Annotated in this window: 42 protein-coding genes, 2 tRNA genes and 3 rRNA genes (2 of these 47 cut by a window edge); 8 read left to right on the plus strand and 39 right to left on the minus strand. The window is 41.8% G+C overall.

The annotated features are described in order from the left end of the window. On the plus strand, window positions 1-3069 hold the 3' portion of the coding sequence (locus LCH52_10530; GenBank protein ID MCA0388918.1) for an exodeoxyribonuclease V subunit gamma. 99 nt of this gene lie to the left of the window's left edge; 3069 of the gene's 3168 nt are visible here — the last part of the coding sequence; its start codon lies beyond the left edge, outside the window; the stop codon is at window positions 3067-3069. Here the strand turns inward: LCH52_10530 and LCH52_10535 are convergent. The 5 genes from LCH52_10535 to LCH52_10555 are packed head-to-tail and all read right to left on the minus strand — an operon-like array spanning window position 3050 to window position 10566. After that, complete coding sequence (locus tag LCH52_10535; GenBank protein ID MCA0388919.1) at window positions 3050-5029, minus strand: family 20 glycosylhydrolase; 1980 nt, start codon at window positions 5027-5029, stop codon at window positions 3050-3052. The genes LCH52_10530 and LCH52_10535 overlap by 20 nt on opposite strands. Before the next feature lie 59 nt (window positions 5030-5088). Then, window positions 5089-6903 (minus strand): sodium:solute symporter, encoded by a 1815-nt coding sequence (locus LCH52_10540; GenBank protein ID MCA0388920.1) that lies wholly within the window; start codon window positions 6901-6903, stop codon window positions 5089-5091. Between the two features lie 19 nt (window positions 6904-6922). Beyond that, complete coding sequence (locus tag LCH52_10545) at window positions 6923-8761, minus strand: bifunctional anthranilate synthase component I family protein/class IV aminotransferase (protein MCA0388921.1); 1839 nt, start codon at window positions 8759-8761, stop codon at window positions 6923-6925. Between the two features lie 5 nt (window positions 8762-8766). After that, complete coding sequence (locus LCH52_10550; GenBank protein MCA0388922.1) at window positions 8767-9261, minus strand: GNAT family N-acetyltransferase; 495 nt, start codon at window positions 9259-9261, stop codon at window positions 8767-8769. Between the two features lie 9 nt (window positions 9262-9270). Further along, window positions 9271-10566: an MFS transporter gene (locus LCH52_10555; GenBank protein MCA0388923.1), complete on the minus strand. Its 1296-nt coding sequence runs from the start codon at window positions 10564-10566 to the stop codon at window positions 9271-9273. A gap of 180 nt (window positions 10567-10746) precedes the next feature. Between LCH52_10555 and LCH52_10560 the strand changes: the two genes are divergently transcribed. The 3 genes from LCH52_10560 to LCH52_10570 all read left to right on the plus strand — a co-directional run bounded on the left by LCH52_10560 (window position 10747) and on the right by LCH52_10570 (window position 14497). Next, window positions 10747-12042, plus strand: coding sequence for an MFS transporter (locus LCH52_10560; GenBank protein MCA0388924.1), 1296 nt, complete (start codon window positions 10747-10749; stop codon window positions 12040-12042). 273 nt (window positions 12043-12315) lie between these two features. Further along, window positions 12316-12876 carry a DUF1579 domain-containing protein gene (locus tag LCH52_10565; protein MCA0388925.1) on the plus strand — a complete coding sequence of 187 codons (561 nt, stop codon included), beginning with the start codon at window positions 12316-12318 and terminating at the stop codon, window positions 12874-12876. A gap of 31 nt (window positions 12877-12907) precedes the next feature. Further along, the gene (locus tag LCH52_10570) at window positions 12908-14497 is read left to right on the plus strand and encodes a response regulator (GenBank protein MCA0388926.1); all 1590 of its coding nucleotides are present in this window, start codon (window positions 12908-12910) and stop codon (window positions 14495-14497) included. Here LCH52_10570 and LCH52_10575 read toward each other — a convergent pair. After that, window positions 14480-14875 (minus strand): response regulator, encoded by a 396-nt coding sequence (locus tag LCH52_10575; GenBank protein ID MCA0388927.1) that lies wholly within the window; start codon window positions 14873-14875, stop codon window positions 14480-14482. The two genes, LCH52_10570 and LCH52_10575, sit on opposite strands and share 18 nt — an antisense overlap. Next, the gene (locus LCH52_10580; GenBank protein ID MCA0388928.1) at window positions 14872-16692 is read right to left on the minus strand and encodes a PAS domain-containing sensor histidine kinase; all 1821 of its coding nucleotides are present in this window, start codon (window positions 16690-16692) and stop codon (window positions 14872-14874) included. Before LCH52_10580 ends, LCH52_10575 begins: the two co-directional genes overlap by 4 nt. A 243-nt stretch (window positions 16693-16935) precedes the next feature. Between LCH52_10580 and LCH52_10585 the strand changes: the two genes are divergently transcribed. Further along, on the plus strand, window positions 16936-17337 hold the full coding sequence (locus LCH52_10585) for a hypothetical protein (GenBank protein ID MCA0388929.1): 402 nt from the start codon (window positions 16936-16938) through the stop codon (window positions 17335-17337). Between the two features lie 52 nt (window positions 17338-17389). On the opposite strand, the gene LCH52_10590 is transcribed toward LCH52_10585, so the two are convergent. The 15 genes from LCH52_10590 to LCH52_10660 form a co-directional block, all read right to left on the minus strand. After that, window positions 17390-19060 (minus strand): cation:proton antiporter, encoded by a 1671-nt coding sequence (locus LCH52_10590; GenBank protein MCA0388930.1) that lies wholly within the window; start codon window positions 19058-19060, stop codon window positions 17390-17392. Next, on the minus strand, window positions 19057-19893 hold the full coding sequence (locus LCH52_10595; GenBank protein ID MCA0388931.1) for a universal stress protein: 837 nt from the start codon (window positions 19891-19893) through the stop codon (window positions 19057-19059). The genes LCH52_10590 and LCH52_10595 overlap by 4 nt, the downstream gene beginning before the upstream one ends. 109 nt (window positions 19894-20002) lie before the next feature. After that, window positions 20003-20773, minus strand: coding sequence for a uracil-DNA glycosylase (locus tag LCH52_10600; GenBank protein MCA0388932.1), 771 nt, complete (start codon window positions 20771-20773; stop codon window positions 20003-20005). After that, window positions 20770-21987 (minus strand): bifunctional phosphopantothenoylcysteine decarboxylase/phosphopantothenate--cysteine ligase CoaBC, encoded by a 1218-nt coding sequence (gene coaBC / locus LCH52_10605; protein ID MCA0388933.1) that lies wholly within the window; start codon window positions 21985-21987, stop codon window positions 20770-20772. The genes LCH52_10600 and coaBC overlap by 4 nt, the downstream gene beginning before the upstream one ends. Window positions 21988-21992: 5 nt before the next feature. Continuing rightward, window positions 21993-22286 carry a DNA-directed RNA polymerase subunit omega gene (locus LCH52_10610; protein MCA0388934.1) on the minus strand — a complete coding sequence of 98 codons (294 nt, stop codon included), beginning with the start codon at window positions 22284-22286 and terminating at the stop codon, window positions 21993-21995. Then, on the minus strand, window positions 22286-22873 hold the full coding sequence (gmk, locus tag LCH52_10615) for a guanylate kinase (protein MCA0388935.1): 588 nt from the start codon (window positions 22871-22873) through the stop codon (window positions 22286-22288). Before gmk ends, LCH52_10610 begins: the two co-directional genes overlap by 1 nt. Continuing rightward, window positions 22866-23741: a YicC family protein gene (locus LCH52_10620; protein ID MCA0388936.1), complete on the minus strand. Its 876-nt coding sequence runs from the start codon at window positions 23739-23741 to the stop codon at window positions 22866-22868. Before LCH52_10620 ends, gmk begins: the two co-directional genes overlap by 8 nt. Before the next feature lie 64 nt (window positions 23742-23805). Next, a complete protein-coding gene (locus LCH52_10625; protein ID MCA0388937.1) occupies window positions 23806-25743 on the minus strand; it encodes a BamA/TamA family outer membrane protein in 1938 nt (645 codons plus the stop codon). A gap of 162 nt (window positions 25744-25905) precedes the next feature. Continuing rightward, window positions 25906-26460 carry a ribosome recycling factor gene (gene frr, locus LCH52_10630; protein ID MCA0388938.1) on the minus strand — a complete coding sequence of 185 codons (555 nt, stop codon included), beginning with the start codon at window positions 26458-26460 and terminating at the stop codon, window positions 25906-25908. A 46-nt stretch (window positions 26461-26506) separates the two neighbouring features. Further along, window positions 26507-27229 (minus strand): UMP kinase, encoded by a 723-nt coding sequence (pyrH, locus tag LCH52_10635; GenBank protein ID MCA0388939.1) that lies wholly within the window; start codon window positions 27227-27229, stop codon window positions 26507-26509. Between the two features lie 75 nt (window positions 27230-27304). Further along, entirely contained in the window at window positions 27305-28165 is an 861-nt protein-coding gene (gene tsf, locus LCH52_10640; GenBank protein ID MCA0388940.1) for a translation elongation factor Ts, read from the minus strand. A gap of 21 nt (window positions 28166-28186) precedes the next feature. After that, the gene (rpsB, locus tag LCH52_10645; protein MCA0388941.1) at window positions 28187-28951 is read right to left on the minus strand and encodes a 30S ribosomal protein S2; all 765 of its coding nucleotides are present in this window, start codon (window positions 28949-28951) and stop codon (window positions 28187-28189) included. A gap of 94 nt (window positions 28952-29045) precedes the next feature. After that, window positions 29046-29432 carry a 30S ribosomal protein S9 gene (gene rpsI, locus LCH52_10650; protein MCA0388942.1) on the minus strand — a complete coding sequence of 129 codons (387 nt, stop codon included), beginning with the start codon at window positions 29430-29432 and terminating at the stop codon, window positions 29046-29048. 10 nt (window positions 29433-29442) lie between these two features. Then, window positions 29443-29868 (minus strand): 50S ribosomal protein L13, encoded by a 426-nt coding sequence (gene rplM, locus LCH52_10655; GenBank protein ID MCA0388943.1) that lies wholly within the window; start codon window positions 29866-29868, stop codon window positions 29443-29445. Between the two features lie 261 nt (window positions 29869-30129). After that, window positions 30130-31080 carry an NAD(P)-dependent oxidoreductase gene (locus tag LCH52_10660; GenBank protein MCA0388944.1) on the minus strand — a complete coding sequence of 317 codons (951 nt, stop codon included), beginning with the start codon at window positions 31078-31080 and terminating at the stop codon, window positions 30130-30132. Between the two features lie 397 nt (window positions 31081-31477). Here LCH52_10660 and LCH52_10665 point away from each other — a divergent pair, with 397 nt between their 5' ends. Beyond that, window positions 31478-33028, plus strand: a complete 1551-nt coding sequence (locus LCH52_10665) for a hypothetical protein (protein ID MCA0388945.1) — start codon at window positions 31478-31480, stop codon at window positions 33026-33028. Window positions 33029-33067: 39 nt separating this feature from the next. On the opposite strand, the gene LCH52_10670 is transcribed toward LCH52_10665, so the two are convergent. Then, a complete protein-coding gene (locus LCH52_10670; protein MCA0388946.1) occupies window positions 33068-34738 on the minus strand; it encodes a hypothetical protein in 1671 nt (556 codons plus the stop codon). A 122-nt stretch (window positions 34739-34860) separates the two neighbouring features. Between LCH52_10670 and LCH52_10675 the strand changes: the two genes are divergently transcribed. Then, the gene (locus tag LCH52_10675; protein ID MCA0388947.1) at window positions 34861-36372 is read left to right on the plus strand and encodes a hypothetical protein; all 1512 of its coding nucleotides are present in this window, start codon (window positions 34861-34863) and stop codon (window positions 36370-36372) included. On the opposite strand, the gene LCH52_10680 is transcribed toward LCH52_10675, so the two are convergent. From LCH52_10680 to LCH52_10700, 5 genes are all read right to left on the minus strand, one after another. Then, window positions 36359-41671, minus strand: a complete 5313-nt coding sequence (locus tag LCH52_10680) for a C25 family cysteine peptidase (GenBank protein MCA0388948.1) — start codon at window positions 41669-41671, stop codon at window positions 36359-36361. The two genes, LCH52_10675 and LCH52_10680, sit on opposite strands and share 14 nt — an antisense overlap. Window positions 41672-41753: 82 nt before the next feature. After that, window positions 41754-42686 (minus strand): glycosyltransferase family 2 protein, encoded by a 933-nt coding sequence (locus tag LCH52_10685; GenBank protein MCA0388949.1) that lies wholly within the window; start codon window positions 42684-42686, stop codon window positions 41754-41756. Further along, window positions 42679-43944 (minus strand): lipopolysaccharide biosynthesis protein, encoded by a 1266-nt coding sequence (locus LCH52_10690; protein ID MCA0388950.1) that lies wholly within the window; start codon window positions 43942-43944, stop codon window positions 42679-42681. The genes LCH52_10685 and LCH52_10690 overlap by 8 nt, the downstream gene beginning before the upstream one ends. After that, on the minus strand, window positions 43944-45467 hold the full coding sequence (locus LCH52_10695) for a hypothetical protein (protein ID MCA0388951.1): 1524 nt from the start codon (window positions 45465-45467) through the stop codon (window positions 43944-43946). Before LCH52_10695 ends, LCH52_10690 begins: the two co-directional genes overlap by 1 nt. A gap of 13 nt (window positions 45468-45480) precedes the next feature. Next, a complete protein-coding gene (locus LCH52_10700) occupies window positions 45481-46227 on the minus strand; it encodes a geranylgeranylglyceryl/heptaprenylglyceryl phosphate synthase (GenBank protein MCA0388952.1) in 747 nt (248 codons plus the stop codon). A 66-nt stretch (window positions 46228-46293) separates the two neighbouring features. Between LCH52_10700 and LCH52_10705 the strand changes: the two genes are divergently transcribed. Further along, complete coding sequence (locus LCH52_10705; GenBank protein ID MCA0388953.1) at window positions 46294-46494, plus strand: hypothetical protein; 201 nt, start codon at window positions 46294-46296, stop codon at window positions 46492-46494. A gap of 15 nt (window positions 46495-46509) precedes the next feature. On the opposite strand, the gene LCH52_10710 is transcribed toward LCH52_10705, so the two are convergent. From LCH52_10710 to LCH52_10760, 11 genes are all read right to left on the minus strand, one after another. Further along, window positions 46510-47004: a redoxin domain-containing protein gene (locus LCH52_10710; GenBank protein MCA0388954.1), complete on the minus strand. Its 495-nt coding sequence runs from the start codon at window positions 47002-47004 to the stop codon at window positions 46510-46512. A 25-nt stretch (window positions 47005-47029) separates the two neighbouring features. Beyond that, window positions 47030-47629, minus strand: a complete 600-nt coding sequence (locus tag LCH52_10715; GenBank protein MCA0388955.1) for a thioredoxin family protein — start codon at window positions 47627-47629, stop codon at window positions 47030-47032. 132 nt (window positions 47630-47761) lie between these two features. Continuing rightward, a 5S ribosomal RNA gene (gene rrf / locus LCH52_10720) occupies window positions 47762-47878 on the minus strand. Between the two features lie 75 nt (window positions 47879-47953). Next, window positions 47954-50952 (minus strand): 23S ribosomal RNA (locus LCH52_10725). Window positions 50953-51090: 138 nt separating this feature from the next. Then, window positions 51091-51163 (minus strand) — tRNA-Ala (locus LCH52_10730). Window positions 51164-51221: 58 nt separating this feature from the next. Continuing rightward, window positions 51222-51295: transfer RNA gene (locus LCH52_10735), tRNA-Ile, on the minus strand. A 102-nt stretch (window positions 51296-51397) separates the two neighbouring features. After that, a 16S ribosomal RNA gene (locus LCH52_10740) occupies window positions 51398-52922 on the minus strand. The 16S, 23S and 5S rRNA genes sit together here with 2 tRNA genes alongside, the layout of an rRNA operon. 961 nt (window positions 52923-53883) lie before the next feature. Next, a complete protein-coding gene (locus LCH52_10745; GenBank protein MCA0388956.1) occupies window positions 53884-54585 on the minus strand; it encodes a M48 family metallopeptidase in 702 nt (233 codons plus the stop codon). Next, window positions 54582-55991 carry a cysteine--tRNA ligase gene (gene cysS, locus LCH52_10750; GenBank protein MCA0388957.1) on the minus strand — a complete coding sequence of 470 codons (1410 nt, stop codon included), beginning with the start codon at window positions 55989-55991 and terminating at the stop codon, window positions 54582-54584. The genes LCH52_10745 and cysS overlap by 4 nt, the downstream gene beginning before the upstream one ends. A 137-nt stretch (window positions 55992-56128) precedes the next feature. Next, window positions 56129-57142 (minus strand): RluA family pseudouridine synthase, encoded by a 1014-nt coding sequence (locus tag LCH52_10755; protein MCA0388958.1) that lies wholly within the window; start codon window positions 57140-57142, stop codon window positions 56129-56131. Then, window positions 57111-57671, minus strand: partial view of a signal peptidase II gene (locus tag LCH52_10760; GenBank protein MCA0388959.1) — the 3' portion only. Its footprint extends 249 nt past the window's final position; only the last 561 of its 810 coding nucleotides appear in the window; the start codon falls outside the window, past its right edge — the gene reads right to left on this strand; the stop codon is at window positions 57111-57113. Before LCH52_10760 ends, LCH52_10755 begins: the two co-directional genes overlap by 32 nt.

Here is a 57671-nt window from a genome sequence, read left to right on the forward strand (position 1 = left end):
CTCCCTACTAAAAGAAGACAAAGAGAATTTAAAAAATTCCTTGCCAAAAATTACCCGGGAGTAAAACTAAAAACCGACACCATAAGAGACCTTGCCCGGAAAATAGGAAGTAAAATCGACCCCGGTTTTGGAATCATTCCTGACGAAATTCTGGAGATTTTTATCAGACAAATTATAAACGATTTGAATGATGCCGATTTTTCACACAACCTGACAAACGGGATGATAAGGCTGATCAAAAACACAATCTCCGAATTCAAGGAAAACGGTACCAGCGCCGACAGTCTAATCCTCGAGATCAACAATCTTAACCCCGTAAACAAAGAAAAAGCCCTCTTTCTGTCACGGGTATTTTCTGCTCTCGATCTCAGACTTAAATCCTCCGGAATGAAAGAAATTGGCGACATCTATCTGATGATTCAGACTAACTCACAACTTGTACCATCTGCTTTCCGTTCTGTCTACCCCGATGTGAAAGAAGTCTTCATGCAAAACTTCATGGAGCTCACTTCTCCTGAAATAACCCTGGTGGAAGGGATCGCAAAACATACGGGGAACAGGGTTTATATCGATTTCGATTACTCAGTAGGAAATCCTTTCCTGTTTGAAAAGCTGCAAAAATGTTTCAATTCTCTTGAAAAAGCAGGATTTAGAAGTCACAAGTCTGAGAGTGAGTCTTCACAGGATTTCCATTCACATCTTAAAGAGAACCTGTTCAAACCTGTGAAACCCGGAATAACCAAAGTTGACAACATCTTTGAAATTCAGGCACCGACACTGTATGACGAAACCAATTTTGTTGCCAAAGAGATCAAGAACCTCCTTTTAACCGATAAAAGCCTTCAGACATCCGAAATTGGTGTTATTTTTCATCGTATCCCGGCTTATACTCCCTTCATAAGAGCTGCATTCGAGTCACAAGGAATTCCGACAAATATAACCGACCGGTTCAGAACCGGCGACTTTTCACCCGTCTCAGCATTGCTGGATCTTCTCAAGGTGATTTCGCACAATTTTAGCTTTGATTCTGTCTTCCGTGTATTGTCGAATCCCGTCCTGCAGAAAAGATACGGCAATTCCACACATTTTAAAAGAGGGTGCAGTCACATAAAAGTTACATCGGGATATGAAAAAATGGTCAAACTCTTCTCACTTGAAATACAAAAATTCCAGGGAGACACAGGTGAAGAGGAGGAATTTGACAACACATCCATCATCTCATCATTAAAATCGTCACTGGTCACCATCCAGAAGCTGTGGGGTGATCTTGAATCTCTCATCTTCGAGATGGAGCCCATTGAATTCTTCAACAAAGTAAAAAAACTTGTAAAGGATACCGGTCTCCTCACAGCCTGTGTTTCCGATACAGGAAGTGCAGCGCTCTTCAATATACGGGCACTTTCCACCTTCCTGAGTTCCGCTTCATTTCTCTTCAATGTTTTACAACAGTACGAGAACAGAAAACGAAACTTTGAAGAATACCTCGAAATGTTGCTCGATCTGTCGCAGGAGACCAGATTTAATCTCGTCGAACAACCCGAAACAGGCGTAATGATTACCACTCCCGATGAAGCGAGGGGGCTGAAATTTAAACACCTCTTTATATGTGCTCTCAACGATGGTGATTTTCCCACAAGATACAGGGCTGAAATCTTTAAATATGACGGTGCCACAGAACAAATTAAAAAACACTCCGCGGAAGAGAGACTCCTTTTCTATCAGGCTCTCACGGCATGGAGAGGCCCGGCAAAAGGCAGACTTTACCTGACTAACAGCAAAAAAACAGGGGCAAAAGAAAAAGTTGAGTCATTCTTTAAAAGCGATTTTAAAACCCTTTTTACTGTCACCCCTGTTGATGTCAAAATCTATGAACAAAAAATTTATTCAAAAAGGGATATCTTTACCTCCTGGCAACAGTTTGATGAAAAAACAGCGGTTGATGCCCTTCAAAAATCATCGCTGATAAATCAGTTTGACATCCCGGAGATCAAACAAAGAAGTAACGACTACCTCACCCAGTCCAACCTTGCCGGTTCCGAAAACAATCCCTTTGCCGGATACATTTCATTCGATGAAACGGAGGAGACTCCCCTTTCACTTCCTGTTCTGAGGAGGGTGAACTCCCCTTTTTCTGCCACCAGTCTGGAAAGTTACGCCAGTTGTCCGTATCAGTTTTTTGCAAAGTATATACTTGGCACCGAAGCTGACGAGGAAATATCGGAAGAACTCGATTCGCTGGAGTTCGGTACACTTCTGCACTCGATTCTGAGAGCATTTCACTCTGAGTTACTCGAACAAAATAAAAAAATCAGCGATTGCACCGACAAGGAACTTGAAGAATACCTAAACAGACTGATCGATATCGCCACAAACATTGAGGATCACAACCTTACAGAACTCCTCGATACCGAATCATTCCTTTCAGCCGAAAAAATCCTCGGTATTGCCGGCAATGCCACCTGGTCCATTCTTTACAAATACCTTGAAATTGCCAGAAACAGCTCCGATACACTTCTTCCTGCCCTTTTTGAAAGCAATTTTGCAGGGTTAAAACTGAGAGGTAAAAACAGTGCGGAAAGAACAGCTCCCTATGAGATTAAAATCAAAGGAAGAATCGACCGGATTGATGTGGATGATACAAATAAATTGTTCAAGGTTATAGATTATAAATCAGGCAAAAAAGAGTACTCGCTGGACCATGTAAAAGAAGGGAAGCTTTTGCAGCTCCCCCTCTATTTAATGGCAGCAGATAAAGGAAAAATCAAGGATTTGCCCGAGGAATTTTCATATCTTTTCCCGCAGATTTTCTCCCTGAAATACAACAAAGATGATTTCGGTGCAAAAGATATCAAATTTCCAATAGGTCGTGAGAAAATTGCTGACACTCACGAAAACGCCAAAGCCAAGTGGGAGGAATTACTCCAGCTCACTGAAACAAATATTCAAAAATTTGTCCTGCGCATCCTCGAAGGCAAATTTAACCTGACTTCTGATTCTGACAGGGACGAAAAAAATTGCAAATACTGTAAATTGCAGCCCCTCTGCCGGGTTAAGGAGCACAAAATTTAACGAGCTTCTCGAATCCTTCAACTATCATTAGTTCAGACTGACCGTGGCGGATAGTGTTCCCTTTCAGGAAAGCTTTTGCTTTGTCTATGATTTCCTGATCAACCTTGTCACCCGAGAAAACCGAACCAACCATCTCGGGCATCAGCTCGCAGATTAATTCGAGACTTTCGGCATGAGGCATCACTTCAAAAAGTATTGGGTGCCTCTTGATCTGGTCTTTCAATTCGGGCATTCCGGTTTTCCAGTAAGCAAGCTGTCCGAGCAAAAGACTGGTCACAGAACCATCCCGTGACTCGATTAATACACTGACAAGTTCATTAAATTTCCTTGCTGTCGCTGCATCCGGTCTGGCGGCATCCACAACTCTGGTATAGGGAGAATATTGCGTGTATTTTACTCCCATTGAGTGTCTTTTGTACTCTTTTACCGGTTCAAGAACATCCACAAGCATCTTCAACGGTTTTATGTCCTCGCCACCGACCAGCCTGCGAAGCATCATTTCGTAATTTTTCTCGTGCAACAATCCCAGCTCTTCCAGTTGAAGACTTATTCTGTCGAGTCTTCTGTACATATCTTTCACATCTGTAACACTGTTATGCGACCACAACCTCTCTGCAATTGCTGCAGTACGGGGCCAGATCCTCGAATCAACATTTTCATTTGTAACAAGTTCCGCCCACATGGTAGCTTCACCACCGAGAATGTTCTTCTGCTGCTCAGCCGGAAGAATGGTATCAGGTGAAACAGGATGATTATTATAGTGAAACTTTGTCGACTGAATCAGGTCAATATAATAACCGTTGGAAAGGATAACATTATAGCCGTCTTTTGAAGCCTGCAGGAGAGCTTTTTTTCCTCTCCACGAATGTATCACAATATCCTTCGGCATTTCAGGCTGCAAAATCTCATCCCAGCCGACCATCTTTTTATTGTTCTTCTGTAAAATCTTCAGGATTCGGGTGTTGAAGTAAGCCTGAAGTGCATGCTCATCTTTAATGTTTTTCTCTGACATGAATTTCTGAATATCAGGATTTTCCTTCCAGTGGTTTGCCTTAACCTCATCACCACCGATATGAAAGTATTCATCCGGGAAAAGCTGTGCCATCTCGGTGAAAAACTTGTCAAGAAACTCATATGTGCTCTCTTTTGTCGGATCCATCACGGGCCCGAATATCCCCCAGTTCCTTTCTATCTTGTATGGTCCCGGTTTGCTCGCAAGTTCGGGATGCCCGACAAACCATGAAGTGGAATGACCCGGAACATCAAACTCGGGATACACCCTGATACCTCTGTCGGCAGCGTATTTGATGATATGTTTAATCTGTTCCTGCGTGAAATAATTTCCGTCGGAACCCATTTGGTGCAGTTTTGGAAAAACCTTGCTCTCAATTCTGAATCCCTGATCTTCCGATAGGTGGAAGTGGAGCACATTCATCTTCATGGCTGCCATTCCGTCGATATTCCGGAGCACCATTTCAAGCGGCATCCAGTGGCGGCATACATCAAGCATCAAACCGCGCCACTTGTAGAATGGAGCATCTTTTATAGATACCACGGGAAGGAAATAACCGGTGCTGTCCCTTTCCACAAGCTGAAGAAATGTCTCCAGCCCCCGCATCGCTCCGATATCGGTAACTGCAGCGAGGGATATCTTATCACGCGCCACATCAAGAGTATACGACTCATCTTCACCGACCTTGATTGCTCCCTCACGGTCAAATTTGATTGTGAGTGCGGGATTAACTATCGAATCTGCCCCTGACACGATATCCTGAAGGAAAAACAGACCTGTCCTCCCTGATAATCGTTGCAGTGCTTTGGTAGCATAAGCGGAAATCCGCTGATTGATTTTTCCCGTTATCTTCATCTTGAATTTGGCATCAAGACGGTACTGTCCATCTCCTGCTTTCAACTCTGAAGGAACGGGCATTAAATTGAAAACTGTTTGCTTTTGTGACATGACAACTCCCGACGACAAAGTAAACAACATCATGATTGTAATTAATCTGTGCATTGATCTCATTTTTCTTCTCCTTTTGCGTCCAGATTCTTGTACCAGATCTGATACAGAAAATAACTTAAAATTACCAGTATGAAAAACAGTATAAAGAATGTGTCCCATTCCTTAAAAACCACAACCATTGCAGTAGCAAAAAGCACCAGTTGCCATGGTACCGCTATGATTGCTGATATTATGTCCCTTTTATTCTCTTTACTTATCGCTGTCCGTTGTTCGGGCGAGAGTTTTTCGGTGATCCTTCCCCAAAATCCAAAAGGTCTGGTTTTCAGGAAGAATTTCGAAAGTGTCTCGTCATCTGTCGGTTCGGTGAGGAGTGTTACCACCACAGTACCTGCAAACGAAAGGACACTAACGGAAAGAAATGAAAAATATTCCGGTGCATCGGGATAGACAAGGCCCTGAACGATGGCGGTTGTCATTCCCGCAAAGATTCCTGCGGTAAATCCGTACCCGTTCAGTCTCCACCAGTACCATCTGATAATAAGTGGAACAATAAGCCCGGCTCCCATGCTCATCGTAAGCCATCCCCAAATCTGATTAATGCTTGTGATAAAGAGCGTGAGCATCAGACCGCCGACCACAACCATTATTGATGCGAGACGGCTCTGATTGACAAGTTTTTTCTCAGAGGCTCCCGGATTGATAAAACTTCTGTAAATATCATTCACCCAGTATGAAGCGCCTGCATTAACAATTGAGACAAAGGTTGACATCGCTGCCGACATCAGACCGGCGATCAGCAGACCCTTGAAGCCTATCGGAATCAGTTTGTCAATTACTGTTGGGAGAGCAAGTTCGGGATCGTGTACTATGTTGCCGGTTGTGTTCCCGTATACTATAGCCATTATCGCAACTGCTGCAGTGAAGGGCCACCTGAAAGTGAGAAGGACTGTCCAAAAAAGTGAAAGCAGCCCGGCATCCCGGTCACTTCTTGCGGCATAGTATCTTTGGATCATATAGCCACCAGTACCGCCACTTCCCTCAATTACTGTTTTCGCAAGATAAAAGAGGATTGATACTCCGAAAAGGTTGTAGATCGCATATTTCGATTCTTTGGGGAAATTTAATTCCCATTGCGGTATGATGTTTGTCCAGCTTTCCCTCGTTACCGTCTGGCTTATAAATCCACCATCCACTGCAGGAGTCGAAATTATGAATGTATCGGGAAGAATATATTGAGTGAGAGATATGTAAATTACCACAAAAATCGAAATAAGTATCAACACCCCCTGAATGACATCAGTCCAGACCACACCATACAGACCGCTTGCAGCAGTATACATCAGAGATATGGATACCATAATCACTGAAGCTACGAAATCGGGTTTCATTCCCCAGATTTCCGGCAGGTCGAGAAACTCACCAATAAACTTGCCTGAACCAACGGCAAAATATCCGGTGATGGCGATTGTGCTCATCAGAATTGCAATGGCACAGACCAGACGGGCGATCCTCCCCTGACGGCTGTCACCAAACCTGAACTGCATCCATTCCGCCAATGTCATCACATGCGCCCTCCGGTTCCACTTCCCCATAAAAACCATCATAAATGCCATTATAAGTACGATACCACCCCTTATTTCGACAAAATAACCCTGAGCACCGAGAGCATAAATGAGTGCAACATTTATCATCGTTCCGCTTACATCTATATTGGATGCCATACCGGAGGCACCGAGTGCCCACCACTTCAGACTTCTGTCACCCAGAAAGAATGAATCGATACTTTTCGAGGCTTTCCGCTCAAACCACATGCCAATTATTAAAATGCCAACCAGGTAGATTCCCACTATTATGTAATCAATTATTTCCATATAACATCTTTCGGGGTGTTTAATTAGTTATTTTATCAATTCTCACAGGACCTCTGACAGCATTGGTCAGAACCACTTCTTCGGCACCGTAAATGTCTTCCTTGTAGAGTACTCTCTCGACGGCATCAGTCTGTTTCATAAAAAGTGACCTTCCTATCCCTTCCAGCAATCCGCAATTGACGGGTGGCGTGTACCAGCTTCCATCGATTTTGGCAAAAACATTGCTGATTCCTCCTTCGCAAACCTCATCCCTCTCATTCAGATAGATCAGATCGAAGAGGCCCCCTTTCTCGACAATTTCCCGCTCATCATTATACAGGGCTCTTTCGGTCGTCTTTGAATAAAGAAAATGATTCGTACTCGAAATGCGGTTCCCTGAAAATGCGACGAAAATTTCTGCGGGAAGAGTCACAAGTTCCTTAATTTCCGCTTCCATGTCACCATATTTTCCCAAAGTTATTTTTAACTTGTATTTTTTTGTTTCATCAGTATCAAAAAGAGCAGCCAAAATCGTTTTTGTGAAAAAGTCGGGTCTGAAATAAAATAAATTAACTTTCGCAGACTGTGCCATCCGCTCCTTATGTAACTCGATTAAGGGGATACTCCCCTGATCAACAAGCATTGTTTCAAAAATTCTGTAATAAGGTAATGGATTTGCAAAAAACTTCCCTTTTATCACGCACTCATCGTATTCCCTCTCAGGAACTGAGTCCCAGACTATCCCGCTGCCGAGTCCTGCCTTCCCTGTTTTATTCTCTCCGTCCAGTTCAAGAGTCCTTATAGCAACATTGAAGGTTGCGTTCTTTCCGTAAAGATACCCTATCGAACCGGTATACAGTCCCCTGTTTCTTTTTTCCAGCCCGTTTATGATTCTCATCGAACTGATCTTCGGTGCTCCTGTTACAGATCCGCAAGGGAACAGAGCCTTAAAGATGTCAAATAGTCGTATGTTTTTGTCCAGCTTGCCGCCAATCTCTGAGACAAGTTGAAAAACTGTCTCATATTTTTCAACTTTGCAAATCGATATCTGTCTGAGAGGGCGAGTGGAACATATTCTGTGAAGATCGTTTCGCAAAAGGTCGGTTATCATCAAATTCTCAGCCCGCTCCTTTTGATTCCGGGAAAGACGGGCTTGGATGGTTCTCGAATTGCCGGTCGATAAATTTCCCTTCATCGTCCCCTTCATCGGTGCCACTCTAATCGTATTGGATTTCAGTGAGAAAAACAGCTCCGGAGAGAGTGACAAGACAACCCTGTTTCCGAGGTTGATGTATGCCGGGTATCTCGAAGTTTGATTGAAAAGGAGAGAAGAAAATATTTCTGCGGGACTGCATGAGTAGTTAAAACTTGACGACATTGTGTAATTTATTTGATAAGTGTCCCCCTTTTTTATACTCTCCTTTATCGACTTGATTGCACCGGTGTACATTTCCTTGGACTGATCGAATTGAAAGCCTGTTATCAAATTATCACGGGTGCTCTCAAACCCAAACGGGACTCCTTCCAGGTCAATAAACTGCACAGACGATTTCTTGAACACCAGTGCAGTACCAAAACGCTTTTTTCTCGATCTTTGAAGGATGTCCTCAAGCTTTGGAAGAAAAAGAAGCCCGGCTTCGTAGTCAACCATGACCAACACATGATATCCGGAAGATTTATAAGTTTCAATACTGTTGAAGAACTCTTCAACATTATCCGGGGTCAGGCTCAGCGTTGTTTTCGCACCGGTGAGCAGAATAGACCTGGATTCCCCACAGAATGGAGGATTCACAAGAAATGCACTGTTCTTGCTGCTGTCCACCTTTTCAAGAATTTCCCTCAAGGATTCCGGTTTGTATGCAGCCTTTTTGTATGTCATTTCCGTCAGGTTCCCTGTTTAAACTTCTGCAATGCATCACCCGAGAGTCTGAATATCGTCCATTCATCCATGGGGACAGCGCCAAGGGATTTGTAGAATTCGATTGCGGGAGTGTTCCAGTCGAGCACAGTCCACTCAAATCTGCCGCAGCCTTCTGAAATCGCCTGTTCCGCCAGATAAATCAGAATTTGTTTACCAAAACCCTTCCCTCTGTATTCGGGCAGAACAAAAAGATCTTCGAGGTACATCCCTTTTTTCCCGAGGAATGATGAAAAATTGTAAAAATAAATTGCATAACCAACCGCTTTTCCGTCATGATATGCAATGTATCCTTCAACATTCGCCTTTTTGCCGAAAAAAGTTTCGGTAAGTATCTCCTCCGTTGCAGTCACTTCGTGAGAGAGTTTTTCGTATTCCGCTATTTTTTTAATGAACCAGAGCAGAAGAGGGATATCTCCCTCTTCCACTTTTTTAAGTTCGATATTTTCAAGTTTAATCATTGTGCGCTCTTAGTGTCCGCCGCCACCGCCTTGAATTTTTCCTCCACCCGGTTTGGTCTCTTTCACAAGCAGCCAAAGAATTGCGGAAATTGCGAGTGCCACGCCACTGATCATGAAAATAAGTGTCTTGTCCGGGTTCTTTTCAACGATTCCGCCAACAATCACAGAAACCAGCAACTGAGGAAGTACCACAGAAAGATTGAATATCCCCATGAACAGTCCCATTTTTTCTTTTTTTACATTTTCCGACATGATTGCAAATGGTAGACTGACGATTGCTCCCCAGCCGATACCGCAAACTGCCATCATGGCGTATAATGAGATGGAATCACGGACGAACAATGCAATCGCAAAATATCCGGCACTCATCAATGCAAGAGCCAGAATGTGAGTTTTTACTCTTCCAATCTTTTTTGCAATGTTCGCCAGTACCAAAGCCGGGACAATGAATCCGACAGTATTCAACACTGCGAATGAAATGGAGATATTATCGCCGATCAGCTTGTTGGCTTCATCAGAAATTTTTGCAGACACTTCATAATTATAGAATACTTCCTTTATAAATCCGAAAATATACACAAACATAGTCTGCACACCCAGCCAGGAAAATGCGTGTGCTGCATATATTTTCAACAGTTCCGTGGTATTGGTCTCGTGCGTTGTTTCCTCTGCTTCATCTGCCACAACCGACAATTTGCGGGGTTCTTCTATGAAAAACATCGGTATAACTGAAAACAGGAACACGAAAAAGACACCGAAATATATTAATATATAATTGTCAAGCAAAACGCTTATCAGGTAGGCAACCACTCCGAAGAAACCCGATATGGTCTGCATCCAGGTGTAGCCTTTCGTTCTTGCATCACCTTCGGGTGTCACATCCGCGATGATCGACCGAGTAGGATTAAAACTGATGTTTATCGCCAGATCGAGTGTGAGTGCAACACCTGTTGCTACTATGATGATCTCACCAATTCCAAGAAAATTACTGACAACATCAATATTCGGCAGTGCCATCAGCATTATTGCTGCTGTTATTCCACCGATTAGAACAAACGGTCTCCGCCTTCCACCCCAGAACCACACATTATCACTGATCATCCCCACCAGCACCTGCCCTATGATACCTGCCGCCGGTCCTGCTGCCCAGACAAACCCTATCTCTTCCAGATTAAGATGGTACTTTGTGTTCATAATCCAGCTTAGTGCTGCTATTTGAATTGACAGTGCAAAACCCATTGCCGTCGCCGGTAAAGGGAGAATTGTATAAAACAGATTACTCAGTTTTTTCTGCATCTGAAGCATTTGTTTCTCCGGATTGTATTTTATTCGTTTCTGATAACTTATTTAAACAGACCTTCAAATTAACAATTTTGACCCGAATATTTGCAAATGCTCATAACTATTAACTAAAAACTTATAACTAATTTTACCGCCAATGTTCGTAAATTTAAAGATGTGATTTTTATTTGGAAAGTCGATTAAATGAAGAAAAAATTAGATTTCTGGCAAATATGGAACATGAGTTTCGGATTCCTCGGTATTCAGTTCGGATTTGCCCTTCAAAATGCCAATACAAGCAGAATATTTCAGACTCTTGGAGCCGAGATCGATAAAATTCCCATCCTTTGGATAGCTGCACCGGTGACCGGATTGCTCGTCCAGCCCGTCGTGGGATATCTTAGTGACAGAACCTGGGGAAAACTTGGTCGCAGACGGCCCTTCTTCCTCACGGGTGCCCTCCTCGCATCTCTTGCCCTCATAATAATGCCAAACTCACCCGTTCTCTGGATTGCTGCCGGTATGCTCTGGGTTATGGATGCATCGATTAATATAAGCATGGAGCCGTTCCGGGCTCTCGTTGCCGACCTTCTGCCGTCTGAGCAGAGAACCACAGGATTTGCCGTACAAAGTTTTTTTATCGGAGTTGGTGCCGTAATCGCCTCACTTCTTCCTTATATGCTGACCAACTGGCTTGGTATGAGCAACACAGCCCCCAAAGGTGAGATTCCCGATTCGGTCATATATTCTTTCTATCTCGGAGCAGCCGCCTTTTTTGGGGCAGTGCTTTGGACTGTGGTAAGGACAAAGGAATACCCCCCCGAAAACATGGAAGAATTTCTCGAACACAAAAAAAACAAAGCTGGTTTTCTACAAGGTGTATCTGAAATCTTTGATTCATTTCTAAAGATGCCAAAAACGATGATCCAACTCGCCTTTGTTCAGTTTTTTAGCTGGTTTGCACTATTCTGTATGTGGATTTATACAACCCCTGCGGTTACCAAACATTTATATCATACCGTTGATACAGAGTCGATTGCATATAATGAAGGTGCTGACTGGGTTGGGGTACTGTTTGCTGTTTATAACGGCGTTGCTGCGGTTACGGCATTCATCCTGCCGGTGCTGGCGAAAAGATTTTCACGAAAATTTGCCCATTCATTGTCTCTGACACTGACAGGTCTTGCGTTTATTTCGTTCCTTTTTATTCCGTCACCCGGATTGCTCCTTATCCCTATGATCTTTATCGGCTTGGGCTGGGCTTCAATTCTTTCAATGCCATACGCCATCCTCTCCGGTGCACTTCCTCAGGAGAAAATGGGCGTTTACATGGGAATTTTCAACTTTTTTATTGTGATTCCGCAGATTGTTGCTGCAACATTAATTGGATTTACTGTAAAATCGTTCTTCGGGGATGATCCAATTTATGCTCTGGTAGTCGGGGGTGTCTCCATGATCATCGCGGCAACGCTGACGATGTTCGTGAATGATGAGAACTGAGAGGCTTTAAAAGCAAAAGGAGGAGCTGCTGCAAAGCTCCTCTTTTTGTGGAGGGTCGTTTGATAAGATTTTGAAAGTTATTCGAAGTTTTTGCGAAATTTTAAATATCTTTAGTGTAACTTACGGCAAGTTTCATCACTAAATTCTTCAAGATACACAGACGCAATATTACCACGCTGAACGAAACTATTCTGTGACAGACGGCAAATCAGGTGTGTTTTTTCCCGTTTTTTTGATATATTGCAAACTGATTTTATTAAGGACAAATACACCATGAAAAAAGCGTTTTTCGTCTTCATTTTTATCCTCTCAGCAACCCTGTTCGCTCAGGATGATCCTATGAAAGCATGGACTGAATATATGACACCGGGTGAGATGCACCAGTGGCTTGCACAGTCTGTCGGTGTATGGAATTATACTCAGGAATCGTGGATGTCTCCGGGAACTGCTGCCACGGTTGATACAGGGATCTCCAAACACACCATGATACTTGGCGGCAGATATCTCCAGATAGTGCATGAAGGTTCTGCCTTCGGGACACCATTCACCGGAGCAAATATTGTCGGTTACGACAACAAATTGAAAAAATTCTTCTCCTTTTGGATAGACAATCTTGGAACGGGATATACCGTTGCCACAGGTGACTATGACAAAACCACGAATACGGTTACTCTCCTTGGCTCAATGCTTGACCCGGTCTCCGGCAGTGATTACAAATATAAAATGGTGATCATGCAACCTCAATCAGGGAAGGTGGCTAACGAGATGTATGGTTATGACAAGTCGGGAAGTGAATTCCTGATGATGAGATCTATTTACAAAAAGGCTGAGTAAAAGCTCATGTTTCTCCATTCCAAGGTTTTTGATGCAAAACGATAATATCGGCAATTTGGCCGGAGGTGATGGCACACCCGATGAAGCCAGCGTGATGAGAACCCGGCGGATTTTTGAAGCCGGCTGGCAGTCATCCATTGACGCCATGAGACTCTGTGACTCAAAGGGAACGATTGTCTATACTAATCCCTCCTTCTGCAAATTGTTCGAAAAAACCGAGGAACAACTTTTAGGGCAGGAATTTACAGTGATTCATTCTTTCGAATCAAAAAATCTCCCTGCCATTCTTAACAATTTCCATGAAACCCTTAAAACCAAAAATGCCCAGCAAAGGTATGAGGGTGAAGTTCACCTCTGGAATGGGAAATCGAAATGGGTGGAAGTTTCAAATTCTTTCATTGAATTCGATGATGAATTGTATCTTCTCAGTATCTTCAGAGATATCACAGACAGAAAAAATACTGAAATTGAACTTACTGCTGCCAAGGAAAGGGCTGAGGAAGCCAACAGAATAAAGTCCTCCTTCCTTGCAAACATGTCGCATGAGTTGAGAACTCCACTTATCGGGATCATGGGATTTACTGAAATCCTTCAAGAGAAGTCTCTTGATGATGAATGTGTCGAAATGCTCGAAAAAATTATGAAAAGCTCTAAAAGACTTCTTCAAACTTTTGAATCCATTTTCGATCTCTCACTTCTTGAAGCAAACAGACTCGAGTACCGCCTAAAGGATATCAGCATCAACGATTGTATCAAATCGGTAGCCAATCAGTACAAATCACTCGCGATGGAGAAAGGGATAACCCTCGAACTGGGACTGCCGGTCTACGATTTAAGGGGATACCTCGACGAAGCCGTCCTGATAAAAATTCTCACCAATTTAATCGACAATGCGGTAAAGTACACACCTGCAGGAGGAGTGAAAATATCGTTGATCGAAAAAGACGGACTGAATCAAAAATTTGCACTCATTACCGTGGCAGACACGGGAATCGGGATACAGGCTCCAAATATTGCTCTGGTATTCGATGCCTTCAGACAAGTGAGTGAAGGCTATTCGCGTGCTTTCGAAGGAAGCGGCCTCGGATTGACACTCACTAAAAAGTTTGTGCAGTTTCTCGGTGGTACCATAACTGTGGAAAGCAAAGAAGGAGTAGGCTCCAGTTTTTCAGTTTCACTTCCGCTCACAGGCGCCCCATCCAAACTGTCGAATCTCCATAACAAGGACGCAGAAAATAAGGTAAAACCGTCCCTCCTTGTCATCGATGATGACGCAATCGCAAGAGATGTTTTTAAACTTATTCTCGGAAAAGAGTATAATATCAGTGAGGCATATGATTACGAGACCGCCATGGCTCTTATCAATGAGAAAAAATTTGATGTTATCATTTTGGATATTATGTTGGGAAGAAGCAGGATGGGACTGAATATCGCTCAGGAATTAAGAAACATGGAGCGATACTCCAAAACCCCCGTGGTTGCAATCACCGCACTGGCGATGAGGGGAGACAGAGAGAAGATTTTGGAAGCCGGATGCTCCCACTACCTCTCGAAACCGTTCAGAAAAGCCGACCTGGTTAATATCATAAAAGAAGCCCTCGCATCAGCTACCGTTAACTGACGCGTCAATCTCCTCGACGAGAGCCAGCAATTTGAAATATTCTGCCGGCTTCGACATGTAACTGTGTACTCTCACATTTTTTTTTGCATCCTCGACTTCAACATCCATGGTGGATGAGGACAGCATTACGATACTCCCGTTAAAATTTCCCGGTCTCATTTCATTGAAAATTTCAAGAAAATCCCATCCGTTCATTACCGGCATATTTATGTCCAAAAATATGAGATCAGGCACCCAGCTATCATCCTCAAGAACCTTCAACCCCTCCTGACCGTTGGAAGCAGTCCTTATCTCCGAAACTCTGCCCGTTTTGTTTAGAAAGCGTTTCATGATAAAAAGAAGTGTGTCATCATCATCAATGGCAAGAACTTTAATCATTCTTCCTTCCTCCTTCTTATTGTGATTTTAAACTCCGTACCCGAACCCGGTTGACTTGCTACCTCGATTTTGCCACCGGACGACTTGATTTGCGTATTGAGAAGGTAAAGTCCGAGCCCCTTGCCTGCGTTCTCAGAGTGGAATCTTTGATAAAGCCCGAACAACCTCCCGCCATATCTCTCAAGGTCTATCCCTTTACCATTATCAGAAAATACTAATATAATGTCATCCCCGTTTTGGAGGGATTTGATTTTTATTATGCATTTCCTGCTGTTTTCCGAGAATCTTATCGAATTACTTATCAGATTGTAAAATATACTGTCAAGGTCAGCTTTTGAATAACAGAACTGAGAGATTTCCGAAAAATCGGAGCTAATCTCCACTTCCTTCCCATCGATAAAACTTTCCAATCGTGTCTTTACCGAGTCAAGCATCTCCTGAAGTGCCACCATTTCATATTTTTTGTTCAGTTCGTCGCGTATCTTTACGGCTTGCATCAGATCCTGAAGTGTCTCATTCAATTGTCTTACAGAACTTTCAAAATTCTGAATAATCTCAACATTTTCAAGATTTGCAGTATTCTCCTTGTCGTAAAGGCAAAGCAGACTGATCAGGTTCGAAACGGGTGCCCGAAGGTTGTGTGTGGCAATAAATGAAAAATTGAGGAGGTCCCGGTTTTTTTCTGTCAGGAGATTTGCTATTTTTCTTTGCTCTTCTTCTGCATTTATACGATCTGTCACATTTCTCATGAATACTGCAAGAGCCATCACATCACCCGACTCCTCTCTTATCGGATTGATAGACACTTCATAATGGTTCAATTCATTGGGCGGGTCAGCCTCAATATACGCATCCACTTCCTCGCCAGCCAATGCGCGATCGTACAGAGCTTTCCATTTCAGTACCGTACTCTCCTTTGCCTTCGGATCGACTACTGAATGACCAACTTTTGGACTGAACCCGTATGTACTCCTGATTATGTCAGTGAAAGCTGCATTGAACTTCATTAACCGGTAATCGCGGTCAATAGAGAATATTATATCTTTTGTGTTCTCAATGATGGCTGTAAGTTTTGCTTCGCTTTCAATCAGTTTCTTCTCTGTAATCTTCTTATCTGTAAAATCCCTCCCGACAAGAAAGACAAGTCCAATTTGCGGATCAATTCGAGCCGACCAGCTAACATACCGGGTCTCACCCCCTTTGGTAAGACACTCAACCTCATAATCGTACAGTGGCGCTCCGGTCATCTTCAGCCAGTCATAGAGCGTTTCTGCTGCCAGCCTCTCATCGCGGTTCAGTATGAGGGAAAATCCCGACTTAAGAAATTCCTCCCTTGAATATCCAAATTTCTCATGCCACATCTCATTCAATTCGATCATCTTGCCCGTGTAATCAAGTATTGCGAACAAATCGAGCGAAAGGTCAAAAAAACCGTCCTTGAACAATTTCGAGTTCAACTTCCTGGTTATATCCCTTACAAAGACCAAAATTCCCGAGATACATCCATCATCCGTGCCGTCTATAATCCTGAGTGATATCTTTCTAAAACTCCTGTCTTTCATATGAAGCCTGACAGCAAGTTCATCTGATTCCACTTCCCGGGTCAAAACTTTTTCAAAGCACTTTTTGAATTTCTCCCTGTCTTTCGGATAGAGCAACTGCCCAAAACCGTCAGTTTTTACAATATCCGGATCAATCTGAAAAACCTGACTGAAGTTTTCTGAAACTGATTTGAGATTACCTTCCCGGTCGAACACAAGGTGGGTTGTGTCGAATGAATTGATTAATGAAATTAACTGTTTATGGAGGTTTGACATTCTGTTTCCGGGAATCCGAGTAAGACGACTCAAAAGATACGCATTTACTCTTTATTTTGCATGAATCCAAATTAAAGTATTTTTATATTTGGAAAAACATTCTAAATTCTTATTTAACATCGAATATTATTTTATAATTTTTCAATCCCCCGTTTCTCCCTTCGATTGGAACATAATTGAAATTCGCGAGTTAAATTACAGGACATTATTCAATAATCAATTCATAAATCCGAAAGGAAAAAAATGAAAAAAACAGCCCTCCTACTCTTTTGTATCGCCTTTTTTAGTGCGACTTATGCCCAGCCCGAATATCTGGGCAAGTCTAAAACTACCATACTTAATTCGACAACAGATATAACACTCCAACAACTTAAAACTGATGACGGTATGGAATTTCTCTTCTCGGAGGTTCCTGACATCGGACAATTGTTTCTCTTCTTTTCCGAGTATGACATATGCAACACTATGGCAATTTACCCTGTGAACGAGGAAGTGAAGAATTACCTCGCCTCCATGTTTGACTCGGAAGGAAAAAAAGAGGGTAAAAATGTCTGGAGTATTACCGAAGACGGTATTTCACAAAGAATATCTTTGGAAACTGATTCGAACGGTAAACAATATTTTCTGGTACTCATGTCCGAGTAACCTCAAAACTTTTCAAGATCAGAAAGGTTGCCCGCTTGCAGGCAGCCTTTTTTTATACTCTCTCCTCGAAATAGTTCACAACTAAACCTGCCTCCCCGGTCTCTTTTAATGATTTAACAGAGTCTTCCTCTTTAAATGCCGACACAATCTCGGCAAGTATATTCAGATGTGTCTCAGCTTTTTCGACAGGAGATACCAGTAAAATCGTGACGAAAACCGGCTCTTCTTCATCAACTGAATACTTGTAGCCATTTCTGTTGATGGATATTGCAAGAAATGGCCTTTTTACATCCATTTTCGCATGAGGAAGTGCAAGCCCGGGCAAGATAACGGGAGAAAAATATGAATCCTTTGCCGTCACTTCCTGATAAATCTTCGCTGAATTTAAACCTGATTGCAGAGCAAGAAAATCTGCGAGTTTTCCGATAATTTTTTCTTTTTCAATATCTGAAGAGAAAATGATGTTTTTTATATCAAGTATCTGCTTCAAGGTCTCAAATTTCTTTATGGATCCTAGAAAGAAACTCATCATCGGTGCGCTGACAAGTGATGTAACCAGCGCCATGACGACCAGAGCAACAAACACTTCCTCATTGATTATTTTAGCCTGAAGTGCAAGCAATCCGAGGATTATCTCCATGGCTCCTCTGGAATTCATTCCAAAACCGATTGCCATCGATTCCGGCTTGCTCATCCCCCCGAGCCGGGCTCCGATTCCACATCCTACTACTTTTCCTGCAATCGCAAGCACCAAAACGATCAACACAAGCAACGGGTTAAAATGTGCAACAAAATCGACCTTTAGACCAATGGATATGAAAAAGAGGGGTGCAAATATATTCGTAACGAACTGGTGGATTATTTCCCGGGTCGTTTCTTTCAGATGACTGCTGTCTCCGATGACAACTCCGATCATGAACGCTCCGAAAATTGCATGAATACCCGCGGCTTCAGTAATGGCAGCTGCCACCAGTCCCGTAATAAAGATAAAACTAAGAATACTTCCGGGGTACGAAAAATTGTTTTGGATTCTTGGTATCAATCTGTCGGTAATCGGCTTTCCAATAACAAACAGCAGAAAAAGGAAAAGAAAAATACCACCAATTTGGACAAGGACATTCGATTCACCTCCACTGCTGATCATTCCAATGATGATCGAAAAAAAGATCCAGCCAAACAGATCATTCACTATTGCCGAAGCTATTATAATGACACCCAGTTCTGACTTTAACAAATTCATATCCATCAGCGTCCTGGCAATCACAGGCAGAGCGGAAATTGACATGGCTGTGCCCATAAACAATCCAAATATCAGCCTGTTCTCAACAGCAACCTCAAAAAAACCGGAATAAAAGTAAAAAGGCACAAATCCAAGAACAAAAGGAATTGCCATGCCAAGACTGCTTGTATAAAACGCTGTTTTCCCTTGTTTTGCAATCAAGGCAAGGTTAACTTCGAGTCCTGAGACAATCAATAACATAATTACCGCCAATTGTACAATTCCACTCAGTACTATCGAAACATTACCCGATTGCGGGAAAAGCGTCTGGTGCAACCCGGGGAACAGATTGCCAAATACAGTTGGCCCTAATACGATTCCTGCTATTATCTCCCCGATAATCGCAGGTTGTTTGATCTTGTTAAATACTTCACCCAAAAACCGGGCGAAGAAAAGCATAATGCTTATCGAGAGGAGAAATGTAACAATTTCGCCGTGATTCATTTGTAGAGCAGGGTGTTTGTTGGAATTCTTTCAAATAGGAATTCCATGTCGTGCATAAAAATTCTGTCTATAAAGCTGAGCTTTTTCTCTCCCATCGTAACTACAAGCAAATCGGCTTTTTGCTCACTGGCATAATTAAGACATTCCCAGCCCTCTATTCCATATAACACTTCACTCTCGAATTCATCATTGTGTAAACCCATCTCATTGCCAAAAAATCTTATTTTTTGTCTCTCTAATTCGATCAATTCTTTTCGCATACTGCCGGTCTCATCGGTTGAACCGGAATCGAAGACAACACTCGGCAGCCCCGGTATGTTTATCTCTTTTATGAATGTGAAACTTTCGGGATGATCGTGACGGGCTATCTGTGTTGCGATCTTTGCAGCATATTCCCCTTTACCGTCGTAGCATACAGAAACAATAATTTTTTTGAAGCCAAATCGTTCGGCTTCAGGTTTTGTGAAAACAAGTATCGGACAATGACAATTTCTCATGATGTTCCGTGCAACCGATCCGATGATGTTCTTCAATCCTTTTTCTTTCTCAAGTGCTCCAATTATCAAAAGATCAAGATTAAGTTCCTTGCTTTTTTTAATTACTGCTTTTGCCGGATCACCATTTAACCACACTATCTCGTGGTTCGGAGAACTGATATTCTCTGCAATCAACTGTTTGAGCCTCATCTCTGTCGACTCATCCTTCTCACCGGCATGAAGTAAATAAAGTTTAAAATCGAATAGTGCCTGAAGTCGTGACGCCTCGCTTAACAACATCTTCCCTGTAGGTGAGAAGGTAACTGCGAGACCGGCTTTTCTGAACGAAGAAAACATTGTTATTATCCATTTTTAACTTCGTTAAGTTAAGAAATAGATTTGAGATTGGGAAATAAATTATTGCGAAGTGATGTGTATGAGTGGTAAAACGAATTAAAATTGCTGACTATGCGAATTTTTCGTCATACAATTTTTTGAAGAGCTGAACATCCTCCCAGGTATCCCTTTTCCAGGCAGGATTTCTGAGAAGTGCGGCAGGATGAAAGGTCACCATCATCTGTGCACCATGAATGTCAAATACTTTTTTTCTAAAACTTCCCAGTGTACCTTTTCTCTCAAGAAGTGACTGCACTGCAGTGCTCCCCAAACAGAGAATGAAGGAAGGTTTAATCAGTTCAATCTGTTTCAGGAGATAAGGTCGGCACTCGGCAATCTCGGAGTCGAAAGGTGTTCTGTTCGCAGGTGGACGACACTTCACAATATTTGCAATAAATACTTCTTCTCTGCTAAACTTTATCGCCTTAAGGATATCAGTCAAAAGCTGCCCTGCGCGTCCGACGAACGGTTTACCTTGGGCATCCTCATCCGCTCCGGGTCCCTCGCCAATTACCATCACCCGGGCGTTGGGATTTCCTTCACCAAATACAAAATTTTTCCGGGTGTGCCCCAAAGGACATTTCATGCAGTCGCAAATTTTAGACCTGAGATCATCGAGCGAAACGGCGGTTTTAATTGTTTCAGGTGTTATATCTCCCGATACCCGGGGGGATACTGCTGACACTGAAGGTTTTGCGGCATGGGACTTAATAAAAACAGGCTGTGATTGCTCAACCGTTTTGTCTTCAAATTTGGGAATGTTAAGAGTGGTATAAAGGTCATCGCCAAATTGTTCTTTTTGCAATTCGAGCGATTTAATGATTTCCTTTTTCAGATTCATATTTCGCCGGAAAAGGAATCGAGTATCAAGTGTGCTATCTCGGTCTTCGACTGCAAGGGATGTCGCAGTGTGCTTCCGTCTCTCTTAAGAATTGTTACTGAGTTGGTAGCGAATTCAAAACCGCTACCGGCATCATTGAGTGAATTGAGGACAATGGAATCGAGTCCTTTTCTCTCCATTTTAGAGAGTGCATTCACAATTTCGTTATCAGTTTCGAGAGCGAATCCAACAACAAATCCGGCTTGTTTACCTACAGCAGAGAGGATGTCCTCAGTCTCCGTAAGTTGAATTGAATCAAGTCCGGTTATTTCCTTTTTGATTTTTTTTGCGGATACTGTAGCGGGGGTAAAATCAGCGACTGCTGCAGCCATCACAAGAACACTCTCTTTTGAAACAACACTTTTTACCGCTTGTGACATTTCGGAAGCACTTCTTACTTTTATTGTTTCAATCTCGGGATAAATATATTCATGAGAAGGTCCGGAGACGAGTGTAACTTCAGCCCCTCTCTGGAATGCTGCTTTTGCTATCTCGTAACCCATCTTCCCGGATGAACGGTTTCCAATGTACCTGACGGGATCGATATCTTCATAAGTCGGTCCTGCTGTTACAACTATCTTTTTCCCGCTGAGGTCTTTACTTCTGCCGGAAAGAACTGTATAAACAGCATCAATTATTTTTTGTATCTCCGGGAAACGACCTAACCCGACAAGTCCGCTTGCGAGCTCACCGTACTCGGCATCAACAATAAAAACACCCCTCTTGCGAAGTGTATCAATATTGCTTTGGGTTATTTCATATTCGTACATATCGTGATCTGCTGCGGGACAAATTATCATCGGCGACCTGCGGGCAGTAACCAGTGTCGTAAGAGCATTATCAGCAAATCCGGAAGCTATCTTTGCCAGCGTATTCACCGAACATGGAGCAATGAGCACTAAATCAGCCCAGATACCGTATTCAATATGCCAGGGGTCCACTTCAACATTACCATTCAAATCATCAGGGAATATGTTTCTGATAACTTTGTTTTTTGATAGGGTGGAAAGGGTCAGGGGGGATACAAATGCAGCAGCCGAGGGAGAGATTACCACTCTTACCTCGGCTCCTGTTTTAATTAGCTCTCGAACGAGATAACAAGATTTATAAGCTGCGATGCAACCCGTCACCCCAAGAATTATTTTCTTGCCGGCAAGTGGCTTTACGGCAGCCAATTCAGTTATCCTCTGTCTCTGTATTCAGCGTGAATTTTGCTGTCGAGAAGTTGATTGAGGGCTTGAATATGTGGTTTGTCCCTCTTCTCAAATTCCACCGAAATCTTCATCTGATCGGGATTGTCAAGATCTTCACCGTCGTCAGAATTGTTCTCAGGCAAATTGCTTTGCATTTGCTTAAATTCAATTCTTTGTGCATCGTTTATGATACGGGCGCGTTTTGCTGCAATTACTATGGCTTCATAGACATTTGCTGCGTTTTTATCGATCTCTCTAAGATCAACCGGGGTTATTCCCATTATTGGTTACCTCCAATGGTTTTGGGTTTACTTATTAACTCTAAAACTTCATTTACACATTCTTCAAGATCATTGTTTACCACACAATGATCGAATTGCTCACGGAAAGAAAATTCAAGTTCTGCCCTTGCTATTCTCTTTTCAAGCTCTTCCTGCTTTTCTGTATTCCTTCCGGTCAGCCGGGCAACCAGCTCTTCAATGCTGGGTGGAAGAAGAAAAACAAGAACCGATTCGGGAAATTGCTGCTTTATGTTTAAAGCACCTTTCACATCAATTTCGAGTATTACATCCTCCCCTTTTTCAACTGTGTCCACTAGTTCACTTTTAAGCGTACCATAGTAGTTGCCAAACACTTCTTCCCACTCGACAAACTCACCGGCTTCCACTTTCTTCATGAAATCATCTTTGGACAAAAAGTAGTAGTCTTTCCCGTTAACCTCTATTCCCCTGGGGTTGCGGGTTGCTGCGGAAATTGAAAAACGGATCTCGGGTCTGATTTCCTTGATCCTTTTTATTATCGTGGTTTTTCCCGTCCCGCTCGGTGCCGAGATAACATAAATTTTGCCCCGTACCTTACTGCTACTCAATATTTTGCACCTGCTCTCTGATTCTCTCAATCTCATCACGGATTTGAACAGATTTGTGAATTGCTTCAGTGGAAAGCGATTTGGACGCCAAAGTATTGGCTTCACGGTGCATTTCCTGACATATAAAATTCAGCTTTTTCCCTGCCTCATTCTCTTTCTCGAGAGTCTCCAGAAAAAAATTCAAGTGACTTCTTAACCTTACACACTCTTCTGTAATATCAGCCTTGTCGGCGATCATCGCAATTTCGTACTCGATCCGGTCAGGATTGATGTTGCTGTTTTCAGTTATCTCGATCACACGCCTTTTCAACTCACTAAAGTACTCAGCGACTTTTCCACTGTAATCTTTCTCCACATCTGCAAGATAACCATCAATGAGCCTGATCCGCTCAGAGAGATCTTTTGCAAGCGCTCCGCCTTCCGCTTCCCTCATCTGGTTCAACTGTTTGACAGCTTCAATTACAACAAGTTTCAAATGCTCAATGTGATCATCATCCAGTTCGTCAAGTTCAGGAGTGAATATATCCCTGAAATTGATTATATGATCGAGATTCACCTCCCCTGTCACACCATAATCGCTTTTTATTCTCCCGAAGACTCCGAGAAGCTCTTTGAGCTTGCTTTCGTTCAGAAAAAATGTCTCATTTTCATTCTCTTCGGGTCTGATGGAAAGGCTGATATATATCTTTCCACGCCTTAAAAGATTCTTCAGGGCTTCCCTGATCTCGTATTCTTTATTTTGCAGAAGTGAGGGGAGTTTTATTGTGATTTCAAGGTAACGGCTGTTCAGACTTTTAACTTCTGATTCAAAGGCATATCCTTTATAGGTGGAGAGTGCCTTGCCGAAACCTGTCATACTTAGGATCATAAAAACCGGATTTTAAATTTTTAAATATACGCAAAATTAAGGAGTTAATCAATTTGATTAACTGTCAGAACGCCTCACCAATTCCAAAGTGGAATTGCATCAGATCGAAAAATCTCCGCTGCAAAATCGGGGTTCGGTCATAGGGGTCATATACCTTAAAACCGAAATCGAGTCTGAATGCTGCAATGGAAGTATAAAAACGAAAACCAAATCCTGCTGCCACTGCCACTTCGCTGATTTTTACATTTGACATCTCTTTCCAGGTGTTCCCCCAGTCGATAAACGCTGCCATTCCTACCAAATCATTAAATTTCTTCCTTACCTCAAGCGATCCTTCGGTGAGTATCCTTCCACCGGGGATGCTGTTCTCATTCAACTCCTCTCCAATTCCCTTTTGTGGAGGGAAAGCCCTTGACGACCACCCTCTGACAGAATTACTGCCTCCGACAAAAAATTCCTTAACATAAGGCACACTGTTCTTGTCTCCTGATAATGTCCCAATATAACCGGCGGAAAACTTTAACCCTAATACAAGATCGTTAACCGAAGAGAGTGAAAAATAATAACTTGCAGTTGCCTGACTCTTCAAAAACAATAAAGATAAATATTCCCCTTTAATAATCTTTGAGAAAAGATACGGTAAAAGATTTCCTTCCTCCAGGTAAATATTATAATTGCTACCTTCTGTTGGAAAAATAAAATCATCAACATGACTCGATACCATCTGGGCTCCAAATCCCGCTGACATCAGGTCATTTGCCGGATTTCCAAGCTTCTCGCTTATTACCGTCAGCCTGTTGTATTCAAGTGCATAAAAGAGGTTCATACTGTTGAAAAATGTGTACTTCGGCAGCTCGAACTCGAAATTTACCTTCCCCTTGTAGGTAAGTCCCTGCAAAAATCTTATTTTTTGTATCAGACTTGATAACTCAAGACTCGCGAAAATAGGTTGTCCCAGAAAATATGGTTGCTCCACCCGGGCTCTAAATTCAGCAGCCCCCGTGGTTACTGTGTCCGAAAGTGAAATCAGGCTGAATAACCTCGGAATATTAAGTGAAAATAAATCCTGGTAGTTTATTTGCGCTCTCGAAGTAAAACGCCTTGCACCCCCAAAAAAATTTTTCCTGTTATACTCGAGACCCACACCAAAATTAAACGCATTCTGGATGTTGTTCATTATCAACTCAGGGTTCAAATCATTCATCTTCGAAATGTTCCCGTCTACCTTGACCGGCACAAATGATTCCCGGATTCCCTCCATTCCGGGATAAATCCTGACATAACTGAATAGCCCGGTTCTGTAAAGACGGACTTGTGCCTGAGTAATTTTATTAATATCAAATATGTCACCCTGTTTTATTCCGGTGAGATTTTCGAGCATCTCCTCACTGACTTCATCCTTCCCGGGTCCGCCAGTAGTAACAAGGACAGAATCGATATAATATTTTTTTCCGAGTTGAAAAAAGATATCCACATAAGCTCTGTCAATCAAAGTATCCTTTACAACCACAGTACTGTCATAGTTTGAAAGAAGATACCCCTGAGACTTCAGGTACATCAAAACCCCGTTAACAGACTCAAGAACACGATCCTGCGAATAGGGCTGCCCCTCTCTCACAAGTACTCTGTCATTAATCTCCCAATAGTCTCCCCGGGGAAATTCTGTCAAGCCATGCAACTTCACCTTCCCTAATATTGCTTCGGGTCCTTCAAAAATTTGATAGGTGAGGTCTGCACTTCGACTTGCCGAGTCGAGTGAATAGTAGTAATCAACCTTTGTCTTAAAAAATCCTCTCGAATTATACAGGGCTCCGATGTTCCTTACATCAGTTTCCACTAAATCAAAATCGATATAGACCGGCGGTGCGCCAAGTGATGTGAACTTATTAAGCAACTGGAAAAAATTATTGGGAGATTCTTTCGACTTTAAAATCGAAGAGATTACTTTCGACGGGATACTGTTATTCCCCTCAAATTTGATTGTCTGTAGTTCAAATTGCATCTCATCCTGAGCCGTCACTGACACAGTAAAGAGAAACAATAAACAGAAAAGCCTGCAGGCATTCTTCAAAAAGCTCTCCGAGGGGGAAATTTATTCTTATTTTGAGTGCTGCCTTGATTTTTGACTCGAAAAATCAAGGCAGCAATGAAAATCTAACGCCGGTTAAACTTCCATTATCTCTTTTTCTTTATGTACAAGTATCTGATCAATCTCTGTGATGTGATCGTTTGTCGATTTCTGGACCTTCTGCTCAGCTTCTTTCAACAGATCCTCTGACAATTTGTCGTCTTTCTGTTTTTTCTTCAGGTGCTCATTTGCATCACGACGAATGTTTCTGATCGCAATTTTAGCTTCCTCACCAAATTTCTTGACCAGTTTTACAAATTCTTTTCTTCTCTCTTCGGTAAGAGGAGGAATTGGAACTTTGATGTTGATACCATCATTCACCGGGTTAAGCCCCAAATCTGCCTGAAGTATTGCTTTATCGATCGCATTTATCGAACTTCTGTCCCAAGGGGAGATGGAAAGTGTGTGTGCATCCAGTACACTTACATTCGCAACCTGCTTTAATGGGGTCGGTGTTCCATAATAATCAACTTTGATTCCGTCAAGAATCGCTGTGGTAGCTTTTCCCGTACGAACTTTTGCCAGTTCCTGTCTGAACGCTTCAATTGATTTGTTCATCTTGGTCGTGGCTTCTTTAATTATATGTTCCATTTCAAGCCTTATATAAAATTACTGATTTTAAAAAACAAATTTACTTTTAACCAGTATGATTTACAAATGTACCGATATTTTCTCCCATAACAACACGCAATAAATTTCCGGTGACATTCATGTTGAAAACCTGCAAAGGAAGATCGTTCTCCTGACAGAGACTTATCGCGGTAAGGTCCATAACCCGAAGATTTTTATTCATTACATCGAGGTAGCTGATTCCTTCGTATTGCTTCGCTCCCGGGTTTTTTTCGGGGTCGGAATCGAACACACCATCCACGCGGGTTCCTTTAATAATTACATCAGCTTCAATTTCAACAGCCCGAAGTGCTGCTGCGGTATCAGTGCTGAAATAGGGGTGACCGGTTCCGGCTGAAAATATTACAACTCTCCCCTTCTCAAGGTGTCTGATAGCCCTTCTTCTGATGTAGGGCTCTGCAATCTCATCCATTTTTATTGCCGTCATCAAACGGGAAAATACTCCGGCTTTTTCAATTGCATTCTGTAGTGCCAGTGAATTTATTGTTGTTGCAAGCATTCCCATCAGATCACCGGTAACACGGTCTATTCCCTGGCCCTCGGCTGCAAGTCCACGGAAAATGTTGCCTCCACCTATAACTATTCCTACCTGCACACCTATGTTGTGCACAGTTTTTATTTCTTCAGCAAAAAATTTGAGCATCTCGGGATCTATTCCAAATCCTTTGTTGCCCATTAACGATTCACCACTCAACTTAAGCAAAATTCTGCGATATTTAGCTGATGACATCTTTTTCTCTCTCCACTTTTATATAAAAAAAGGTCTTAAGAGACTTAAGACCTTTACAATTTATTCAACGACTGACTATTTCGAGCTGTCACCGAGATTGAATCTTACAAAAGAATCAACAACGATTTTTGTGCCGTTGGCTTTGTTTACTTCATCCAAAAATGCTCCGACAGTCTTTTTGTCATCGCGGAAAAATGACTGTTCGAGAAGAGCAACTTCTTCGAAATATTTGCCAAGTTTGTTCTTTGCGATAAACTCGATCTTGTCTTCCGGCTTTCCTTCTTTTCTGAATTGCTCTTTGTATATCTCGAGCTCTTTTTCAATAAGGTCAGCAGGCACATTGTCTCTGCTCACTGCAACCGGACTCATGGCAGCAACCTGTTTAGCAACATCCTGTGCAGCATGTGCAAACGAAGTAACAGCATCACCCGAAACATTATCGAATCTGACGAGGGCACCCAACTTGTCTCCATAGTGGATGTAGAAGTCGATCATGCCATTTTCTGTTTCAAGAGAAGCTACTCTGGAAACTTCAAGTTTTTCGCCGATTTTTGCAGTAAGTTCATTTAACAAATCAGTAACTTCCGGAACTGATTCAATCAGTTCTGCGGAACTTTTAATCTTCTTTGAAAATGCGATATCAGTAATCTGTTTTGAGAATGCCACAAAATCATCAGATTTAGCGACAAAGTCTGTCTCACAGTTTACTTCTACCAATACACCATATTTTTTATCTTCAGAAACTTTTGCTGAAATTCTTCCTTCGTTGGCGCTTCTGTCAGCTCTTTTGGCTGCCATGGCAGCACCTTTTTTCCTCAGGTAGTCAATGGCTTTATCCATGTCTCCTTCAGATTCAACGAGGGCTTTTTTACAGTCAAGAATTCCGGCACCAGTCCTGCCTCTAAGTTCATTTACTTGTGCTGCGGTAATATTCATTCTTAGTCTAATCCTTGTTTTTTATTTTGAGTCTTGCTCAGTTTTATCCTGTTCTTTCCTTACTCTTTCAGATTCAGCGGCGGCTTCGGCTTTTTGTTCCTTGGCTCTAATGCTTGCTTCTTTGGCAGCTTCCACCATAGTCTTGATAACAAGTTCGATGGTCTTTACTGCATCATCATTAGCAGGGATAACATAATCAATCAGATCAGGATCGCAGTTTGTATCTACCATGGCGAAGACAGGGATGTCAAGCCTCTTGGCTTCTTTTACTGCGATGGATTCTTTTTTTACATCGACAATGAAAACCGCTCCGGGGAGCTTGTTCATCGATTCGACGCCTTCAAGTATTTTTCTTAACTTGTCTTTTTCGCGAGTAAGGAAGAGACGCTCTTTCTTTGTGATTTTCTCGAAAGTACCGTCAGTCTCCTGTCTCTCGATCTGCTGGAGTCTTTTTACACTTTTTCTAATTGTTGAAAAATTGGTAAGCATTCCGCCAAGCCATCTTTCGGTAACCCAGTTCATTCCGCAGTTTCTTGCTTCAGTCTCGATTATGTTTTTGGCTTGCTTCTTTGTACCAATAAACAAGACTTTGTTGCCCTGAGCAACCACTTCACCTAAAGCAACCGCTGCCTCGGTGATCATTTTTTTAGTCTTGTTAAGATCTATAATATGAATTCCGTTTTTCTCCATAAAGATGTAGGGTTTCATCTTTGGATTCCAACGGCGGGTAAGGTGACCGAAATGCGCACCCGCTTCGATCAGTTGAGTTAACTCTATATCGTACATCTAAACTCCTGTTAAACTTTTTCTTTCTTCCACTTTACCTTAAGCCGCGAGGCACAGGCGGTAAATCAGAAAGAATGTTGATTTGTAAATAAAATTATCTTTTCGAGAACTGGAATCTTTTACGGGCTTTTGGTCTGCCGTATTTCTTTCTTTCAACCATTCTCGGGTCTCTTTTCAGATAGCCTTCCTGTTTCAAAGGTGATCTGTAATCTTCATTTTCTGCAGTAAGAGCTCTTGAGATTGCAAGGCGGATTGCTTCTGCCTGTCCGGCTGAGCCACCACCTTTTACATTCGCAAATACATCGTAACGCCCTGTCAACTCCAGTTTCTCAAATGGAGCAGCAATATCGTCCTGCTGTGTCTTCTGTGCAAAGTAAACGCTCAATTCCCTTCCATTGACGATTACCTTACCCTGACCGGGTCTTAAAACGACACGGGCAACTGCGGTTTTTCTTCTTCCAACAAATAAAGTGTCTGACATTAATTCTCCGTTAGATACTGATTACTTCAGGTTTTTGGGCTGCGTGCGGGTGCTCAGCGCCACGATAAACCTTCAAATGATGAAAAATCTTCTTACCTAATCTCGTCTTTGGAAGCATTCCGCGAACAGCATGCTCTATGACGAATTCAGGTTTTACTTTTATCATCTCGTTATACAATTTGGTTTTAAGTCCACCCGGGTAACCACTGTGATGTTTGTAAATCTTCAACTCGGCTCTCTTGCCGGTGACGACAACTTTATCAGCATTAATTACTACGACAAAATCTCCGGTGTCAGCATTCGGGCTGTATACCGGCTTCTTTTTACCCCGTATGATACTGGCTACTTCGGTGGCTAATCTGCCCAACACTTTACCCGAAGCATCCACGACATACCACTTCTTTTCTACATCAGCGGTACTGTACCATGGGGTCATTTTTTCTTGTTTCAAAGCTATTCCTCCAACTACAAGTTAAGTTTTTTGAAAGACCACAAATATAATATTTTTTTGGGAGAAAAACAATTTTCAGGGAGGGTACTTCGTAAAAAATAAAGTACTTGGTCGAAAAAGAGGTGCGAATTCTTTTGAAGGACGGCTGTTTCACCCTGAGTAGACTAAAATTATAGAAAGGCCTCTCACTCTCTCTCTACCTTGCCCGAAAGCGCGTCGTATCTAAAACGACAAAAACTGTTCCAATCAGACCTGCTTGTAAACCTTTTTCATCCACTCAATGGTGTTGGCAATCCCCTCATCCAGATTTACCGTCACTTTCAAACCGAGATCTTTTTTTGCTTTTGATGAATCAACTTTTTTCTGCTTGGTGGTAAGTATCTCCGATTCCTTGTATGTCACCATACTGTCATCTTTGCCAAGATACTTCAGAATCTTTGATGAAATTGTTTCGATGTTGTGATAATCGGTACCCCCGATGTTGTAAACTTCTCCGGGGTTGAAATTATTTGATATGTTTGCGAGCGCATTCACAACATCTTTGATGTAAATGCTTGTCCTGTAATGATCTTTATAAACTGTGAAAGGTAAATTGTGCAATGCACTGTAGGAAAACAGACAAATTACGGAACGGTAGGGGCTGTAATATTCACCAGGTCCGTAGGAGTTGAAAAGCCGGACTCTTACGCTTTCGGTGCCCGCCATTACTGCGGAATTCATAACCTGCTGTTCATTCACCCATTTAGTGAGAGCATAGTCGTTCATCTGCTTCACTTCATAATTATCCATGACCGATTCCACCATCACATCCTTGAAATCGCCATAGACTTCCGATGTACTGAAATAAACAGCCTTGAATCCCTCTTTTTCCTGCATTTTTAAAATATTTTTGGTCCCGATGGCATTCGTTTTCCAAAGGGTTTCATAATAGTCTTCGCCGTTCCATCTGCCAAACTCGGCAGCAAGATGAAACACCATATCAAACTTCCGGGGAGAGTTCATATAGCCTCTCTCCCAACCACCACCAGTCCAAAGCTGTTCCAACTGACGGAACTCGCTCACATCTATACGAGCATAATTTTGCGCGAAATGGTGTGTATCAATATCAATAACAAAAACATTGTGACCTCGTTTCTCCAGTTCTGGGATTAACGCAGTCCCAACAGCTCCAAGTCCACCGGTAACAAGAATATTCATTCGCTTTCCTAAAAGAGGGTTCTAACCAAACAAAAAAATGCAGAGCCCGCTTCTCCGCTATAACTCAAAATAACCATATCACCCTCCAAATCACTACGCACTTCACGATAGAACATTGATCCATCTCTAATAACAAAAATAGTAAAATATATCTTGTTAATCAATCACAATTTTTCGATTTTACTTAAAATATTTGTTAAATTTACCAGCAAACATCGATAAAAATCTTAATTATTGGATATCGACCTGGAATGAACTCAAAAATCAGTTTATTGGTGTAATTGCATCACAAAAAGGACGATGAAGAATTTTTGAATTATAACCTTTGGACATGTTACTCTCCTTACAATTTTATAATTTGCAATTCAAAAATATTATGTTCCAATCAAATTTAAATATGAAGAGAGAAACAATAGAGAGTAAAGACTCAACCGGAATAATATTCTTAGAAAAGCGAAGCCTGTTTATTACCTTTTCAGTAGTACTGTGCCTCTACACATTTTTCGGGCTGATCTTCATGTCGAACTATGACAAGTCCAATGATGATTGGGAACACTTCGCTGCAATGAAATCTTTTGCTGATGCACCCCTTGACCCATCACATCCATATTCGTTTGACACAAAATATTCCCACCTTTTTACACCATATCACCTGTTTTGGGGGTTGATTGCGCGTTTGCTAAATATATCGCCATTCTTTCTATCCCCGATGATCGGTCTAATAAATGTAATAGCATTCGTTTTCTCTGTAAACATTTTTGCGAGCAAGTTTCTTAAAGACTCAAATTTAGCTGGTGTCCTTCTGTTTACCCTGATGTTTTTGTGGTTTTTGGCGCCCGGTTATAGCGGCTTTTATCAATTCAGCCATCTGATGAAAACTGCCATATATCCTTACAGACTCGCATTTTCACTCTCATTAATCACTATTTCATTTTTCCCTTTGGGAAGCACTTTCAAGAGAAATTTTGCTCTGTTCTTTATCGTTCCTTTGATTTTTTTGATTCACCCGATAACTGGAATATTCCTGATAACTATTTTGACTGTTAAAATATGGTATTCTGAACAATCATCGAGGACTGAAAGAATAATTTTGCTGACCGTACCATTTTTATCACTCTTCCCGGCTTTATTTTGGCCATTCTTCCCTGTATTGTCAACGATTTTAAGTATAAACGCTTTTTCTGAAGTTTCTTTCTCGGGGCATTTCAAGGAATTCTATCAAGGACAATTTGTATATTGTATTTTGCCCGCTCTACCCGGACTATACTTCCTAAAAAAATATTTTCGTGTCGATAACAGAATAAAAATTGTTGGCATTACAATGCTCATTTTCGTTTTTCTCTATATTTTCAATTTTGCTGTAATTGAGTCGGCTGTACCGGGAAGAGCAATCGTCTATATAGCCTTCACTCTTCAAATATTGATTGTCGCCGGAATTACTAATTTCGAAATGAATAAAAGACAAACAATCATAACAAAAATGTTTTATTTGGGCCTGATAGTGCTCGCTCTGCCCCAACTATTTATGTCATTTAAATCCCTCTCTTTTATCAGAGATATAGAAAATTCAAAACCCTTGGGATATTACTCCAATTTCAATCATGTAATGAGACTCAAGTCTCTTGCTGCCAAAATTAACCAAAATGATATTTTGATTGCTCCAATTGACGAATCATGGATATTACCTTCGCTTACGGGGGTAAAGGTGTATGCGATAAAGCACTCAGACCCCTTTGTTGATCCCGAAAAATTTCGTCAGAGCAATATCGTTGTTGAGAAATTTTATGAATCCGAATGCGATCCCGGGATCTTAATAGCTCAAAATACCCCATTTGATTATATCCTCATCCCTAAAGGTAAATCGCCAATAAAAGTGCTGGAATCATATCCAAACCTCAAAGCCGTTTATTCAGATTCATTATATACTCTTCTCAAAAGAGGGAATTGATTGAAATCACCCACCACACTCAAAATAGTTAAAATAGTTCTATTTGGGAGCCACATAGATATAATAACAATCTGTACTATCAATTTTTACCCATTCATTTGTGACCCGGTATGTAATTATCGATCCATACATTCTCTTATAGTCATCGAGTGATTGCTCGATTTGCCACCAGTCTCGATCAATAAAAACCACAGTTCGTTTTTTAACCAATTCCGCAAACACTCCGTCATGTTTATTTGCAATTTCACAATTAATGGCATAATCTATTGGTAAAGGGGATATCGATCCCTGGAAAAAATTAAATAGTGGCATGAAAGGGAGTACTTTCGAGTTGTTCCCATATTTCCGTGCGAGGGAGTCGAGGTCTTTTAACTTGTGAAATATTTTTTTGTCCCCCTTAATGTACTTCAAGGAAGGGGTCACTTCTGATAATTGGAAGACAATTTTGCTTTTGATATCATTTTGGACAGGTTTTTGATATCCTGTAAAATATGTCATCAATCCGATGACAAGAAGATATATTAAAAATTTATGAATTTTTTTGAGATTTAGCAGTTGATGTGCTCCCATTAGGGATATCATAATTATTGGAGTGGAGAACAGGTGAGGACTTGTATGTGCCCAACTGATGGAACTGCTCCAGGACAAAAACAATAATAATATCGATGCCCACGGTCTGTCAAGATTTTTGAAATTGAATAATATATAAACACAAGCCAAAAGAAGAGTGATGCTTGCAAAATCATCTCTGAATTGAATTTTGAGAAATTCCACAGTCGACATTTGCTTGAAAAATATTCTGTTAAGATAAAATGCCAACGGATAGATCAGGATAATAAAAGAGTATAAATAAGGAAGAAGATTTAAGTCTATGCTGTGTTTTTTATTTTCGCCGATATATTTAATAATCCTCCAAGTCACTAATGAGACAAAAATAAAAATCAGATCTGAGTGGAGATATTTATACACCCCTGAAGTATAAGCCTCTTTTAGAGAAGATGCCGACCTTGTCTGGATGATGAATTCATCGAGTGCACCAAAGTATTCCAATATAATACCAAAGGCAATTAGAAGAAAAACGAGGACTGCGCTGGCGGTGTAAATAACCCCTCGGCTTTGTTTGCTAAGGTACAAATACATAATCCCGACGACCGGCATCATATAAAATGATTGCTTTGACAGAGCCGAAAGAAAAAGTAAAAACACCCCAAATGAAATTCCCAATTTGGAATTATCTCTAACAAGAAAATAGATTCCAACTGATCCAAATAATACTCCATCAACAGTGTGCCATGCAGTAGGAGGAAATGCTGCAACTGAAAAAACAAAGCCGACTGATGCCACTAAACATTTATCCAGCTTATTCTTTTCAAAATCTAAGATTTTACCAAGGGACATTGACGCAAAGAGACTGCTGATACCAAGACTTATATAAAAAAATGCTCTCTCAAAAAAAATTACATAGTCATGGTGGAGGACAAACAATGGCAAGCTGTGGAAAAGTGGTGATAATGGAGGTCTGACATAAATAAAATCTTTGTACGGGATCTCTCCGTTAAAGATTCTCCAAGAGAGACCGGTGATAAACCCATCATCAGCCTCAGTAAGGCCATAAGGAGCATATATAATGATGTAAACTGTCACTATTAAAACAAACAGCAGCTTGTACTGCTCTGTCTTGACCCAATCAAATATTCTATTATAATTCATGAATACTTACATTCCGTTTTGAAAGCAAAATATGTAATAGTCATTAAGTCATTAAATTGTTAACTTGAACCCGTAAAATATGAAAAATCCGGCAAAATTCTGAATCGAAAAAAATATAAACCATGAACACAGACTCTCTGATTTTTTCTGACAAATCTTTTTACACAGTATGCACTCTACTTTTGGTGTACGGGATAATTGGTACAATATTCCTCGAGTGTTTCTATGTGAACTATGACATTTGGGATCATGTGGCTCAGATAACAGCTTTCAGGGATAATCTCTTCAACCCGGTTGACCCTTATGCACGAGCAGAGAATATTTCTCACATCTTGACACCATACCACCAGTTGCTAGGCTTGACAGCGAAAATCACAGGTCTGTCTCCGCTGATGATTTTTAGCGTCGCAGGGATTTTCAATCTGATATTTTTCTTGTATAGTGTCAGAATAACAGCACGATGCATGTTCAGTGACCATAAATATTCCATGATAGTGCTTATCGTACTGTTGGGATTTTGGATTTACGCACCCGGGTCAAGCGGTGTATATGATTTTTCGCTTATACCAGTAACACTTGGGTACCCTTATCGGGCGGTATTTCCCATCTTATTAATTGTGATTGCCAAAATCCGGAATAATTTGGGGGTGGGGGCTTATGTATCCTTCACACTGCTTACAGCACTTGTATTCGCTATCCATCCGTTATCCGGAGCTTTTTTAATGCTTGTCATTAGTGCAAAATCTCTTTTAAGCAATGAATGGAATAGAAAAAAAATCCTGATGATGATGATGCCGCTATTCGCTCTTATATTGACTTTTTTTTGGCCGTATTACCCCGTTCTTAAATTTATTTCGTCTGCTCAGAATTTAAGTGTTTTCAATCTTCCTGAGGCCTACAATTTCTATTATGAGACCATATATACAATTATTCTGTTACTGGTACCATCTGTTATCATGATAATCGAGAAGACAAAGGCAAATGAATACGATTTCCGTCTGTTGCTACTCCTCCTTTTGACCCCCCTCTTAACCTTAAACTATTTCATTTTTCACAATGAACCACTTGCCAGATTCAGTGTACTTTTTACTTTAATGCTTCATTTTCTCACCATAGAATGGCTGATTACAAAATGGCTCACACGGGGCAATTCTCATCGTAACGCATTTCTTGTGGTTGCCGGAATTCTGCTGATCATGCAAATGCAGTTTTCTTTCACAACAATATCACTTTTTCCTGATATTCTAAAAAACAAACCTCTTGGTTATCATTCAAATTTTAGATATTATAATGAATATCAACAATTAGATGTATGGATTAAGGACGGTGGAATAATCCTTGCTCCCTTAAATGTTTCTGTTATGATCTCAAGAACGACTCACCAGTATGTCGTTGCCTATTATTACCCCAACCCGGCAATTCCCGGTACAAAAGAAAAAAGTGCTGATGTGGATAAATACTTCAGCACTTCTTCCTCTCTTGCAAAGAATTCAATTCTCAAAAAATACAAGGTTAAATATCTGATTTCAAAAGAAGATTTTTCATCACTTACGGAACAGGGCTTAACTCTGACCCGATTAGGCTCAATCGACGACTACCCCGTTTACAGAATTCTCGATATCAACGAACGATAGCCAGTTTTTCTGTAATTCTCTCCACTTTTTCACCTTTCTTCATCACAATTCTATACAGATAAACACCGCTGGCAACAGCATCGCCATCCTGGTCTCTGCCATCCCAGTAAATCTTGTTGAAATCGTATTTCAACTGATTGACTGGCACGACCATCTCTCTGATTTTTCTGCCCGCAACTGTATATACAATCACTTTCAATTCCTCCGGAATCTGAGTGAGCTTGAAAGTGAACCATGTCTCATTTGGGAAAGGATTAGGGTAATTATAAACATTCAGAAGTTTGGCTTCGTTTACAACCGAAAATTTCTTAGCTATTCTTGCGGTATCAGCGAATGAACTTGAATTACCTCTTGCCACGACATTAAACTCGTAATCTCCGTCCTTAAACTCGGGTTTGTAAGTTACGGTGACTTTCGGATTTGAATTGTTAAACGAATATGAAACGCCCTGAGACCGGAAAAATACCGGCGAACCATTCAGCCTCATGGAGATTGTTGAAGTATCCTGAAGTGGTATGGAAGAGAAGTCATACAGCTCAATCTTTATTTCAGCTTTGGGATTTATATACTCACCATCAGGAACATCGACACCATCAACGGCGAGAGTCAAATACGGTTTCGATGTGTCGCCTTTTATAAAGTAAGGAATCGTGTAACTGTTGTTATCCTTATAGAATTCTTTCAATACATTATCAGGATCCACCGTAATTATAAGTTGCCCGCTGCCAACATCAATCGGTGTTCTAAAAGTAACAGAAAATTTCCTGTTGCTGAAAACCCCGAGCGAATCAACAGTCTGTTCAAAAATTTTCACGGGTGTATTGTTCCCTGTTTTATTCTCAACTTTAACCTTAAAATTCTTTGCTTCGGTTTCACTGCCATTGAAAACTTTGAAGTTCAAACTGACATCCCGGTTGGGCAGAACTGTATCAGCAGATAAAACCACACTTTGATAGTTGGTACCTACCTCCGTAAAATCTTTGTATGTTACGAAAAGACTTTTTAATTGTGGGCTCGACTTTTTATCAAGTGATTCAAAATTGACCAACACCCTCATCGTTTTCACCGGTAGATTATTCAGGAGCGACAGATCATAATTGCCGCTGTCGTTTTGCAAGTATGAAGTCGTATCGATAGCTCCCAAAGTATCGGTATAAATTATTCTGAGCCTCATTACATTTGAGTCAGAGGTTATTTCATTAACAAATAATCTATCCCACAAGGTAACCGGACCTATAGGAACAGAGATCAAACTCCCATCAATCAGATTGAAATTAATTGTTGTATCAAAAACTGCCGGCCCAAAACCTATCTTCTTCCAACCCTCAGGCATCATCCCGGCAGGAGTATTCTTTTTTCCGACCATATACCAGGAATCTCTCCTGGCCAAGGAATCGATGTATTTGCTGCCGTAGTTCTTGAGCATATTTCTAAGACTGGCATCGGCAACGAAAGGATCGAATGCCGCGGCGATAACAATAAGATTTCCAGGATTCAGTGTGTCCAGAAATTTCTTATACTCGTTCACCTCATAGGTATAATCTCCAAAGGTCAAATTAAAGGATTTAACATAAAGGAATTTCATCGAACTTGCTTCAAATACTGCAACATTATGACTCAATACCGTACTAGACTGTAAAACATTTGAATTGTTGTATGATATTGTTGACGAATTACCATCATAGTATCCGGATGCTGTTATCTGGAGTTTCACATTTTGATCCTTCAAAATCATCCGGGCATCCCTAAATATTACATTTTCAAATTCAGATGAACTAAATGAGATACTGTCTGCCAAACCAAACCCGCTTTTTGTGGAGAGGTATATCGACCTAATGGAACCAAACTGACCCGATAAATTATCCTTCACCCTGAACCAGTAACGCTTTTCTTTGGCAAGTGTCGATAACGATATCTTGGTATAAAATGAGTCAAATGGTACTGTAAATTGTTGAGCAGATAACATTGTTGGATTGTCTGCAATTTGAATTGTTAACGATTCTGATTCCGGCCTCCTTTGTGGGTTAATAAAATACAGAAAGTCTTTCACAACATTTTCATTACCGTACCTGAGATAATCTCGCGATGATGAGCTGCTCACAATAAATGAGGTCTCCACTTCATTATCATTGCTGTAAATCTCCTGTATTCTGCCATCATTATTGAGAATCGCTTTTATTGCGTGAACACCAAGCCTGTTCTTGACTGGTATAAAGATGGCAAGTGAATCCTTAAACTCCGGAACCATTCTTTTCATCAATGTATCAAAAACTACTTCTCCATTCAGTCGATCTGTAATTCTTATTTGCAGTGAATCATCTATGGCTGACCCGTAGTTGTAAAACTCAAGCGATACTTTAATTGAATCTCGTGTATTGTCAGGATTTTTTGGAGATATAACCATTGCCTCATTGTTAAACAAAAAATTAGGTTTTGGTGGAATTTTTAATGCAAGAAAGGGATCGCCAAAATAAGAATTGGTCATAGTGAACAACTGATTTGTAGTACTATTCCCGTACTGTTGAAGCATTTTCGTTTTAGCAGTACGGAGAGCATCAGCTGGTTTCCAAATACTGTCATTGAGAATTGAAGTATAGAATAAATATGGTGCCACGCTTGCCGTGCTGGTGAAACCTAAACTTGAATTACTTATATAAGCAATTGGCTGCCCTGTGGGATACATTAAAAACTGCTCGGCAAAACAATCTACATCCGGCTCACCGAATTTTCCGGTTGAACAACCGAAATCAGTAAGAAGTGAACCTTTGCCGACATTATTCAATAATTGACTCGGAGTTCGGATATCATTATCCCAATGAAATGTCCCTGAATGACCAACATAAGAGAGAATAATACCACCTTTTTTAATATTGGCATCAACTTCATCTAATGGGATGGGTCCATAATTGCTGAAAGGATTAAATGTCCGGTAATATTGATTGTAATCAAACGAGTAGGGTCTTACCTTAAATTTTTGGGCAATAACAGTATTTTGATCTCTGAATTCGTTCGCTTGCGATTCATCAACGCCACCGGAGAGCAAAAGAACCCTTTTATTGAACCTGTCATATTTTTGTGTGTAATGTGCTGCCAGTTTTGTAAAATACCGGTTCACATCCTCAATACTCTTTGCAGGTATCCTTCCCGTCACAATTTGCGGTATATACGAAGCTGTTGAGTCAAAAACCGACAACAAATTATCACTCAAAGGCGATCCATAAGATGGCACAAGATTCTTTTTCGGCTTGAACCCCAGAACTGTTGAATGGGACAATCTGTAATCCCACGCGGCACTTCCGACCAGCACAGCGTAATCGGGATATGGTGACTGCCAGACTGTCTGGGTAGTTCTGAAGAATTCTCTCAAAGCTTCAGTTGAGAAATATCCATACGAATACTCATCATACACATCGTTCATGTCAATAAACATCGTGTCGAGTTGAGAACTGTTTTTCAGATATCCGAGGTGCTGCCGGATCGGTTGGGCAAATGCTTCTATGGAGACGGCGAGATAATCGGCTTTAAGGGATGGATTTCTAAGATTCTTCCAGCTTTTTTTGTAATAGAAGGTTGGTTTAAGAACCGAACTGTTTTTCACGAGAAAATAGTTGTCAGATTTGGAAACAGTGTCCTGGAAGAGAAGTGAATTTCCCGTTCGTGATGCAAAGATTTTCTTAATCCCGCTCCCTTTTTTCCACAAAATCAAACTGTCTGAAGCCACATTCGTGATTTCAATATTTTTCACAGTCGAGTTCGCAGAATATGGAAATTTGAATGAAAGTGAGTCATTCGTAGCTTTAAGTTTTCGTGAATATTCCATCTCAACCCAGTCAACCCAGACGGTGTTTATCGAGGTACCGGTTGGATATGAAACCACTTTCAATGTATTATTTCCATTTACAAAAAGATTAGCAGGAGCACTTCCCTTGAGAACAATTCTGTCATATCTGTCCAAATATGAAGAATCGTAGGTTGGATACAAGTTGCCAATCTGCATAACAAGATTGTGTGACGAAGTGGCGTTACTGGAAGCACCACTCGCAATTCTCGAAAAGAACCTCACACTGTCTCCCGGATCCAATTCGCTTAGACTGAATGTGTATGACCTGGATGACAAGGTAGTGGGAGCATTGATATTCTGCCAGTAAAAAGTTTTATTCTCGTAAAAATAGGGCAAATCCCTTCTTACAAGATTTCCATCAAAATTAAGATATGATCTGTCCTGCTCCTGGTGAACGAGCTCTGCATAAACTTTCAAAGTGTCGGCATTAGCCTGCAGGTTTTGCAGTGCAGTTGGTACCCTTTTTCCGGAACTCCTGTTCCAGGTAACCCAGTAGACGGTAGTGTCAGTGAAACGGTCAAAGTACTCATTATAGGGTACACCATAAGTATTAGGTGTTCTGTAATCAGCACTTCCCATATTCCTCTCACCCAGAAATTCGATATAGTCAGTAGCATCGAACCTGTTGTCGGAGCCGTCAAAAACAAATATTTCCTGCTGTATTCCCTTTTTCAAAAGCTGAAGTGTAGCCAGTTGAATCTCGCCTATGCTTACCCCCATCCCAATCAGATCGGAACCGTAAACCCTGTAAATACCGTCTTTTGCCACACCTATCTTAACATAAGATGCAGAAAAATCTATCCAGTTCCCGGTTGTATCATTGACTGCAGTAACTGATGAAAATTTATCAACCGATTCAGGATTTATGAGCATCCCCGAAAAAAGTTTTCGTGATTCATCTGAAAATCTGATTCCGCGGTTGTAGTTTATAAGCGGTTTGTTTGAGTTTAAGGTAAACTCTATTTTATCAATTACCTCAAGCTTCGAAGAGCCTGCATTATAGTTGTACTGATTGAACCGTAAATGAACGACCCTCACCCCTTTAATTTCGAAATACCCAAGAATCTCAACTACTTCATTTCTTCTCTTCTCCAAAGCCACTTTTGGTTCAAAATTCAGACTTATAGTAGTGTCGTGAGTCAGATTTGCTTCCGGATTGATTGAAGGATTGAAATCTTCTGTTCTTTTATCTAATATTCGAAAATTAACTGTAACTTCCGCTCCGGGGGGAAGTGCTACAAACAACGACTTCGATGGAAGTGAAATTTCGCCGGGACGCGATTCATCGTAGTAGCTCAGTTTTTTCTGTCTGACATCATCGGTCAGTCTGGCAAGGCTGACGGGTTCTGGTTGGATTGTGAATTGCAGTTTTTGCCCGCTTTCCTGATAACCTGAAATTCTGTCCTGTGAATGGAGGGAAATAACAAGAAATGAAATCAGTACGAGATATCTTAGCATGGAAACCTGGTATATTTTTATTTTCAAAATGATGGCTGATTTTTGAATAAACTTAAACTGTAATATAAAATATTTTGCGAAATCAAATCAAACCATTATCTGTTAAGCGTCTGTATCTTTTTCGTAAATACCCAATTACTCGCTTTAGAAAAGGTCGTTTATTTACTTTTCGCCAGTGATTTCTGAAATGAAATGAATCATAATCTGAATCTCTTTCTGTTTTAGCAGGATGGACGGATATTTTGAAATCGTCATCGACGCGAAGATTAAAAAATGGTTTTTCTTCAGTGAAATGGGTTCCTTGACTTCCAATATTCGATACCAGATTATTCCTTGGGATAATACAAAGTCCGTCATGTTCCCAAATGGTTAGAGCCGCCTGATAATCCCAACCGTCATAAGAATCATGATAGAGATTATAACCGAATTCCTTCTTAAAAAAACTTCTTTCTGAGTGAAGTGGAAATCTTCTGAGAAGTATTTCATCGAGCTTGGGCTTATAGAATTCTACCGAAAGAGAGACTTTCTCCCATCTATCTTTCCAGGTCGCCCAGCCCCAAAAGTGAGCATATTGCGAAAACCTGTAGCTGTTATTTCCATCTCGATATTCTTCACTGAAATTGTTACCGCTTAGCATCCAAATTTTTTCCTGATTCTCATATCGCAAAAGCAATTCCTCACAAAAAGCTGGAAATGCCGCTCCTGGTACACAATCATCTTCAAGAATAATCAGTCTGGTCTCTTTCTCGAATGCTGTAGTAATTGCATGAAAAGGTCCTCCACCACAACCAAGATTTTTTTCAGGATATATGTGGATAATTTCTTCACAAAAGTCTATGTATTCAAAAATCTTTTTGGATTCTTCAATTTTCTCTATATCATCCTGATTCCCTTCCCTCGGGCCATCGACAAAGACATACAATCGTGAAAGTTTGTGTACCGAAAGCGCATCCACAACCTTTTGCAGCATCTCCGGACGGTTAAACGCAATTACAAGAACGGGTGTATTAATCATTCTTTTGTCTCGCTAATGCAATGAACAATAGAACTATCTGAATTAACGCCGAGACAACAAAGGCGATTGCTGCACCGGTATAGAGCATGCTCGAGGTCAGAACAAAAACCAGTCCCAGAAGTACGAAACTGCCGATCAGATTAATGGCGGCAATCAGCTTTACCTGTCGGCGAATATAAAATTTCACCTGTATCGCCTGGATTACCGGCAAAATAAGCGCCTGTACTACGAGAATATTCGAATACTCAAGAGAGTCCTGAAATTTCCCCAGAGTTAAAATTTTAATTATCGTATCTGAAAAAATGAAGTAAAGACCAACAACTATAAAAATTATTAATACAAATACTCGAAAATTCTTTGACTTTCTTACCGGCTTATCACGAAAGTCTTCATAAAATTTTGGTTCGAATGCCTGAAAAACGGATGTACAGGCAGTAGTAACAAAAGTTGCCACCTGTTTACCGACATTATAAACCCCTAATCCCGGCAAATTATTTAACCTTTCCAGAATGATCACATCTGCAGACGGTGCTGTGCTGTGAAGAAAGGAGGCGAGAGTCAGCGGCAACATCTCTTTCAATCCCCGCTTCACTTCAAGGAAGCTGAAAGAATGTTGTCTCTTCCCAGCCATAACAAACCATAGTGAAATTGCAATTATCGTGTTGGAGGTGGCTATTCCCAGCAATTTCCCTGTTGCACCTGAATCGAACAGCCAAACAATCATTATTGAAAAGAAGACATTTCCAAGTAACTGCGATGCCTCTGTAAAAAAAAAGTTGCGGCCGGCTCCCTCGATTCTGAAAGCTACAAGTCTGAGAGAGATAAAGCTTTGAGAGATCAGTATTATAAACATGATCGGGACATTCGGGAAATAAGGAATCTCAGTACCGGAAGCGGTAAAGTAAAAATAGACCAGAATCATCCCGACTGTCATCAGCATGAGATTCCAGAAAAAATTGAAGATCAGCAAATCAAGCAAAAGTTTTCTTTTCCCTGCTGTATCAAGTTCCCGGCTTCTTATGATGTAATAGTTCGTAAGTGAGAGGATAGAGAATTGCGCAACTATCATGTTCAAAGCTGTGAAAAAAGCCAATATCCCAAAATCCGCTTTTGAAAGAAGAGCCACAAAAACCGGAAATGAAATAAATGAAACTGCAATTCCTAAAATGGAAGTGGCAAAAAAATAACCACTGTTCAGGATCAAGGTTCTTAGTCCTGAAGGAAAATGATTCGCGAACTGTTCCTTAAATCTCCTCATCACCGTCCGTGGATCTCATAAATTTGATAATTTTCACCGGCCAATGTCAAATTCATCTCTACATGCCCAGCCAGTTCTTGTGGTGAATAGCCGGTATCATTCATATTGCCTCCGAGCCAGATTAAAAAACTTTTTTCTTCGCTGAAATATTTCGGGAGATCATCTAACCTGACAACGACATCCTCTGAATTATAGAAAAATTTTTGAGGGGATTTCTTCGTCTGAAGATTTGTCGCATAGTATAAGAGTTCAGGATTATTGCAATAAATCTTTCCTGTTGATTTCAATTCCCGGAAAATATGATCCGGTATCCTGGGCAGCCTTGCCTGATACTCATCTGTGGCAATTCCCCCTGCACCATGTTCGATTCTGGAATTAAACGATCTTATATCAGTGCGAATATACAGAACAACAGGAATAATCAACACAGCGAATCCTGCAATCGTCAGGATTTTCCGGTACTTCAATTTCAGCAAACTGCTCTTAACAATATCAAAGAATAAGAGGAAAACAATTAAAGTTGGAAGGAAAACCGGAAACAAAAGTCGATTATTAAGTCTGTCAAACGCAGAAACGGAACAGGAGACAAAAGTTGCACCAACAAAAAAAACCGTGAACAAAAGATGAATGTCCGCTTTTCTTACCCAATCTGAAAACCGTACATCAATGGTCTTAAAATAATTGGTTGCGCCATATGAAATGGCGGACAGCAACATCAAAAACGGGAATACCCAATATAAAAAAGTCTCTGTAGAGATCAGAATAACATCAATAATATTATACATTGAACTCCCTCTTTCTCCAAATGGAGTTCCCGAAACTGTAAAGTTTCTAATCAGCCATAAAACAGCCGGAACAACTGCAATAGAGATGGAGAGAGAGGTATTTCGAAACCATTCTCTCCTGTTACCTCTCAAAATCAGATATAAGATTACAACGAACGAGATAATTCCGATATACTTCAGAAAAAAGAGAATTAGTGACAAAACCGACAACCAAATGACTCTCCCCACGGTCAATTCTTCCCGCCACTTCTCGCCCAGAAAGAGAAACAGGAGCAGAATTGGAATGAAGATCACCTCCACAAAAGCGAAAACCGAAACCAGATAGAATCCCGGTGCTATTACCAGTAACCCCATCCCGTAGTAACGAAGGATCGGTATCTGTAATTTTTGTGTCGATAGGAAAAAAAATATTATCAGAGTGGAAGAGAGGGAGAAGATATTCAAAATCATAAGAACTGAATACTGATTTGCCCCGGTAAGTGCAATCAGAAATGAAATAATCAATGAATATCCCGGAGGCCACAAAACAAACGGCTCACCACCCAGTCCCGTAATCCCCCTCCCGGCAAGAATGTTTTCGGACAGAGCCAGGTAATTCATCGTGTCCCCCGTCAATCCAATACCATATTTGGATGATCCAATGAGAAAAAGCGAGGTAGCCGTCAAAAGACTTATCGCCAGAACAATCAGATCGGCACGGGTCAGGCGATAATTCAACCCGGCGTCATTTTTTCTCATACGCCACTTATCTTTATGCTCTCCCCTTCACAGCATCAGCAAACTCATGGAGCATTCCCCAATTAATTTTTTCTTCAAAGTAATTGCCCGTCACGATAATTTTAGCCCCCGAATCCACCATTTTTCCGGCTGTTTCGGGGGTTTTGATTCCACCGCCGGTAATTACCGGAATTGATATGTTTTTCGACACTGCTTTGACCATTTCAAATGGGACAGGATTGTCTGCGCCGGAGCCTCCTTCGAGATAGATCATTTTCATACCAAGATATTCCGCCGCCAGTGCCGTTGCCACGGCTATCTCAGGTTTGTGTCGCGGTATCGGCATGCTTCCGCTCATATACTCCGCCGTTGTTCTCCTGCCCGATTCAATCAACATATAACCTGTTGAAATCGCTTCAAGTCCATATTTTTTTATCACAGGTGCGGCAATAACATGTTTCCCGATCAGGTGTTCCGGGTTTCTCCCGCTTATTATGGAAAGAAAAAGAATTGCATCCGCGAATGGCGATATCTGACTCAAACCGCCCGGAAAAATGATTACCGGAAGGTGTGTCAGATTCTTCAGGGTCTTTATGGCAAGATCAAAATCTCCGGAGACCATTAAACTTCCCCCCACGAGGAAGCCATCAACTCCGGCAGCGCCACATCTGTTGGCAAATTCTTCCAAATCCGCTCCATGAAAACGATCGGGATCCAAAAGAATAAAGTATAATGCTCTCTGAATTGATAATTTTGTTTGTATCGAAGATAGGATGGTCATCAAAAGTGTAGTTTTTCCAATTTTACTTAAATTTCAGATTATTCTATTAAAATTTAGCGAATCGACATGGAAATTAAAAGTAAAGAAACGGAATTCCCTCTTTTTTGTGACTTTAACAGTAAATTTGCTTCTTTCGCAGAGAAGGAATTGATTGGTGATTGCAGGAAGGAGCTTGCAGTCTGGTGCAAACACTTCGAAAAATACAACAATAAAAATTCGAAGTGTATCTCAAAAAAATCTGCCGGGACACAAACAGGTAGCAGATAAGTTGTCAGATAAAGTTCATTTAATAACCCTTTTGAGTTCGGCTTCGAATTCCTTGTAGTTCATCTTTTTTGCATGAAAAGATACCTGCTTCCCTTTACCATCATATATCGCAGTAGCGGGTATAGCCCCGTTCCAGTTTTTGTTGATCATTTCTATCAGAACCTGATCATCCTTAAACTTAGCAACGAAATTGACAAACGGGGCTTTCATCTTTTTTAAAAAGGGTTGAATTTTTGTTTTAATCTCGTCAGGATGGTCTAGACTCACTCCCACAAAATCAACATCCGGGTAATTATTCGCCAGCTTTACAATATCAGGAAACTCCTCGGTACAAGGAATACACCAGGTTGCCCAAAAATTAATAAACAATATTTTCCCTTGTCTCTTCTCAATCAGAGACTTAACCCCCTTCTCATCAATTGGTTTCACATTTTGTGAAAATACACAAAAGGAAAATATAACAACAATCGTAGCTGTTTGGCACAACCTCACAAATCCTGAAAAATTCATAACTAAAAACTCATACCTAATAATTTTAATTGACTCTCTTAATGGTGCACCCGAAAGCTTTTGTTCTGGAAACAGAGACCGGTTTACCTGCAAGTATTTCTTCGAGAGCCTTGTTTAAGTCTTTTGTGGTAACTTCCTCTTCTCTTCGCTTGTCGTCAATCCTGCCGTGATAGAGCAGTTTAAGATTACCATCCAGGACATAAACCTCTGGAGTAAACGATGCAGACAACTGATCTGCTACCTTGTTTCCGGCGTCTTTTAATATTGTAAAATCGAGACCATTGGATTTGGCGTGAGTTTTAATGGCGGAAACATCCTCTGCCTTGTTGGAATTAATGCCCAAAAATGTCACACCTTTATCTTTCCAGGTTTTAGCAAGTGCTGCCATTCTGGAATTGTAAGCATTGGAAACAGGACACTCGGTAGAGATAAACATCAAAACTATAGCCTTTGACGATTTGTAGTCAGTTAATGAATGTGATTTACCTTCAAGATCCGGCAAAGAAAAATTATTAACTATCGTATCAAGTGTCCTGGTGTTATCCTGTTCGTTCGCCACAGCTTCCCTTTTTGTACAGGAGGCAAACAACAAACCGGCAACCAACAATATTAAAATCTTTTGCATAGAGTTTTCCTTTAGAAAAGAATTGGAGATATATCTAATAATAACAAAGAAGAAGAAAAAAGTTCCGGAAAGTGAAATTAAGGAATGATTTAAAATAAAAAAGCCCCAAAATAATTGGGGCTTAAAAAATAAAACCGGCAGCTACCTACTCTCCCACACACCTGCGCATGTAGTACCATCGGCGTATGCAAGCTTAACTTCTCTGTTCGAAATGGGAAGAGGTGTTTCCTTGCAGCTATAACCACCGGAATAAAAAACGGGGTTGTTCAATAAAATTGAAAGAGAGGATACAAATTTCACAAAACATAAAATTAAAATAAAATTAATGGCAAGTCTCACGGCTTATTAGTACTGCTCAGCTGAATGTATTACTACACTTACACCTGCAGCCTATCAACCTCGTAATCTCCGAGGAGCCTTTAGTCCATAAGGAGGGATATCTCATCTTGAAGCGTGTTTCGCGCTTAGATGCTTTCAGCGCTTATCACGACCGTACGCAGCTACCCAACTATGCCACTGGCGTGACAATTGGCGTACTGGAGGTACGTTCACTCCGGTCCTCTCGTACTAAGAGCGACCCTTCTCAAATATCCTGCGCCCGCATAGGATAGGGACCGAACTGTCTCACGACGTTCTGAACCCAGCTCACGTACCGCTTTAATTGGCGAACAGCCAAACCCTTGGGACCTTCTCCAGCCCCAGGATGCGATGAGCCGACATCGAGGTGCCAAACCTTACCGTCGATATGAACTCTTGGGTAAGATCAGCCTGTTATCCCCGGCGTACCTTTTATCCTTTGAGCGACGGCACTTCCACGCGCAGCCGTCGGATCACTAACTCCTGCTTTCGCACCTGCTCGACCTGTATGTCTCGCAGTCAAGCTCCCTTATGCGTTTACGCTCTTCGCATGATTACCGACCATGCTGAGGGAACCTTTGAGAGCCTCCGTTACATTTTAGGAGGCGACCGCCCCAGTCAAACTACCCGCCTAACACTGTCCCTGACCCGGATTCACGGATCGAGGTTAGAATCCAATTAAAACAAGGTTGGTATTTCACCGTTGACTCCACCGATACTAGCGTACCAGCTTCACAGTCTCCCAACTATCCTACACATGCTTTAACCGAACCCAATATTAGGGTGCAGTAAAGGTGCACGGGGTCTTTCCGTCCATATGCGGGTAACCGGCGTCTTCACCGGTACCACAATTTCACCGAGCCCGTAGCTGAGACAGCGCCCAAATCGTTACACCATTCGTGCAGGTCGGAACTTACCCGACAAGGAATTTCGCTACCTTAGGACCGTTATAGTTACGGCCGCCGTTTACCGGGGCTTCGATTCAAAGCTTCGCTTGCGCTGACCTCTCCTCTTAACCTTCCGGCACCGGGCAGGTGTCAGACCCTATACATCGTCTTGATTGACTTCGCAGAGTCATGTGTTTTTGTTAAACAGTCGCTTGGGCCATTTCACTGCGGCCCCCCTTAGTTTACTTAGTGAATAATTCACCAAAAGGGGCACCCCTTCTCCCGAAGTTACGGGGTTAATTTGCCGAGTTCCTTAGCTACGGCTCACTCGAGCACCTTAGAATACTCATCCCGTCTACCTGTGTCGGTTTGCGGTACGGACGGACAAAGACCTCCTGTACGAAGTTTTTCTCGGCAACATGCTTGGGGCCACTTCGAGCTTATGCTCCCGTATTCGGCTCTCGGCCTTAATGAGTAGCGGATTTGCCTACTACTCAGCCTACCACCTTAAACCATCTGATCCACCAGATGGCTGACCTTACGCTTTTGCGTCACTCCTTACAGTCAAACGGTCTTTAACCGGTACGGGAATATTAACCCGTTACCCATCGCCTACGCCTTTCGGCCTCGGCTTAGGACCCGACTAACCCTGAGTCGATTAACGTAGCTCAGGAAACCTTAGACTTGCGGTGAACAGATTTCTCATCTGTTTTATCGTTACTTATGCCTACATTTTCTTTTGTAACCGCTCCAGCATACCTCGCAATACACCTTCACTGCTGTTACAATGTTCCTCTACCAATAAAAAATTAATTCTATTCCACAACTTCGGTGCACAGTTTAAGTCCCGTTTATTGTCGACGCCGAGTCGCTTGACTAGTGAGCTATTACGCACTCTTTAAATGAATGGCTGCTTCTAAGCCAACATCCTAGTTGTCTAAGCAACTCAACATCCTTTATCTGTTAACTGTGACTTGGGGACCTTAGTTGGTGGTCTGGGTTGTTCCCCTCTTGGCCGCGGAGCTTATCCCTCGCAGCCTGACTCCCGGAGAACATATTAATGGAATTCGGAGTTTGTCTGGGTTTGGTACCGTTGTGACAGCCCTAGCCCAATCAGTGCTCTACCTCCATAATACTATAGTCCGAGGCTAGCCCTAAAGCTATTTCGAGGAAAACGAGCTATTTCCGAGTTTGATTAGCCTTTCACCCCTACCCTCAGTTCATCCAAGCGGTTTTCAACCCACACTAGTTCGGACCTCCATGAGGTTTTACCCTCACTTCATCCTGACCAAGGGTAGATCACCCGGTTTCGCGTCTACCGCCAGTTATTTTTTAATCGCCCGGTTAGGACTTGCTTTCGCTAAGGCTACACTCCTGAAGAGCTTAACCAACAACTGACGAGTAACTCGTAGGCTCATTATCCAAAAGGCACGCTGTCATCCCCGAAGGGACTCCAACCGTTTGTAAGCACATGGTTTCAGGTACTATTTCACTCCCTTAATAAGGGTTCTTTTCACCTTTCCCTCACGGTACTGGTTCACTATCGGTCACGAGTGAGTATTTAGTCTTAGGAGATGGTTCTCCCGGATTCCCACAAACTTCCACTTATTTCGTGGTACTTGGGAATATATTTGGAAGAGTCATAATATTTTCGCTTACGAGGCTGTCACTCTCTGTGGCCGGTCTTCCCAAACCGTTCAACTAATATTATGATTTTTTACTCTTCGAGTCAATGGCAACAGACTCAAAATATATCCCTCAACCCCGTCAATCCTACGGTTGCCACCATTAACAGATTGATCGGTTTAGACTCTTTCCCTTCCGCTCGTCACTACTCAGGAAATCACTGTTGTTTTATTTTCCACCGGGTACTTAGATATTTCAGTTCCCCGGGTTAGCCTCAACTACCCTATGTGTTCAGGTAGAGATAAGTGCGTATTACCGCACTTGGGTTGCCCCATTCGGAAATCTACGGGTCGGAGACTGCTTCCGTCTCACCGTAGCTTATCGCAGGTAGCCGCGTCCTTCTTCGCCTACTCGTGCCAAGGCATCCACCATGTGCCCTTAGTAACTTAACCAAAAAATTTATTCTAATGTTATGCTTTTGTTCGCATTTATATGAAATTGTTAAATTTCTATGGACATGATATTTGTATCCTAGTAAACTGATTTATAAAAATCAGTCTTACTCTTTCAATATTTCAAAGAACAACCTTGTGGAGCTAAACGGGATCGAACCGTTAACCTCCGCCTTGCAAGGGCGGCGCTCTCCCAATTGAGCTATAGCCCCTTAATAATCATTCATTAAGGGATTTTCGGTTTTGAGCTTTAGAGAACATCCCAATTTGTGGGCCTGAGAGGAGTTGAACCACTGACCTCACGCTTATCAGGCGTGCGCTCTAACCATCTGAGCTACAGGCCCAAATCTAAAGACCTTGCGGTCCTGAACTCATACAGTATTTAAAGAACATAAAAAAAATGGATACATCCGGGAAGGGATGATAAAACGACGCTGTTCTCTTAGAAAGGAGGTGATCCAGCCGCACCTTCCGGTACGGCTACCTTGTTACGACTTAGCCCCAGTCACCAGTTTTACCTTAAACAGCTCTCTCCTTGCGGTTGAGTCACTGTCTTTGGGTACCCCCGGCTTCCATGGCTTGACGGGCGGTGTGTACAAGGCCCGGGAACGTATTCACCGCGCCATGCTGATGCGCGATTACTAGCAATTCCAACTTCATGGAGTCGAGTTGCAGACTCCAATCCGAACTGAGGCCGCTTTTTAGGGATTGGCTCCATCTTGCGATTTTGCAGCCCGTTGTGGCGGCCATTGTAGCACGTGTGTAGCCCTAGGCGTAAGGGCCATGCGGACTTGACGTCATCCTCACCTTCCTCACTACTTGCGTAGGCAGTTCCATTAGAGTGCTCGGATTGCTCCGGTGGCAACTAATGGTAAGGGTTGCGCTCGTTGCGGGACTTAACCCAACACCTCACGGCACGAGCTGACGACAGCCATGCAGCACCTGTACTTATGCCCTTGCGGGAAAGCTGCTTTCACAGCCGGTCATAAGCCTTTCAAGCCTAGGTAAGGTTCTTCGCGTTGCATCGAATTAAACCACATGCTCCACTGCTTGTGCGGGCCCCCGTCAATTCCTTTGAGTTTCAACCTTGCGATCGTACTTCCCAGGTGGAGTGCTTAATGCGTTAGCTGCGACACCGAAAAAATCCGGCATCTAGCACTCATCGTTTACAGCGTGGACTACCAGGGTATCTAATCCTGTTTGCTCCCCACGCTTTCGCGCCTCAGCGTCAGTTATGGACCAAGAAGCAGCCTTCGCAATTGGTGTTCTTCCAGATATCTACGTATTTCACCACTACACCTGGAATTCCGCCTCTCTCTTCCACACTCAAGTACAGCAGTATCAATGGCAGTTTTGCAGTTGAGCTGCAAGATTTCACCACTGACTTGCTATACCGCCTACGCGCCCTTTACACCCAGTGAATCCGGACAACGCTTGCCCCCTACGTATTACCGCGGCTGCTGGCACGTAGTTAGCCGGGGCTTCCTCTGAGCATACAGTCATCCAAATTAATAATCTGTCTTTCGTCTGCTCTCACAGGAGTTTACGATATAGAATACCTTCATCCTCCACGCGGCGTTGCTGGGTCACACTTTCGTGCATTGCCCAATATTCCTCACTGCTGCCTCCCGTAGGAGTCTGGACCGTGTCTCAGTTCCAGTGTGACTGATCATCCTCTCAGACCAGTTACTGATCGTAGCCTTGGTGTGCCATTACCACACCAACTAGCTAATCAGACGCAAGCCTATCCCAAGGCGGTAAACCTTTAACAACATATCCATGCGGATCCGCTGCATTATGAGGTATTAGCGCCGATTTCTCGACGTTATTCCTTACCTTGGGGCAAGTTACTTACGCGTTACGCACCCTTGCGCCACCATCAGGTCAGATTGCTCCTTCCTTCAAGTTGACTTGCATGTGTTAGGCACGCCGCCAGCGTTCGTCCTGAGCCAGGATCAAACTCTCCGTTGTAAATTGATTGTAAGCCTTTATAACAGTTTTTGTCATTCTATCATCTGACTTCCGCCAGATGCATCCATTATGTAAAAGAACATTTTTTCGTTTGCTGAATTTTTCAGAAACGGGCTTCTAACTTACGAAAAACTTCCTATTCAAGTCAAGCAAATTAAAAATTAATTTTACTTTTTTTTAATAAAAACTTTTTCGTGTCAGTACCGCCCGGTTAAGCGTCATTCAATATGTTTAAGAACTAAAAATAAACAGTCTTCAAACTTACGACTTTTTCAAATTCTGTGCAAGAGCAAAATCAAATATTTTTTATTTTTTTTGCTTTTTCTTTGGCAGTTGCCTCGTTTGCGCACATTCAGTATGAAAAGAACTTAAATAATTCTAAAAATTTGAGCCACTAATAAAAGGGTTTTCCTCGTAATTTCCAAATTATTTCTTCATTATTTTTTATTTTTTTTGAATCATCTCTGCTTTTAAGCCGGATTTTGCGAGTCCGGATACCTCTGCTCTGGCAGGTTTCATCCCTCTAATTTTATGTTATTATTACATGTTAGCTCTTATTTGCGTGTGGGTTTAAGAGGTTGAAAATCTTTTTGATAAATCCTGCCGGAGCAGCTTGTTTAACAAGCTTGTATGTTACAGACCGGGCTGGATTAATATAAAGTAAAAAGGAGATGGGGTATGGTTTCGTATAGAATCTGTACGATGAATTTGAAAATTGATGAAATTTACAGATGGGACAACGACAGAAAATTTTTGAAGTTAACTCGAGAATCAGGTTGACCGGCGTAATATTTTCTCATATAACCCCTCGGGAGCAAGGTCAATTTCGTTATTCCAAGAGATTGTGCGGTAAGACAATCGAGGACGATTGTCGCTCCTCTTCAGATTTACTCAAACCTCTTTTCTGTGGTTAAACCCAACAGGCTATTTTTTCAGCCTTCAAAAATTCAAACTTCATACCTCAAACATCAAACTTCAAAGAATGTATTCTTTTTCTAAGTTCCAGATAGTTGGGGAGGATTTTTCTGAGTTCAGCGTGGAATCTGGCTGAATGGTTCATTTCCTTGAGGTGGCAGAGTTCGTGGATGATCACATAGTCGATGAGTTCGGGTTCCAGAGCCATGAGCATGGGAGAGAGGAAAATTTCCTTTTTCATTGTGCAGAAGCCCCACTTCCCCCGCATCTTTTTTACTCTGACAAGATTTGGCTTAAAGCCGTGTTTCGCTGCAAGATGCTCCGTACGGGGTATCAGATATTTGGCGGCTGTTCCCTGGAGGAATCCCTTAAAGAGCTCTGCTGTGGTCTCTCCGGCACCCTGAGGGCTTTCAATGGTGAGTTCTGAAGTGTCGCGATTGAAATTTACGACATGCTTCCTGAGGAAAAGATTGTAGTGATGGCTCACTCTTATCTCTTCCCCAAAAAGTTTGTATGGTGATTCCTCTTTTTTAATGAGGAGGTGGAGGTGTTTTTCGAGAAATTTCTTCTTTGATTCGAGAAAATTTCTTGCCTCTTCAAATGAACCCCTCTCGGGAATAACCAGTTCAAAGAGACCATACTGATTAATTCTTATGGCTACGCTCTTCGCCCTTTTACTCCTTCTTACAGAACAACGGATTTTGTTGCCAGCGATCTCAATTTCGAGCAAATCGGCGTGCGGTTTCATCTGTTCTTTTTGTAGGTGGAACCCTCTTTGGTATCCTGCAGGGTTATTCCCAACGCATTCAGTTCATTTCTGATCTTGTCTGAAAGAGCAAAATTCTTTTCTTTTTTTGCCTCGATCCGGAGTTTGATCAGCAGTTCGATCAGTTCATGTTCCAAACCTGCGTCAGCAGTTTCAGCTTTCTCTGTGCGAAGAATTCCTAGAACACCCTCGGCAGTCTTTTTCAGGAATTCAAGGGCTCCCTCATAAAACTCCCTGGATAAACCCTGTCCGGATGCAATTGTGGTGTTAACTTCCTTTATAAAATCATAAACTACCGCAATTGCCTTGGGCGAGTTGAAATCGTCATCCATTGCATCTTTAAATGCCTCATAACTTTTGCTGAAATCGTACTCGAGCGGACTCGAAGCCGGTCCCGAAGCAAGTCCCTGTTTAAGGTTCTCGAAAAGATTGTTGAGTTTTTCCAGACCTCTGTCTGCACTTTCCAAAGCCTCGGCGGTGAAGTTAAGTGGCGAGGCATAATGAGTCTGTGCATAAAAGAAGCGAAGTGTCTCCGGTTTATATTTTTTAACCATGTCTCTCAGATTAAAAACATTACCGAGTGATTTCGACATTTTTTCATTGTCAATGTTCAAGAATCCGTAATGCATCCAGAACCGGGCGAACTGTTTCCCCGTGGCACCTTCACTTTGTGCAATCTCGTTTTCATGGTGCGGGAAGATCAAATCACTGCCACCGGCATGAATATCAAATGTTTCACCGAGATGTTTGCATGACATCGCCGAGCATTCGATGTGCCAGCCGGGTCTTCCCTTGCCCCATGGACTTTCCCATGACGGTTCGCCCGGTTTCGCCGATTTCCAAAGAGCAAAATCGAGCGGACTTCTCTTAATCTCGTTCACTTCCACACGGGAACCTGACTCAAGATCGTCTATATTCTTTCCCGAAAGTTTTCCATAACCCGGAAACTTACTGATTTCATAGAAAACATCACCGTTTACCTCATAAGCTTTTCCGTTTTTTATCAAAGCCTCAATCATGGCTATGATTTCAGGAATGTGTTCCGTCGCTCTTGGATTCACATCCGCACGCAATAATCCGAGCTTGTCGATATCCTCGAAAAAAGCGTCCGAAAACTTTTTCGCCACTTCGGTAGAATCGATTCCGAGAGCATTCGCCTTGTTTATGATCTTGTCATCAATATCAGTCAGGTTCATGGCAAACTTCACCTTGTACCCTGAATAGATCAGGTATCGCCTGACAATATCAGACATCACAAAAGAACGGGCATTTCCAATATGGAAATAATCATAAACCGTTGGTCCGCAGGAATAAACCGTAACATTTGGTGGATTCAACGGAATAAATTCTTCTTTTTTTCGCGTAAGCGTGTTGTAAATTTTTAACATATCAGTATCTCATGTTTCCAAAATTAAAAGGAATTGATATTAAACCAGATGGTAATTCGCAAAGGATGAAAATCAACCACAGAGCACACCGAAAACTCAGAGAACAAAAAAATCCGTGTTGATCCCTACAATCCGTGTCATCCGTGTTCTATTCTCATCATTTTGCCTTCACCCTTCAGCCGTCTGATAAGCAACTGAATATCAGCCGGCAGTTCCGAATCGAAACGCATAAATTCTTTGGTATGCGGATGAATGAACCCGAGGGTTTTAGCGTGGAGTGCCTGCCTCGGCATCATTTCAAGCAGGTTGTCGACCCTCGCCCTTATTCCGGGAAGCTGATCGCCGTATCTTATAACCCTTCCGCCGTAAAAGTCATCGCCAAAAATCGGATGTCCGGTCCCGCTCAGATGAACCCTGATCTGGTGGGTTCTTCCCGTCTTTAATTTCAAACTTAGAAGTGTGGCGAAATCATACTCCTCAATCACTTCATAAAAAGTGTGCGCAAACTTTCCCTCATTCTCAGTCATGGTAAAAAGTTTTCTGTCCCTCTTGCTCCTTGCAATATATGACTGAACTTCCCCTTTTTTCTCTTTGAAAATGCCCCATGCAACAGCCTGATATTCTCTTTCTATCGTATGAGCGGAAAACTGTGCGGCGAGCCTGTGATGGGTTATATTATCTTTTGCTATAAGGAGCAGGCCACTTGTGTCTTTGTCTATTCTGTGAACGATTCCCGGTCTTGTTGCCGGGTCGTTAATATCACTTAGTTTCTGATTGTGGAAAAGGAGCGCGTTTACAAGAGTCCCTGTGTAATGCCCGATTGAGGGGTGAACAACAAGTCCCGGTGGCTTGTTTATTATAAGCAGATACTGGTCTTCAAAAACAACATTTATCGGGATATCTTCAGGTTCAGCAACTTCGGGTCGGGGGGCAATTGGAAGGGTAAGAATAATTTCATCCCCCGGATTCACCTTGTAGTTTGACTTTATTATCTTCCCGTTTGCGGTTACGAGCCCTGCTTCAATAAGTTTTTGGATTCTGGTGCGGGTTGCATTCTCAACGGAATTGGCAAGAAAAGTATCTACCCTCTCCTTTTTTTTCCCGTCAGGAATATCATATCTAAAGATCTTTTCGGTTATTATCTTCGACATCTGCAGGTTTCTCAGCCTTTACTTCAACCGGTTCTTCTGAAATACTGATCTGTCTGGCGGTCGCTGCCGGTTTTTCATCCATTTCTTCAGCAGTGCTTCCTGTCTCTTCGGAAATGTCGCCGGCTTCAGATTCAATTGCCTTTTCTTTATGCTCTTTTCCGTAAAAAATGAAAAGAACGGCTACTCCGAGAGAAACCGCCACATCCGCAATATTAAAGATCGGGAAACTGTCAATGTAATAGCCGAAAATCTTCACATCAAACACTACATGGAAGAAGTCAACGACATGCCCGTAGAAAAGCGGAGCATATCCGTAAAGCACTCCATAAAATACCCTGTCGATCATGTTTCCGATGGCACCACCCAAAATCAGGGCGAGACCAACAGCGGCACCCCTGTTCTCTGAGGCGATCTTGTCGATGTAGTAAATGATGAATCCGCCTGCAAAAAATGAAACAAGCGAAACAAGTACTTTTACGATGGGATTAAGTTCTATTCCAAACGCAATCCCTTTGTTTTCCACGAAAGT

The organism is Bacteroidota bacterium (genome assembly GCA_020161395.1).
Taxonomy (GTDB): domain Bacteria; phylum Bacteroidota; class Ignavibacteria; order Ignavibacteriales; family Ignavibacteriaceae; genus UTCHB3.

Coding starts and splice junctions, on each gene's coding strand:
- LCH52_10580 (MCA0388928.1), bottom strand. CDS start 16,692: ATGTCAAACCTCCATAAACAGTTAATTTCATTAATCAATTCATTCGAC.
- LCH52_10545 (MCA0388921.1), bottom strand. CDS start 8,761: ATGACATACAAAAAGGCTGCATACAAACCGGAATCCTTGAGGGAAATT.
- LCH52_10755 (MCA0388958.1), bottom strand. CDS start 57,142: ATGTCGAAGATAATAACCGAAAAGATCTTTAGATATGATATTCCTGAC.
- LCH52_10540 (MCA0388920.1), bottom strand. CDS start 6,903: ATGGAAATAATTGATTACATAATAGTGGGAATCTACCTGGTTGGCATT.
- LCH52_10685 (MCA0388949.1), bottom strand. CDS start 42,686: ATGATTAATACACCCGTTCTTGTAATTGCGTTTAACCGTCCGGAGATG.
- cysS (MCA0388957.1), bottom strand. CDS start 55,991: ATGTTAAAAATTTACAACACGCTTACGCGAAAAAAAGAAGAATTTATT.
- LCH52_10660 (MCA0388944.1), bottom strand. CDS start 31,080: ATGAATATTCTTGTTACCGGTGGACTTGGAGCTGTTGGGACTGCGTTA.
- LCH52_10620 (MCA0388936.1), bottom strand. CDS start 23,741: ATGATCCTAAGTATGACAGGTTTCGGCAAGGCACTCTCCACCTATAAA.
- LCH52_10585 (MCA0388929.1), top strand. CDS start 16,936: ATGAAAAAAACAGCCCTCCTACTCTTTTGTATCGCCTTTTTTAGTGCG.
- LCH52_10590 (MCA0388930.1), bottom strand. CDS start 19,060: ATGAATCACGGCGAAATTGTTACATTTCTCCTCTCGATAAGCATTATG.
- LCH52_10745 (MCA0388956.1), bottom strand. CDS start 54,585: ATGAAACCGCACGCCGATTTGCTCGAAATTGAGATCGCTGGCAACAAA.
- rplM (MCA0388943.1), bottom strand. CDS start 29,868: ATGACCCCATGGTACAGTACCGCTGATGTAGAAAAGAAGTGGTATGTC.
- LCH52_10570 (MCA0388926.1), top strand. CDS start 12,908: ATGCAAAACGATAATATCGGCAATTTGGCCGGAGGTGATGGCACACCC.
- LCH52_10670 (MCA0388946.1), bottom strand. CDS start 34,738: ATGAATTATAATAGAATATTTGATTGGGTCAAGACAGAGCAGTACAAG.
- LCH52_10680 (MCA0388948.1), bottom strand. CDS start 41,671: ATGCTAAGATATCTCGTACTGATTTCATTTCTTGTTATTTCCCTCCAT.
- LCH52_10555 (MCA0388923.1), bottom strand. CDS start 10,566: ATGCTTCAGATGCAGAAAAAACTGAGTAATCTGTTTTATACAATTCTC.
- LCH52_10610 (MCA0388934.1), bottom strand. CDS start 22,286: ATGGGAATAACCCCGGTTGATCTTAGAGAGATCGATAAAAACGCAGCA.
- LCH52_10575 (MCA0388927.1), bottom strand. CDS start 14,875: ATGATTAAAGTTCTTGCCATTGATGATGATGACACACTTCTTTTTATC.
- LCH52_10625 (MCA0388937.1), bottom strand. CDS start 25,743: ATGCAATTTGAACTACAGACAATCAAATTTGAGGGGAATAACAGTATC.
- LCH52_10715 (MCA0388955.1), bottom strand. CDS start 47,629: ATGCAAAAGATTTTAATATTGTTGGTTGCCGGTTTGTTGTTTGCCTCC.
- LCH52_10695 (MCA0388951.1), bottom strand. CDS start 45,467: ATGAGAAAAAATGACGCCGGGTTGAATTATCGCCTGACCCGTGCCGAT.
- LCH52_10550 (MCA0388922.1), bottom strand. CDS start 9,261: ATGATTAAACTTGAAAATATCGAACTTAAAAAAGTGGAAGAGGGAGAT.
- LCH52_10565 (MCA0388925.1), top strand. CDS start 12,316: ATGAAAAAAGCGTTTTTCGTCTTCATTTTTATCCTCTCAGCAACCCTG.
- LCH52_10710 (MCA0388954.1), bottom strand. CDS start 47,004: ATGAATTTTTCAGGATTTGTGAGGTTGTGCCAAACAGCTACGATTGTT.
- frr (MCA0388938.1), bottom strand. CDS start 26,460: ATGGAACATATAATTAAAGAAGCCACGACCAAGATGAACAAATCAATT.
- LCH52_10665 (MCA0388945.1), top strand. CDS start 31,478: ATGAAGAGAGAAACAATAGAGAGTAAAGACTCAACCGGAATAATATTC.
- LCH52_10690 (MCA0388950.1), bottom strand. CDS start 43,944: ATGAGGAGATTTAAGGAACAGTTCGCGAATCATTTTCCTTCAGGACTA.
- LCH52_10595 (MCA0388931.1), bottom strand. CDS start 19,893: ATGTTTTCTTCGTTCAGAAAAGCCGGTCTCGCAGTTACCTTCTCACCT.
- LCH52_10600 (MCA0388932.1), bottom strand. CDS start 20,773: ATGAATCTGAAAAAGGAAATCATTAAATCGCTCGAATTGCAAAAAGAA.
- pyrH (MCA0388939.1), bottom strand. CDS start 27,229: ATGTCATCAGCTAAATATCGCAGAATTTTGCTTAAGTTGAGTGGTGAA.
- LCH52_10705 (MCA0388953.1), top strand. CDS start 46,294: ATGGAAATTAAAAGTAAAGAAACGGAATTCCCTCTTTTTTGTGACTTT.
- LCH52_10560 (MCA0388924.1), top strand. CDS start 10,747: ATGAAGAAAAAATTAGATTTCTGGCAAATATGGAACATGAGTTTCGGA.
- tsf (MCA0388940.1), bottom strand. CDS start 28,165: ATGAATATTACCGCAGCACAAGTAAATGAACTTAGAGGCAGGACTGGT.
- LCH52_10675 (MCA0388947.1), top strand. CDS start 34,861: ATGAACACAGACTCTCTGATTTTTTCTGACAAATCTTTTTACACAGTA.
- rpsB (MCA0388941.1), bottom strand. CDS start 28,951: ATGTACGATATAGAGTTAACTCAACTGATCGAAGCGGGTGCGCATTTC.
- rpsI (MCA0388942.1), bottom strand. CDS start 29,432: ATGTCAGACACTTTATTTGTTGGAAGAAGAAAAACCGCAGTTGCCCGT.
- LCH52_10700 (MCA0388952.1), bottom strand. CDS start 46,227: ATGACCATCCTATCTTCGATACAAACAAAATTATCAATTCAGAGAGCA.
- LCH52_10535 (MCA0388919.1), bottom strand. CDS start 5,029: ATGTCACAAAAGCAAACAGTTTTCAATTTAATGCCCGTTCCTTCAGAG.